The following is a 57344-nucleotide window of genomic DNA, read 5'->3' as shown; positions in this document are numbered from 1 at the left end:
CTCGACGTTCACGCCCGCCGCGCCCGGGACCTACGCGTGCGCGGACGGGTTCGGCTCGATCTGGGGCGTCGACTACCTGCTCGGCCAGGCGGGGAACCCGGCCGCGTACCCGAACGCTTGCCTCGTGATCGATCCGCTGGCGCCCCCGCAGCACTTCGAGGATCAGGCGCCGGGCACGGTCGTCTTCGGCGTGGCCGTCACCCAGAAGCCGACGTGCATCGAGACGGAGACCTACTCCGATCCGTACTTCGGCGCGCAGACCGTCGTCAGCCAGTCGAGCCCGCCCGAGTACCAGCTCGTGTTCCACACCGGCGCCGCGGGCCAGGAGGACGCCCAGGGGGCCGAGACGCGCACGAGCACGAGGTCGCTGCAGGCGCCGCGCAGGATCGTTAAGATCGACTCGTGGGCGACGATCATCGAATGAAGCGCGCCGGCCTGCCGCGCGGCGCCGCGGCGCTCGCCGCGTGCGTCGCGTGCGCCTGCGCCGCGCTCGCCTGCCGCAGCGACGCGGGCGCGCCGGCGCCGGCGCCGCCGTCGAGCGAGGCCCCGGCGCCGAGGCCGCCGGTCGACCAGGCGCTGCCGGGCGAGCTCGCCGAGGGCGTCGAGCAGGCGTTCGGGTTGCCCATCCCGCGGCGCATGAAGGTGCGCGCGCGCTTCCCCGACGCGGTCTTCGCGGTCGGGGAAATCCCGGCCGAGCGGGTGGCGAACTACGTGCGCACGCGCGTGCTCGCGGGCAACGTCGAGACGGGACCGGCGAAGACGATCTTCTCGCGCGCGACCGTGAAGAGCGCGCCTCAGCGGACGATCCGGATCGAGGTGGTCTCTCGCGCGCACGTCTCGGAGCTCGTCGTCCGCGACGAGACGCGGCCGCCCCCGGAGCGGGGCCTGTCCGTCGAGGAGCGCTGGCGCCGCAACGGGCTCACGCCGGACGGCAAGGTGCTCGATCCCACCCGCCTCGAGTGAGCGCGACGGCGACGCGCCGCGCGGGCGGCGGGCTCGGCGTCCGGCGCCGCGAGACGAGCCCGCGCCAGTCGACATCCTCGACCTTTCGAAGTAGATCGCGCCCGTGTCGACCAAGCCGCTCCCCACCGCTCCGCTCCGAAGGACCCCGCTCTACGACGAGCACATCAAGCTCGGCGGCCGCATGGTCCCGTTCGCCGGCTGGGAAATGCCGGTCCAGTACAAAGGCGTGACCGAGGAGCACCGGGCCGTGCGCACCGCCGCCGGGCTCTTCGACGTCTCGCACATGGGCGAGATGATCCTGAGCGGCGAGCACGCCGGGCAGGTGGTCGATTACCTCGTCACGAACGACGTCAAGAAGCTGGAGGACGGTCACGCGCTCTACACGTGCGCGTGCAACGAGGCCGGCACGATCCTCGATGATCTCATCGTTTACCGGATCGACGCGCGGCAGTGGCTCATCGTCTGCAACGCGTCGAACCGCGACAAGATCGCCGCCCACCTCCGGAGCGCGGCGCAGAACCACTGCAGCTTCGAGGACGCCTCGGACCGCACCGCGATGATGGCGCTCCAGGGGCCGCGGGCGCTCGACATCGCCGCGCTCGCGGGCGGCGACGGCGCGGCGCTGCGCGAGCTCCCGTCGTTCCACTTCCGCGACGCGACGATCGCGGGCGTCCGCTGCACCGTCGCCCGCACCGGCTACACCGGCGAGGACGGCATCGAGATCTTTTGCTCCCCCTCCGACGCGCAGCGGCTCTGGCGCGCGCTGGTCGAGCTCGGCGGCCCGCTCGGCCTCGAGGCGACGGGCCTCGGCGCGCGCGACACGCTCCGCCTGGAGGCGCGCCTGTCGCTCTACGGCAACGACATCGACGAGACGACGAACCCGATCGAGGCGGGGCTCGGCTGGGTGGTGAAGCTCGACAAGGGCGACTTCGTGGGGCGCGCCGCGCTCCAGCGCGTCAAGGAGGAGGGGCCCTCGCGCAAGCTGATCGGCTTCGAGATGGTGGGGCGCGGCATCGCGCGCCACGGCTACCCGCTCCTCGACGCCGGCGGCGCGAAGGTCGGCGTCTGCACGAGCGGCAGCCCCGGTCCGACGGTCGGCAAGAGCATCGGGCTCGGCTACCTGCCGGCGCCGATGGCCACCGTCGGGACCACGTTCCAGGTCGACTGCCGCGGGCGGTCGGTCGAGGCGGTCGTGGTCAAGACCCCATTCTACAAGCGGGCCTGACCCGCGCGCGCGGCGGCGATCGCGCCGTCGCGCGAGGGTCGGCCGAGCGGCGGCGCGAGACGACCAGAGACCCAGGTTGGCAAAGGGAGAAGAAGTCACATGGCGAGCGATGATGTCCGAACGGACCGGCGGTACACGAAGGACCACGAGTGGGCCAGGCAGGAGAACGACCAGGTCGTCATCGGGATCACCGCCTTCGCGGTCGATCAGCTCGGCGACATCACGCTGGTCAACCTCGACGTGAAGCCCGGCGACACGATCACCGCGGGCAAGGCCTTCGGGACGATCGAGAGCGTCAAGACGCTGAGCGACCTGTTCGCGCCGGTGAGCGGCAAGGTCGCGCGCGTGAACTCCGACCTCGAGAACCGCCCGGAGCTCGTGAACGAGGACTGCTACGGCAAGGCATGGATGATCGAGGTCACGCTCTCGGACCAGGGCGAGCTCGGCGCGCTCCTGGAGCCCGCCGCGTACGCTGAGCTCCTGAAGACCGCGGCGCACTGAGCGCCGCGCGCCTTCGTCACACTTCCCGCATCACCCTTCCCGCTGCACAAGACCATGCGCTACCTGCCCCACACGCCCGAGGAAATCAGCGAGATGCTGCAGGCCGTCGGCCTGTCGTCGCTCGAGGAGCTCTACAGCGCGATCCCGAAGGAGGCGCGCCTCACGCGCCCGCTCTCGATGGATCCGCCCCTGGATGAGGCCTCGCTCATGAGGCACCTCGAGGAGCTCGCGCAGAAGAACCGCGCCGGGCGGATGCTCTCGTTCCTGGGAGCCGGCGCCTACGAGCACCATTTCCCGCCGGCGGCCGATCAGCTCCTGCTCCGCAGCGAGTTCTACACCGCCTACACGCCGTACCAGCCGGAGGTCTCCCAGGGCACGCTCCAGGTGATCTTCGAGTTCCAGACGATCGTGAGCGAGATCCTGGGGCTGCCGGTCGCGAACGCGTCGATGTACGACGGCGCGAGCGCGCTGGCGGAGGCGGTGCTGATGGCGCGCCGCCTGACGGGGCGCGAGCGCACGGTGCTGTCCGGGGGCGTGCACCCGGACTATTTCGGCACGGTCGAGACGTACGTGCACGGCATCGGGACCGGCAAGGCGTCCCTGGTCCGCGTGGACGTCGGCGACGACGGCACGGCGGACGTGGACGCGCTGACGCGGGCGATCGACGAGACCACGGCCTGCGTGGTGGTCGGCTACCCGAATTTCTTCGGGGTGGTCGGCGACATCCGGCGGGTGGCCGAGGCGTGCCACCAGAAGGGCGCGCTGCTGATCACGGTCACGCTCGATCCGTACGCGCTCGCGCTGCTCGAGTCGCCGGGCGCGCTCGGCGCGGACATCGCGGTGGCGGAGGGCCAGCCGCTCGGGCTGCCGCCGCAGTACGGCGGGCCCAACGTCGGGCTGTTCGCGTGCCGGAACGACCGCAAGTACCTGCAGCAGGTGCCGGGCAGGCTGGTGGGCGAGACGGTCGACAAGCACGGGACGCGCGGGTACGTGCTGACGCTCGCGACGCGCGAGCAGCACATCCGGCGCGAGCGCGCGACGAGCAACATCTGCACGAACAGCGGGCTGTGCGCGACGGCGGTCACGATGCGGATGTGCATGCTGGGCAAGCGCGGGTTCGTGGAGGCGGCGAGGCAGTGCCTCGCGAAGACCGAGCACCTCAAGCGGGAGATCGCGCGGCTCGACGGGTACGCGCTGCCGATGGCGGCGCCGACGTTCCACGAGTTCGTCGTCAAGGTCCGCGGGGGGGACGCGGGGAAGCTCACGCGGGCGCTGGCCGAGCAGGGGATCATCGCGGGGCTCGATCTCGGGCGGATCGATCCGCGGCGGAGGGACGAGATCCTCGTCGCGGTGACGGAGCGGCATAGCCGCGCGGACCTCGACCGGCTCGTGGGAGCGCTGGCGGGGTTCACGCCCTGAACTGACGCGGGGGGCGGCGGTTGTGCCGAGCCGCCCGGCCCCCTACCGCCTCCTTCGTGGGCGTACTCGCGCGGCCGAGGCCGGCTCAGCGCGAGGCGACGTCGCGGCCTTGCGCGGGGAACGGGTTCGGCCAGAGCGGCAGGAGCGACTGGCGGTAGACGGTGAGGCGCAGCACGTCGATGCCCGCGATGGCGCCGAACGACATGGCGTTGTCGGTGCCGTAGCTGCCCTGGAGCGACAGGCTGATGCCGAGCGGGCCACCCAGCGTGAGCGCGCCGGCCAGGCCGGTGGAGCCGGGGCCCCAGAACCGATGGTAACCGCCCACGTCGAGGGCGAGACCCAGCGGGCCGGACTGGAAGCCGCGGGTCGCGACGCGGGCGAGCAACGCGAGATCGATCCCGCTGTCGAGGAGCGGCGTCGCGCGCATCAGGCCGCCGACGATGACGGGCGCGTCGGGGGTGGTGCCGACGCCGACGTCGAGCGACAGCGCGCCGTCGTAGACGAGATCGCTGTCCCCCTGCTTCCAGCCGACAGCGCCGGCGCCGAAGAAGGACCACGCGGAGGTGTCCGCGCGCGAGGGCGATGACCAGGCAAGCGGGGCGAGCAAACCCGCGAGGGCGACGAGAATGGCGATCGGCGAGCGCACGCGGAGCGAGCTACCACGAAGCGCCGAGCGGGGATAGGTCGGCGCGCGGTCGGCGCGCGGTCAACGTGCGGTCAGCGTACGATGCCCCGCCGCTCGACGATCCGACGCGCCACGAGGGCCGCCACCTCGGGGTCGAAGAGGAGCGTGTTGTGCCCGCGCGCCTCCATCACGCGGACCTCGCCGCCAGGCAGCGCATGCGCGATGGGCGAGCGGACCAGCGTGTCAGCGCCCGCGATGATCGACAGGTGCGGGACGCTCGACCGCGCCGTCCCGAGGAGGACGCGCCGGAGGACCGGGCTCGACGCGTCGAGATCGCGCGCGCCGCCGAAGCCGAGCAGCGCAGCGCGGGGGATGCCGCCGAAGGGGCTCGCCATCGAGATGGTCTGCACGACCCGCGGGTCGCCGACCTCCTGGGCGAAGAAGCGGCACACGATGCCGCCCATGCTGTGGCCGACGAGGTGCAAGCGCACGCCGTCCGGGAGCGTCGAGACCAGGGTCGCGAGGCGCGCGGACAGCGCCTCGACGCCGGGCCCGGGCGCGTACGACATCGTCGCGGTGTGGACCGACCACGCCGGAGGCTCGGCCCGCGGCGAGCCCGGCCGGCCAGGAGACCGGGACGCGCGCGACACGGAAGCGTGACGCTCGATCGCCGTCCGCAACGGCCGGAGGACGCCGGCCGACGCGAACAGCCCGTGCAGGATGATGACGACATCGTCGCCGTCGCGCGCGCCGGCAGGGACCACCGGCGCGAGGGTGTCGTAGGGCAAGAGGACCGCCTGCCTCGCGAACGAGGCCACCTCCCTGCCGGTCGACGCGAAGGCCGCCGCACGCAACCACTTCACCACGCGGTGGCTCTTACCACGGTTCCGTCGCGCGACGTCCTCGCGCCCTCCCGACGCGCTGTGTCGCGGGCGGTGCGGCGGTCAAGGCGCGGAGACCGCGACGGGGACGGAGGCCCGGCGGCCCCGGGCGCAGCATCGCGCGGCGCGGCGCGGCGCAGCTCGGGCGATCACGGCCTCAGCAGCCAGACATGGAAGCTGCGGAACGTGCCCTGAAGCGAGCGGATCCGGACGATCTCTCCCGGCGCGACCCCGCGCAAGGGCACCCGGATCTCGGACCAGCGGTCCGCCGGGCGCTCGGGCACCTCGACGCGCACCTCGCCCTCGGCCGCGCGCCCCACCGCGACGCCGAGCGCGATCGGGCCGCCCCCGTCGGTGCGCAGCGCGAGCACGGCAGGGCCGCGGGCGACCGGCCCGATCGCGAACGACTGCTCGCGCCCCTCCGGGATCAGCCTGCCCGCGTCGAACCGCGCCGCGCCGCCCGCATCGGCCTCGCCGTCCCGCAGCACCGCGCCGATCACCCACCCGCCGCGCGGCGTCGAGAAGGCGTAGCGGTGCGCCCGCTCGTCGACCAGGTCCGCGATGTCCACCTCGTCGATCGCCCCGCCGCGGCGCTCCCCCGGCGGGGCGAGCGCCGACCAGTCCGCCTCGTAGATCACCTTCTCGTCCGCGGCGCACATCACGTTGTCGTCGATCTTCACCGCGTCGACGCGCCTGCCGAAGACGTCCGCGAGCCCGCCCCACCAGGAAGGGTACAGCGCGAAGACGTCAGGCCGATCGGCGGCGTCGAGCCGCTCGATGAGCTCGACCACGGCAGGCACCCCGTGCACCGAGGCCCGCGCGAACGGCATCCCCCTGTAGCCGCCGAGCCCGAGCCCGTCGATGGCCGGGATCCCCGAGAGGTACGGGATCGCGCCCGCGTCGCCGAGGAGCACCCGCCGCGGCCGCGGCGCGCGCGCGGCGAGCCGCCGCGCGACCTCGACGTGCTGCCCGGCGATGTTCGCCGAGGCGCGGGCGAAATGGTCGATCTGCCGCGCGAACGACGCGGACGGCGCGGCGAGGGCCGCGAGCGCGAGCGCCGCGGCGACCCCCGCCGCGAGCCGGCCCCGCCGCGCGAGCGCCTCGGTCCCGAGGGCCGCGGCGACGAGCAGCATCGCGAGCGCCGGGGCCGCGTAGCGGAGGTTCTGGTAACGCGCGGTCGCGTTGAGCGCGACGAGCAGCAGCGAGCCGTAGGCGCCGATGAGGAGCGGCACGGCGAGGCGCCGCGAGCGCCGGTCGAGCGCCGCGACGAGGCCGAGCAGCGGCAGGAGGAGCGCGAAGGACGGGCCGCCGAGCGCGCCCTCCAGCGCCTGCACCCGCAGCGCGGCGAGGTTCTTGATCACCTCCGCCGCCTTCTCGAGCGGCGCGGTGTACGGGTCCGAGAGGATGAGCTTGCGCACGGCCCCCGCGGCGCCCCACTCCCCCGTGAACGCGCGGTTCGCGGCGGCGTGCGCGCCGAGCAGCAGCGCGGTGGGCAGGGACGCGCGCGCGAGCGCCGCGGCCGCGCTGAGCGAGCCCGCCCCGTGGGCCACCGCGACGGCGAGCGGCGCCGCGAGCGCCACGGCCTCGGGGCGCGTCGCGACGAGCAGCGCGGCGAGGAGCCCCGCGCGGCGCTGCTCGGCCGGGCGGCGCGCCGGCGGGGCGAGCTCCGCGCGCCGCGCCGCGACGAGCGCGCGGCCCAGCACGGCGCCGAGCAGCGCGACCTCCATGCCGGAGAACCAGCTCCAGTCGAGCAGCGGCACCGCCACGACGAAGAGCGGCGCGACCCAGCCGACCCAGCGCGACGAGGCGGCGCCAGGGCCGCGCGGCTCGAGGAGCCGCCGGAGCGAGCGGCAGAGGTCGAGGAGCGCAGCGCACGCGATCAGGGCGGCGAAGAGGCCGAGCCAGGGGCCCCGGAAGCCGAGCAGGTACCCGGGCGCGAGGACGAGCGGGTACGTCAGGCTGGTGCCGCCGGACGAGTAGCCGTTGCCCGGTATCCACGAGAGCGGGTGGCCCAGGGCCGCGGCGCGGGCGAACCCGAAGTGGATGTAGACGTCGTCGAGCGGCGCCGGCCAGACGCCGCCCGTCCTGGCCAGCGCGGGGCCGTAGAACGCCGCGGCGGCGCCGAGGACGGGGAGCGCGGCGCTCGCGTGCCACAAGAGCAGCCTGGTCCGCGGCGGGCGCCTCACGGCCCGGCGGTACCACGAAGGGGGCCGGGACGGCGCGCGGATTCTGGTTAGACTGCGGGCCATGGTGCTCAGAGCTGTGGTGGACGAATCGGTGGACGCCGCCCACTGGGAGGCCGTCGAGGAGGCGGCCGAGCTCCTGCAAGAGGAGCAGTTCCAGGCGGCGCTCGTCGCGCTGCGCGACGTGATCAAGACCTCGCCGTCGAACCCGTACGCGTACAACCTGCTGGGTCACGCGCTCTACGAGCTCGACCAGCTCGAGCCGGCGCGCGACGCCTACCGCGCCTCGGTGCGGATCGCGCCGAGCTTCCTCGGGGCGCGGGTGGCGCTGTCGCACACGCTCCGGCGGCTCGGCGACGCCGACGGGGCGATCGCGCAGGCGAAGGAGGCGCTCCGCCGCTTCCCGAAGGACGGCGAGGCGATGCACGCGATGGGGCTCGCCTACGCGGCCCGCGGCAACCGCGCGCTCGCCCGCAAGCACCTCCAGGGCTTCCTCGACGCGGGCCCGGAGGTCGAGGCGGCGATGGAGGTACGCCAGATCCTCGAGATGCTCGGCGTCGGCGACGACGACGAGCCGCTCCAGTTCGAGTAGCCTCCTGCCGGCGCGGGCGACGCGCGCGGCGTTCGCTGGACGTTGGCCGGAGGAGAGACACGCGATGGCGACCACCCCTCACTTCGATCTCATCATCATCGGAACGGGGCCGGGCGGCGAAGGCGCCGCCATGACGGCCGCGAAGAACGGCAAATCGGTCGCGGCCATCGAGCGCTACGCGCGGGTCGGCGGGGGCTGCACCCACTGGGGCACGATCCCGAGCAAGGCGCTCCGCCGCGCGATTTACCACATGAACATGATCAACCAGAGCCCCATCTACAAGCGGATGGATGTGGTCCCGGAGTACCCGTTCGCCGAGCTCCTCGCGACCGCGAACCACGTCATCGACGAGCAGGTCGATCTGCGCGAGGGCTTCTACGATCACAACGATGTCCGGCTCATCCCGGGGCAGGCCAGGTTCGTCGACGCGCACACGATCGAGGTGGAGACCGACGGGACCCAGCGCCGGCGCTTCACGGCCGACAGCTTCGTCGTCGCGACCGGCTCCCGCCCGTACCGGCCGGACGACGTGGACTTCAGCCACCCGCGCATCTTCGACAGCGACACGCTGCTGCGCATGGATCACACCCCCCGGAGCATCACGATCTACGGGGCGGGCGTCATCGGCTGCGAGTACGCCTCGATGCTGCGCAACATGCAGGTCTCGGTGAACCTCGTGAACACGCGCGCCAAGCTGCTGGAGTTCCTCGACGACGAGATCACGGACGCGCTCGGCTACCACTTCTGCGACACCGGCATCCGCGTGCTGAACGGCGAGGAGCACGAGCGGGTCGAGGCCACGAAGGAGGGGGTCGTGGTGTCCCTGAAGAGCGGGAAGAAGCTCAAGAGCGACGTCTTCCTCTGGGCGAACGGCAGGACGGGCAACACCGCCGACCTCGGCCTCGAGAACGTCGGCATCACGGCGAACAAGCGCGGCCAGCTCGAGGTGAACGAGAGCTTCCAGACGAGCCAGCCCCACATCTACGCGGTCGGCGACGTCGTCGGCTTCCCGGCGCTCGCCAGCGCGAGCTACGACCAGGGCCGGTTCGCGGCGAGCCACATCTGCGGCCAGGCCGACTACAAGCTGGTCCGGGACATCCCGACGGGCATCTACACGACGCCGGAGATCTCGTCGCTGGGCAAGAGCGAGCGGGAGCTCACGGAGGAGAAGGTGCCTTATGAAGTGGGCAAGTCGACGTTCAAGACGCTCGCCCGCGCGCAGATCACGGGCCAGCAGGTCGGGATGCTGAAGCTGATCTTCCACCGCGAGACGCTCGCGCTGCTCGGCATCCACTGCTTCGGCGAGAACGCGGCGGAGATCATCCACATCGGGCAGGCGATCATGTCGCAGCCGGCGCCGAACAACACGATTCGCTATTTCGTCAACACGACCTTCAATTACCCCACCATGGCCGAGGCGTACCGCGTCGCGGCGCTCGACGGGCTGGGGCGGGTGTTCTGAGCGGGAGGGCGCGCGGCGTGGAGGTCGAGGACCGGCCGCGCTTCGATCCGGCGCGGCTCGGTGCGCCCTCCTCGGCGGCCTCCGCCGCGCATGGTGCCCGCGCGCGACGCTGCGCAGGGTGCGGGTCAGCGCTTCGGCCAGGAGAGCGGCGTCGGAGGCATCGACCCAAACTTCGCGCCTCGAGCACACCGGAAGCCGACGTCGATGGCCCGCAGCGAGGGCAGGTGCTTGGTGCGAGCAGCAGCCCGCATCCGGGATGCGATGCGCCCCCTGAAGGAGCCGCCTCGGAGCACTCGCTCCGATCCCGCGGGTCCCGAGGGGTCGAGCTCCGGCCCTTTGGCCAGCACGTAGCGATCGTAGTAATCCCAACACCACTCCCAGACGCTGCCTGCCATATCGAGGAGCCCGAACGCCGAAGCTCCTTTGGGGTAGCGGCCTACCGGGCAAGGCCGGGCGCGCTTTTGGATGCCGCTGCTCGCGCCGGACGCGCCGCTCCAGCAGAGCTGCTGCTCGGACGGCTGTGCGGCCGGCGGCTCATCGCCCCAGGGGTAGAGTCTCCCATCGGTCCCCCGTGCGGCGTACTCCCACTCCGCCTCCGTGGGCAGACGGAACCCCTCCGCGGCGCGGAGCCAGCTCACCTCGCCACCCTCGATCCGGTAAGCGGGCGAAATGCCCAGGAGCTGTGACAGCCGATTGCAGAACGCGACAGCGTCGAACCAGCTCATGCCAGTCATTGGCAGTTCGCCGAACGGCTGGCTGTCCTGTCCCATCACCTCCCGGTAGAGGCGCTGCGTCACGGGGCCCTTGGCCATGCTGAAAGAAGAGAGCCACACATGTCGGCGAGGACGCTCGTCGTTCTGTGCGAGCGCGTCGTCGTCGGCGCTCCCCATCCAGAATCGCCCGCTGGGGATGTCGACCATGGTCAGATCGAGCGTCACGGCGTCCATTTGCCGTACACGGCGCGTGAGCCGAGGCAGCGACGTCGGCGCCGTGGCCAACGCCGCCAGCACGTTGTCCGCCGGCGCTGCCTGCCTCTGCTCCGCCGGCGCTGCCTGCCTCTGCTCCGCCGGCGCTGCCTGCCTCTGCTCCGCCGGCGCCGAGGAACGCGACCGGGTCGTGAAAAGGAGCGCCGTGCAGAGCTCCTCCACGCTCGTGAACCGCTGGTCGCACTTCCATGCGACAGCCTTCTCGAGGACGGCCTTGATGCTGTCCGGACACGAGAGCTGCCGCAGGAATGTCTGCCGATCGTGCACGACCTCGGCGGGCAGGGCCGCGCCGTGCAGGCAGAACAGCGCGGTCATGCCGAGACCGTACACGTCGGCGCGAACGTCGGCGTCATGAGGACGATCCAGCACCTCTGGAGCGCTGTACACGAAGGTGCCGAGCGCCCCTGTCCTCGTGCCGCCGGTGGTGTCGGCGGCGGCGACCAGGTCGAAGTCGGTCAGCCGAGGCGCGCCCGCTGCGTCCACCAGGATGTTCGCCGGCTTGACGTCCCGGTGCACGAGGCCCGCCGCGTGCGCCGCCCGGAGCGCGTCGCCGACGCTCAGGATGAGCGGCACCACCTGCTCCGTGGAGACCCGCATCTCCAGCACGGCGCGCTGCAGGTCGCCGCCGGGGATGAGCTCCATCACGAAGTAGTGGAACCCCCCGTCCTCGCCGCACGGCTCGAGCACGCGCACGACCCCGGGGTGACTCAGCGCGGCCATCCGCCGCGCACCTCGGAAGAAGCGCTCCCGCCGGGTGCTGTCCTCCGCGAGGCTCGCGTGGAGCACCTTGATGGCCACGCTCCCGCCTCGACCGTCGTCGTGCGCGCGCCAGACGTTCGCGAACCCGCCGCGCCCCACGCGCTCCAGCAGGAGGTAGCGCCCCTGGCCCAGCCGGTCGCCCGCCCGGAGCTGGCCCCCCTCGCGCATTCGCCGGCGCAGCGCGAGCACCTCTTCCTGGACCTCGGCGTCGTCCATGCCGGCGTCCCTCAGCGCCTTCTGCCGCGCGCGCGCCCGCTCCAGCTCCTCCGCGAGCCGGCGCGTCTCCGCGTCGGGGTAGCTCGGCGTCGGCGAGGCGGTCGGGACGCTCGCGATCCGCTCGATGAGACCGCGGAGCCGGACGGTGACGTCGGCCCAGGCCTCGTCGCGGTCGGGCCAGCTCTGGATGGGCCGCTCGCCGTCCGGCAGCGCGGCGAGCGCCGCGAACGGCGCCGCCTTCCAGTCGCACGCGCGGAGGACGATCGGGACGACCTGCGCCGCCCCGGCCGTGTGCCGCGCCATGGCGCGCGCCATCTCGCGATCCCAGCATGAGGGCGAGGCGAGGAAGTCGGCGCTGACGAGCAGCAGGACGATCCGCGCGGCGTCGAGGCGATCGAGGGTCTCCGCTTCCCAGTCGGCGCCCGCCTCGATCTCGCGATCGTGCCAGGTGCGGACAAGCCCCTGGTGCTTCATCAGCGCGAGGTGCGTGACGAGTTCGCCCAGGAGGGCCGCGTCCTTGCGCGCGTAGGAAATGAACACGTCGATCGGCGTCGGCACGCTGGCTCTCCGTCCATGGCAGGCGGCTGTCGAGCATACACGAGCTCCCGATCGCTCCCGGGACCAGCGCTACCGCCGCTCGCCACGTCGCCGGCGCTCGCCAGGGACGTCCAGCACGGGGCAGATCCGCGCGAGCGCTCGGCTCCGCGATCGCTCGGGCCGGCGGTTGCCAGCGCGGCGTGCGACGGTGATACTCCCTCCGAGGAGCACGCTGTCATGGCCGCCGCTTCACCGCTCATCGCCGCCCCAGCCGAACACGACGGCACGGTGGCCCTAGAGGGCTCGGAAGACCAGCTCTTCGTCGTGCATGACGTCTCGTGGGAGGAGTACGAGGCCCTCCTGGCGGTCCTCGGCGATCGTCCCGGCGTGCGGGTGACCTACTGCGAGGGAGTGCTGGAGCTGATGAGCCCGGGCGGACCGCACGAAGGGCGGAAGAAGATCCTGGCCCGCCTCGTCGAGGCCTACGCCGAGGAGGCGGAGCTGCCGCTCAGCGGGTACGGCAGCATGACCGTCCGGAGCCGACTCGCGAAGCGGGGCGTGGAGCCGGACGAGTGCTTCGTGCTCGGGACCGTGGAGGACGGGGGAATGCCGGAGCTCGCGATCGAGGTCATCGAGAAGAGCGGGACGATCGACAAGCTGTCCGTCTATGCCGGGCTCGGCGTACCCGAGGTCTGGTTTCTGAAGAAGGGGAAACTCTCCGTCCACGTCCTCGGCCCGGATGGCTACGCCGAGGCGGAGCGAAGCCGGTTCTTGCCGGAGCTCGACGTCGCGGCTCTGACGGAGTTCATGGTGCGCAAGGGGGACCAGACGACGGTCGTGCGCGCGTGGCGAGCGAGGCTCCGGGAGCGGGGCGCCAGGTAGCTCGGTCCGACCGCAGATGCGACTCGCCGCGCTGAGCTGGCCAGCGCGATGCGCCTCCACTAGGCTTTGCTGCATATGTCTGCCGTGGTCGCCAAGGTACAGCACGGTCGCATCCAGCTCGATGAATCGACCGATCTCCCCGACGGCACGATGGTCCACCTCTACATCGTCGATCAGGGCGACGAGCTCGACGAGGAGGAGCGGCAGGCGCTGGATGACGCGCTCGAAGACGCCGCCCGAAGCGTCGCGCGCGGTGAAACGATCGCGGCGGAAGACGTGCTGCGCATGCTCGACGACGACGGATGAGTGTGGCGATTCACTTTTCGCCGCAGTCGATCGCGCAGCTCCAGGCTGCCCACACATGGTGGAAGAACAATCGGCCCAGCGCACCGCGACTGCTTCGTGAGGAGCTCGCCGAAGCGCTCGCGCTGCTCCGGACGGCACCGATGGCCGGCGCGCCGTATCCGCATCGGAAGCTGCGGGACGTGCGGCGCATCGTTCTCCAGAAGACCCGTTACTACCTGTATTACGTCATCGGCGCCGACGGCGTGACGGTACTCGCCGTCTGGAGCGCCCTGCGCGGCCGTGCCCCCAAGCTCCGGTGAGTGTCGAAACCTCGGCGCGCCGACGCAGCACCTACACGTCGAGGGCGGGAGCGACGGTGCCGGGAGCCGCCGAAGGGATCTCGAGACCGGAAGCCCAGACGATCCCTATCCCCCGCCCCTCGCCCGCGCCGCGCACGCCGCGGCGATCGCCTCCGCCCCCGCCTGCCGCGCCGCGATCTCGCACGCGCGCCACGCCGCGAGGCGCTCCGGCCCGGCCGCCCCCCGCGGCGCGGCCGCGACCCGCGCCTCGACCGACCGCGCGAAGGCGTCGAGCGCCGCCTCGTCCCCGCGCTCCGACAGCAGCGCGCCCAGCGTGAGCGCCGCGTGCGCCGTCTGCCGCTCCGCGCCCGGGTACATCGCCTCCGCGAGCGCCCCGGCGAGCCCCGGCAGATCGCGGCGCGCCGCCGCCTCGCGCGCCAGCACCTCGGGCGACGCGGGCTCGGCCCCCGCGACGCCGAGGCGCCGCTCCAGGTAGCCGACCACCGTGCGCGCGACGCGCTGGAACGAGGCGAGCCCGTCGGTCGGCACCTCCAGCACGCCGCCCCCGGCGCGCGCGCCCGCGACGTCGAGATCGAGCACGATCACGAGGTCCTCCCGCTCGCCGACGACCACGAGGTCGTGCGGCCAGTCGAGCGAGCGCTCCTCCACGAGCCACGCCGTCGCCCGCGCGACGTCGCCGCGCGGCAGGATCAGCGTGCCGTCCGGGAGCGCGAGGCCGTCCGCCGCCGCGTAGAGCGCCGCGACGTCCGGCGGCTCGGCGAGCTCCGGCGGCCACGCGCCCGCGCCCGTCGACGCGGGCCGCGCCTCCACGCCGTCGCGCGTGAGCAGCGCCGCCACGCGCGACGCGAGATCGCCCCCCGCGCTCATGGCGCCGGCACCCGCCCGCAGGGCGCGGCCGCGAGGCTCTCGAGGAAGCCGTGGGCCTGGGCGGCCGCCGCGGGCACGTCGAAGACCACGAAGTGACCATCGCTCCCCTCGGCGACCGGCCACTGCGCGAGCACGCCGGAGGCGCGGCCGCCGGCGAGGTTGCCAGCGAGCCCCCCGGGCGGCACCTCGACCGGCCGAGGGCCGCCGAAGCCGTACTCCCGGATCGGGCGCTGCGCGGGTGATTGCAGCGGCAAGCCCATCGCCAGCGCGTGCATCTCGATGCCGCGCGGCGGCGCGTAGGAGTCGCCGCTGCCGTCCGGGTTGATGCCCTCGGTCATGTAGATGCTCTTCGGCGCAAAGCCGTCGCGGGGCGCGACGAACAGGCGCGCAGCGTAGTGGATCGGATCGACCACGTCGACGATCGACTGCGCGAGCGAGATCGCCGGGTGGAACTCGTTCACCTCGTGCTCCTCCCCGTCCATCAGCCCGAGGAAGACCGACTTGACGAGCGCCGCGATGCTCGGCGGCGGGTTCGTCTTCTCGAGCAGCGTGACCGACATGACGGCCGACGCCCCGGAGAGCACGCCGCCCCTCGCCGAGTCGTCCGCCGCGAGGTAGAGCGGGCCGTTCAGCCCGCCCTGGGAGTGCCCGAAGAACAGGATCTTCGACGGATCGAACCGGATCTCCGCCCCGGTGCTGGACACGCCGGCGGGCACCGTCATGCGCGACTCGGTGAAGAGGCGCGCCCGCTGCACCTCGTCGAGCGCCGACTGGCGCGCGTTCGTCCGCGCCGCGGCCACGTTCTGCACGTTGTAGAACAGCACCCCGGTCTGCGCCGCGTCCTGCGGCGCCTCCGGGCGCGCGCCGTGGAAGATCTGGTCGACGCCCATGACCGCGAGGCACCGCTGCGCGAGCTGCAGGCCGGTGTGGCTGCGGACGTAGGACCGGTAATCGCCGCCCGTGCCGTGGGCGTAGAGCACGACGGGGTAGCCGGCCTCCGGCATGGGGCACCGGCTCGCGGACGGGACCGTGATCGAGAAGCGCAGGTCGAAGTAGCCGGAGATCACCGGCTCGCCGTTCTTGGTCCCGAAGCCGCCGCCGTCCGCGTGGCTCGCGTACGGCGCCCGGCCCGCCTGGTAGCTCGGCGAGGGCCCGTAGACGCCGGCGTACTCGTCCCACGTCCGCTGGTGGTTCACGAGCCGCCAGAGCGCCGGCCGCGCCTCGGGGGGCGGGACGTTCGCGCGCAGGTGATCGCGCAGCGCGAAGAGCTCCGCGGTCGGGTCGGACGTGGTGAACACCGCGAGGTGGACGATGCGCCCCCGGTCCACGCCCGCGGCCTCGATCTCGTCCACCGCCGCAGCGAGCGCCTCCCGGGCCGCCTCCACCTCGGCGCCGGCCGGGTCGATCCCGAGCGCCTGGCGCAGCGCCGGGCCCGCCTCGACGGGGCCGCCGCCCTCGGCGCGCAGCGCGTCCGTGACCACGAGCGCGTACCGGGTCCGCGGCCGCAGCGGGAAGCCCATCACGGGCATGAAGGCGAGGGTGTTCGCGGGCCAGTACACGCCCGGCTCGCGCCGGAAGTGGACCGAGATCGGGCGCCGCTCTCCGCGCGTCGGCGAGCCCGGATCGACGTCGATGAGCTGCACCGCCCCGAGCGGGCCCATGGCGAGCGCCGGCGTCGACGGGAGCGAGGCGACGTCGATCGGCCCGGCGAAGCGCAGGAACCCCGCCGCCGAGGGGGAGAAGCCGTCGAGGACAGCGTCCATCTCGCGGACGTACTCGTCGAGGATCCTGAGCCGCCGCGGGTTGTGGTAGCCGTCGAGCCGCACCGCGCCTCCCTCGCGGCGCAGATCGCTCGGCCACGGCGCGTCGAAGAACCGCTCTCCGCGGAGCTCGCCCTGCGCAGGCGAGGCCCAGATCGACGCGACGCTCGGCCCCGCGTCGCCGCAGCCGAGCCCCGCGACGAGCGACGATGCCGCGGCCATCCCCGCGGCGAAGGAGGAGCGCATCGCGAGATAGTGGCGCACGCGCGCGCCGAGATCGACACGGAGCGCGCGCGCCGGAGCGGCCGGACAGGCGCGACGCGTCGCTCCGCGCAGGACGGCCGAGCGCGCCCGCCGCGGCGTCCGCTGCGGTGTCCGCTCGCTCGACGGACGCCGCGGCGGGCGCCGTCGAGGGTGACTTCGGCGTGTGCTTCATATATATATGATTTAGGTAATCCACATGTCGCTGGAAGGCAGGACCGCGCTCGTCACGGGCGGAGGCCGCGGCGTCGGCCGTGCGATCGCCGAGCGGCTCGCGCGTGACGGCGCGCGCGTCGCCGTCGCCGGCCGCACGCAGGCCGAGATCGACGAGGCCGCGGCGGCCGTCGGCGGCGTCGCCGTCCGGCTCGACGTGGGCGACCGCGAGGGCGCGCTGGCGGCGCTCGCCGCGCTCGAGGGCCAGATCGGGCACATCGACGTGCTCGTCAACAACGCGGGCGCGGCCGAGAGCGCGCCGTTCGACAGGACCACGGACGCGATGTGGGACCGCATGCTCGCGGTCAACGCGACCGGCCCCTTCGTGCTGTGCCGCGCCCTCGTCCCGAAGATGATCGCGCGCGGGTTCGGGCGCGTCGTCAACGTCGCCTCCACCGCGGGGCTCATCGGGTTCGCCTACTCGGTCGCGTACTGCGCGTCGAAGCACGCCATGATCGGGATGACCCGGACGATCGCGCTGGAGATCGCCCGCACGCCGGTGACGATCAACTGCGTCTGCCCCGGGTGGGTGAACACGCGCATGGCCGACGAGGCGATCGCGCGCATCGCCGAGAAGACGGGGCGGGGCGAGGACGCGGCGCGGCGCTCGCTCGAGGCGATGTCGCCCCAGGGCCGCATGGTCGAGCCCGAGGAGGTCGCGCTCGTCGTGTCGATGCTCTGCAGCGACGAGGCGCGCAGCATCCACGGCCAGGCCATCTCGGTCGACGGCGGGGCGGTGATGCGGTGAGCGGCGGCCTCGAGATCGTCCAGCCTGCCGGGTGGCCGGCGCCGCGCGGCTACGCGAACGGCGTCGTGACGCGCGGCAGGACGCTGCACGTCGCGGGGCAGATCGGGTGGGACACCGCGTCGGGGCAGATCCGGAGCGACGAGCTGGCCGAGCAGTTCGCGCAGGCGCTCGACAACGTGCTCGCGGTCGTCGCCGCCGCGGGCGGCGGGCCGGGCGACGTCGCGCGGATGACGGTCTACGTGACCGATCTCGAGGCGTACCGGGGCGCGCGCCGCGCGATCGGCGCCGCGTGGCGCGCGCGGTTCGGCAAGCACTTCCCGGCGATGGCCCTCGTCGGCGTCGCGGGGCTCCTCGAGCCGCGCGCGCTCGTCGAGATCGAGGCCGTCGCGGCGCTCGACGCGGCCGGCGAGGGCGCGGCGGCGCCCGGGGGCGCGGCGGCGCCCGGCGTGGACGAGGGCGCCCCGTGAGGCGCGGGGCGCCGGCGCGGCGGCCGCTCGCCGTGGCCCCCTCCCCCGAGAGCGCGCGCGGCGATCAGGCGGCCGTCCGCGCCTGGGTGCGCATCCTCGCGGTCCACAAGCGCGCGCTCGCCGCGATCCGCGAGGACCTGGAGCACGAGATGACCCTCCCGCGCTTCGACCTCCTCGCGAACCTCGTGCGCAGCGACGGGCAGACGCTCGCGTCGCTCTCCCGCAGCATGCTCGTCACGGCGGGCAACCTCACCGGGCTCGTCGACCGCGCCGCGCGCGACGGCATGGTCGAGCGGCGGGCCGACCCGAGCGACCGCCGCGCGTGGCGGGTCCACCTGACCGCGAAGGGCCAGCGCGCGTTCCGCGACGCCGAGCGGCGCCACGCCGCGCGCGTCGCCAAGGTGTTCTCCGGGCTGAGCCCGGCCGAGATCTCCACCCTGACGCGGCTGCTCGACAAGCTGCGCACCACGCTGCGCGAGCCGGACATGCCGGCCCCGTCCCGCCCCGGCAGCGCCCGCGCCCACGCGGAGCGCGGCGCGCGCAGCCCGCCGCGGCGCACGCGGACCAAGCCCTGACCGCGCGCGCCACGCCCCCGGGGCGCGTCGATCGAACCAGCACCGCACCGATCCGAGAGGCCCCATGACCCTCACACCCCGCTCGTTCCAGCTCGAGATAAGCCGTGGCGTCGCGGAGATCACGCTGAGCCGCCCCGACCGGCTGAACTCCCTCACCTTCGAGGTCTACGGCGAGCTCACCGCCACCTTCCGCTCGCTCGAGCGCTCCGCCGCGCGCGCGGTCGTGCTCACCGGCCAGGGGCGCGGCTTCTGCTCGGGGGGCGACGTCGAGGGGATCATCGCCGAGCTGTTCGCGCGCGACGCGCGGGGGCTGCTCGAGTTCACCCGCGTCACCGGCGCGCTGATCCAGAGCATCTGCGAGCTGCGGCGCCCGGTCGTCGCCGCCGTCAACGGCGTCGCCGTCGGCGCCGGCGCGGTGATCGCCGCCGCCTGCGACCTGCGCGTCGCCGCGGCGAGCGCCCGCTTCGGGTTCATCTTCCCGAAGGTCGGCCTGTCCGGCGCGGACATGGGGGCCTCCTACCTCCTGCCGCGCATCGTCGGCCACGGGCGCGCCGCCGAGCTGCTCTTCTTCGGCGATCTCGTCGGCGCCGACGAGGCGCTCCGCATCGGCCTCGTGAACCGCGTCGTGCCCGACGGCGAGGCGCTGGAGACCGCGCGCGGGTGGGCCGAGCGCCTCGCGCGCGGGCCGGCGTTCGCGCACTCCATCACCAAGCAGATGCTCGAGAGCGAGCGCACGATGCCGCTCGCCGCCGCGATCGAGGCCGAAGCGCAGGCGCAGGCGCTCTGCATGGCGCACCCCGACTTCCGCGAGGCCTACGAGGCGACCAAGGCGAAGCGCCCGCCGCGCTTCGAGGGCGCCGACCTGGGCGACGCCGCGGCGCCGCCCGCCGCCGTGGCCGACGCGCCCCCCACCCCGCGGTCCACCGGGCCGTCGACGCCCCGCTCATGACGACGCTCGCGCTCTCCTCGGCCGAGCTCCCGGTCTTCTTCGAGGAGCGCCACGCGGCCCTCGCCGCGCGGCTGACGCCCGAGGCGCTCGCGCCGCTCGCCGAAGCGCGGGACGCCGCCGCCGTCGCGCGCTGCCTGGGAGAGCCGCTCGGGCTCTACGCCCACCTCGTCCCCGAGGCGCTCGGCGGCGCGCCCGCAGGCACCGACCGCGCCGCGGACCCGACCGCGATCGACGTGCGCGCGCTGGTGCTCGTCCGCGAGGCGCTCGGCCAGGTCTCCCCGCTCGCCGACGCGATCTTCGCGGTGCAGGGGCTCGGCTCGTACCCGGTCGTGCTGGCCGGCAGCGACGCGCAGCGCCGCGCGATCCTGCCCGAGGTGCTGTCGGGGCGGCGCGTCGGGGCCTTCGCGCTGACCGAGCCCGAGGCGGGCAGCGACGTCGCCTCGCTGAGGACGGAGGCCCGCCGCGACGGCGACGGGTGGGTCCTCGACGGCGAGAAGGTGCTGATCTCGAACGTGCCGCTCGCGCACCACCTCGTGGTCTTCGCGCGCGCGGCCGCCGCCCCCGGCGGCGGCGGCGGAGCAGGCGGGGCGCCGGGCGCGGGGCGCGCCGCGATCACCGCGTTCCTCGTCGACAGCGGCGCGCCCGGCGTCTCCTCGGAGCCGCTGCCGATGTCGGTCCCGCACCCGATCGGCCGGGTCCGCTTCCAGGGCTGCCGCGTGCCGGACAGCGCGCGGCTCGGCGAGGTGGGCGGCGGCTTCAAGCTCGCGATGCAGACGCTCGACGCCTTCCGGATCTCGGTCGGCGCGGCGGCGAACGGCATGGCCGCGCGCGCGCTCCGCGAGGCGATCGCGCACGTCACGCGGCGCAGGCAGTTCGGCGCGCCCCTGTCCGAGCAGCAGATGGTGCGCGCGTACCTCGCCGAGATGGCGACCGAGCTCGACGCGGCGCGCCTCCTCGTCGCCCGCGCGGCCCACAAGCGCGACACGGCGGCCGGCGCGGCGGCGCGCGTGTCGACCGAGGCGGCCATGGCGAAGATGTTCGCCACCGAGGCGGCGCAGCGGATCATCGACCGCGCCGTCCAGCTCCACGGGGGCATGGGCGTCATCGAGGGGACCGAGGTGGAGCGGCTCTACCGCGAGATCCGGCCGCTGCGCATCTACGAGGGGACGACGGAGATCCAGAAGCTCATCATCGCGAAGGGGATCCTCGAGCGCGCGGCCGCGGAGCCCCCGGCGGACGAGCGCGCGCGGGGTGAGGCCCGGTAGCGATGTGGAAGCCCCCGGAGCGGATCCGCCACGCGCCGCCCCGCGACGCGCCCCCGACCGCGGCCGAGGCGGCGCGCGCGCGCCTCTTCTCGCCGCTCCGCCTCGCCTCCGGCCTCGAGCTCGCCGAGCGCTCGTGGGTGCCGGCGATGGTCCCGTGGCGCGCGACGGAGGACGGGCTCGTCACGCAGGACGTGCTCGACTGGTACGGCCGCTTCGCCGACGGCCAGCCCGGCGCCCTCGTGGTCGAGGCGACCGGCATCCGCGACGTGCCGAGCGGGCCGCTGCTCCGCGCCGGCCACGACCGGTTCATCCCGGGGCTCAGCGACCTCGTCCGGGCGGTCCGCGCCCGGAGCGGCGGCCGGACGCGCGTCTTCCTCCAGCTCATCGACTTCCTGCGCATCCGCAGGCGCCCGCCGAGGGACCGGTTCCTCCGGGAGTTCCTGGCGCTCACGGGCGCGCACCGGCGCGCGCTCTCCGAGGCGCTCGGGGAGCCGGGGCTCGTCGGCGCGCCCGAGGTCGAGGTGCGCGAGCGGCTCGTCGCGCTCGACGACGAGCGGCTGTCGGCCGTGCTCGCGCCGCGCGAGCTCGAGGCGCTGCGCTTCGGCGAGCGCGAGCGCGTCACCGACGTCGAGCTCCCCCACGTCCGGGACCTGCCGCGCGCGCTGCCCGGCCTGTTCGCCGCCGCCGCAGCGCGGGCTCGGGAGGCGGGCTTCGACGGCGTCGAGCTCCACTACGCGCACGCCTACACCATGGCGTCGTTCCTCTCCGCGCTGAACACCCGCGCGGACGGCTACGGCGGCGACCGCGAGCGCCGCGCGCGCCTGCCGCTCGATGTCTACGCGGCCGTGCGCGCCGCGGTGTCGCCCCGCTTCACGGTCGGCTGCCGCTTCCTCTGCGACGACGTGATCGCGGGGGGCAGCCGGGTCGACGACGCGGCGTTCTTCGCGCTCGCCTTCGCGCGCGCCGGCATGGATTTCCTCTCGCTCTCGACGGGCGGCAAGTTCGAGGACGCGAAGCAGCCCAAGGTCGGCGAGGCGGCGTACCCCTACACAGGCCCGAGCGGGTACGAGTGCATGCCGACCGCGCTCTCGGACGCGGCGGGGCCGTTCGGGCGGCAGGTCCCGAAGCAGGCGCAGATCCGGCGCGCGGTGCGCGAAGCCGGCCTCGAGACGCCGGTCGTGGTGGCGGGCGGGATCTGCACGTTCGCGCAGGCCGAGGCGATCCTCGCGCGCGGCGACGCCGACCTGATCGGCGCCGCGCGGCAGACGCTGGCCGATCCCGACTGGTTCCTGAAGCTGCGCCTCGGCCGCGGCGGCGAGGTCCGCCGGTGCATCTACTCGAACTACTGCGAGGCGCTCGATCAGCGCCACCGGCCCGTGACGTGCCAGCTCTGGGACCGCCAGGGCCTCGACGAGCCGGGCGTCGCGACGACCGATGGAGGGAGGCGGCGGCTCACGGCGCCGCCGTGGAGGCGAGAGGAAGCGTGACCATGAACCCACCCACATTCCCCGAGGACTTCAACCTCGCCGACTACTACCTGTTCGACCGGCTGCGCGAGGGCCTCGGCGACAAGGTCGCCCTGCTCTTCGGCGATCAGCGGCACACCTACGCCGACGTCGCGGACAAGGTCCGCACGCTGCGCGCGCACCTCGCGCTCGAGGACGTCGCGGCCGAGCAGCGGGTGCTCATCGTCCTGCACGACTCGCCCGCGTTCGTGTGGGCGTTCTTCGCGGCGCTGAGCCACGGCGCCGTCGTGGCGATGGGCAACCCCGAGGCGCCCGCGGCCGACCTCGCGTACCTCGTCGAGTACACGCGCGCCGCGGCGGTCGTCACCATCCCGCGCGTGGCCGAGTCGATCACCGACGCGCTCGCCGCCGCGGATCTCCGGACCCTCGTGCTCGTCCCGGAGGTCCCGACCGGCGGCGACCTCGAGGCCGAGCTCCCCGTCCCGCCGGCCCTCGACCCGGTGCGGGGCATCTCGCTCCGCGACGCGCTCGCGCAGGGCCGCATCGCGCTCGCGCCGAAGAGCGCGCTGCAGGGCCCCCGCCCCACCCGGCGCGACGACGTCGCCATCTGGCTGTTCACGTCCGGCTCGACCGGCAGGAGCAAGGCGGCGATCCATACGCACCGCGACTTCGCCTTCAACACCGAGCGTTACGCCAAGGCGACCGTGGGCTACCGCAGCGACGACGTCACCGTCTCGGTGCCGCGCCTCTTCTTCGGCTACGCCACCGGCACCAACCTGATGTTCCCCTTCGCCGTCGGCGCCACGGCCGGCCTCTTCGTCGAGCGGCCGACGCCGGAGACGCTCGCGCAGTACATCGAGCGCTACCGCCCCACGGTGGTCACGAACGTCCCGACCATGATGGGCAAGCTGCTCGACCACGACGACGCCCTCGCGGCGCGGGGCGAGCCGCGCCTGGACCTCTCCAGCGTCCGCTTCCACCTCTCCGCCGGCGAGGCGCTCCCGTCGCCGCTCCTCGAGCGCTTCCGCGCGCGGTTCCACGCCGACGTCTACGACGGCATCGGCTCCGCCGAGATGTTCCACATCTACTGCACGAACCGCCCCGGCGACGTGCGCCCCGGGTCGCTCGGCCGCGCCGTGGAGGGGTACACGCTCAAGATCCTCCCCTCCGACGCGGCCGGCGCGGGCGCGCCCGAGCTCGCTCCCGGCGAGACCGGCGTGCTGTGGGTGAAGGGCGACTCGGTCGCGATCGGCTACTTCCAGGATCGCGAGAAGAGCTGGGGCACCTTCCACGGCCACTGGTGCCGCACCGGGGACCTCTTCCGCATGGACGCCGAGGGCTACCTCTGGTTCAGCGGGCGCGCCGACGAGCTGCTCAAGGTGGGCGGCGTCTGGGTCGCGCCGGTCGAGGTCGAGGAGTGCCTGGCCGGGCACCCGGCGGTCGGCCTCGCCGCGGTGATCGGCGCCGAGGAGACGGGCCTCGTGAAGCCAAAGGCGTTCGTCGTCGTGCGCGACGACGCGCGCGGCCGCGTCGCCACCGAGGAGGGGCGGGCCGCGCTCGCCGCGGAGCTGAAGGCGTTCGTGAAGGACCGGCTGAGCAAGCACAAGTACCCGCGGTGGATCGTCTTCGTCGACGACGTCCCCAGGAACGACCGCGGGAAGGTCGACCGCAAGGTCCTCCGGCAGCGCGAGGCCGCCGGCGACAACCCGGCGGGGCTGTAGAGGACGCGGACGTGCCGGCCGCGCCCCGCCTCGCCGAGCTCACGACGGCAGAGCTCGCCGCGCTCCTGTCTGCCGGCGCGCCGTGCGTCGCGCTCGTGCCGGTCGGGTCGGTGGAGCCGCACGGCCCGCACCTGCCGCTCGGCACGGACACGCTCATCGGCGAGGCCGCGGCCGAGCTGGCAGGCCGGCGGCTGTGGGAGCGGGGCGTCGCCGCGCTCCTCGCGCCGTCCGTCGGCTATGGCGTGACCGACTTCGCCGCGGGCTTCGCGGGCGCGATCTCGATCCCGGCGCCCGCGCTCACCGCCTTCCTGCGCGCCGTCGCCGAGGCGTACCTGTCGGCGGGCCTGTCGCACGTCTGCTTCATCAACAACCACCTCGAGCCGGAGCACGACCGCGCGGTGCGCGCCGCCATCGGCGACCTGCCCCCGGGCCGCGCCTCCGTGGCCTGCCCGCTCGCGCGCCGCTGGGCGCGGACCCTCTCCGCCGAGTTCCGGAGCGGCGCCTGCCACGCGGGACGTTACGAGACCTCCCTCGTCCTCGCCGCGGCCTCCGCGCTCGTCCGGAAGGACATCGCCCTCGGCCTGCCAGACCTCGGCGTGAGCCTGTCGGAGGGCATCCGGGCGGGGGCGAAGAGCTTCCGCGCACTCGGCATGACCGATGCCTACACCGGCGCTCCGCGCGAGGCCTCCGAGGACGAGGGCCGCGCGCTGCTCGATCTCCTCGCGACGATGATCGTCACGGAGGTCGAAGAGGGCCTCTCCCGAACCGTCGTTCCGGACTCCCCTTCTGGACAGGGCACCGGCAGGTAATCCAGCCGACCGAGCAGGCCAGAAAAGCTGCGCAGACGATGACACCTGCGCAGGCAGAGCGGGCCGAGCCAGGCTGAGAAGCTGAGTGGGCGTGGTGGTCGGGCAAGCAGTCAGGTAGGCGGAATCAAGCGATTCTGCTCCGTCACCCCCGCTCACGCGCAGCCAGTCGGCAAATATCCGCCAGCGCGCCGCGCCGCGAGAGCGCGACATCGCAAACAGCGCAGGACGAGCGCGCAGGGGCTAGACAACCGCCGGCGAAGCGCGCAATACTGATCAGTTTGCGCTGACTCACAACTCAGCACCACGAGACTTTTCACAACAATTTTCGGTTCGCGATTGACGTATTCCGTTTGAAGACGTAAAACGGTATCGTTTTCCTCGCGTGCCGATCGAAGCCAAGACGATCCGACCGCTGACCTGTTGAGAGGTGAGGCGGCGCGCAGGTGGATGATGGGTTTGGCAGGAGCGCGCTTTGGCGCTCCTGCACAGGGGCATCACATGTGGCCTCGCGGGCGGTGCTCGCCTGGCGACGCGGATCGGAGAGTATCATGAGGAATCGCACTGTCGTTGGCGGGTCTCGGCATCTTCTCCTGGCCTCCCTCGTCGCCGCTTCCGGCGCGGCGCTCGCCGGGTGCGTCGGCGCGTACGAGGCGGGGGACGAGCAGATCGGTGATGCGCAGCAGGCGGTGACGACCTGTGTTCATATCCAGCGCGGCGTGGGGACGAGCGTCGTCAAAGACGTCTTGATCTACGAATACACCGACACTTCGCACAACGGCACCGACGCGTATGCGGGCGTGAAGGATGTCAGCGGGACCCTGTACAAGCAGCGTTCCTTGCTGCAGTTCGACCTCTCCTCGATCCCCGCCAACGCCACCATCGTGTCGGCGGACGTCACCGTGTTCATCGGCTCCGGCGGTCCCGGGGCGGTCAACGTACACCGGGTACAACCGCCCGCCGGGGCCAGCCCCACGTGGACGTGGAAGGAGGCCGATGCCTCGGGTCAGTGGAGTGCTCTCTCGACGGCGTTCAGCCCTACGGTCGAGGCCTTCTTCACGCCTGGCGCCACCAGCGTTTATAACGTCTCTCGCACGTTCAGCGTCACGGGGCTCGTGCAGAACTGGGTGAACGGTGTCTATCCGAACCTCGGGATGATGTTCGTGCAGTCCTCGGGCCGCACCCACATCAGGACGAGCGAGATGCCGGAAGAGGCGAAGGAGAAGCGACCGGACCTCTACGTCTGCTACGACAGCGCGACGGGCTCCGGCTCGGCCACCTCGACGAGCGGCAGCACGTCGGCGTCGAGCACCAGCTCCACGTCGGCGTCGAGCACCTCCAGCTCCACGTCGGCGTCGAGCACCTCCAGCGCCACCACGACAGCCTCGAGCTCAAGCGCCACCACGACAGCCTCGAGTTCGAGCGCCACCACGACAGCCTCGAGTTCGAGCGCCACCACGACGAGCACCTCGACGTCGGGCTCCGGCGGCGCGGGCGGCGCGGGCGGCGCGGGCGGCTCAGGCGGCGCGGGCGGCGCGGGCGGAGGCGGTGGCGGCGGCGTGCCTGGCCTGCCGATCAGCTGCAGCACCAACACGCCGGGCGCAGGCGCCAACTGCGGCGTGAACGGGAGCGATGACTGCTGCTCGACCCTTCCGGTGCCCGGCGGCACGTTCAACCGGCTCAACCTCCCGAGCCTGCCGGCGACGGTCAGCGACTTCTCTCTCGACAAGTACATGGTCACGGTGGGGCGCTTCCGGCAGTACATCGAGCGGACCGGCGGCCCGACGCAGGCCAACCCGCCGCCCGCCGGCGCGGGCGCCCACCCGAAGATCCCGAACAGCGGCTGGGACCCGTCGTGGAACTCGAAGCTCACGGCCGACTCGAGCGCGCTCAAGACAGCGCTCATCTGCGAGCAGTGGGACTGGCCGTCGTGGAGCAACACCCCGGGATCCGAGGAGAAGAAGCCGATCGTCTGCGCGACGTGGTACGAGCTGTTCGCGTTCTGCGCGTGGGATGGCGGCCGGCTGCCGACCCAGGCGGAGATCAACTACGTGTCTGCCGGCGGCAACCAGCAGCGCATCTACCCCTGGGGCGGCGCGAGCGTCGAGGACATCGAGCTCGACGACGCCTCGTGGTGCTGCCAGGGCGACGGCACCGTCGCGGGCGCCTGCAAGACGGGGTATCCCTCGCTCTACCCGTGCAGCCCGTCGGACCTGACCGAAGTCGGCAAATTCCCGAACGGCGCCGGGCGCTGGGGCCACATGGACCTGGCCGGCAACGCGTACAAGGCCACCCGCGACGGCTCGGACATCTATCAGCTGCTGGTGCCCTGCAACGACTGCTCGCGGCTCGACAACAGCTCCAACGCGCGCTTCATGCACGGCGGCAGCTTCCTGGCCGCCGGGTACAAGCAGACGACGGACTTCCAAGCCTCCTACAAGGGCGACGATCGCCGCTACTACGTCACCGCGATGTGCGCGCGCGATCTGTGAGCTGAAGCGGGGAAAGCGCGCTGGACCGAGCTCTTCAGCTCGCGTCCGGCGCCGCCGGCCCCGGCCATCGCCGGGCCGAATCGTGGTCAAGCCGAGGTCCCGTGCTTCCTGAGCACCGCGCCGAGGACGCCGCCCGTTGCGAGGCGCTGCTCCAGGCGCACGATCGGGGGTCGACTGTGCAGCGTTCCTGCGCAGCGACGGGGTGGTACTGGATCTCCGGCGACGCGAAGCCAGGCGCGCAGACAATCATGTAGGCCAAAGCAGGCATCTCTGCTCGGGCGCCATCCATCCATCCCTCCCTCCAGGATTTGATTGAGTGACAAAATGCACCACCGCTCCGCGCGCTCCGCGTGAACGGCGGACGCGGACGCGGAAACGTGGAGCGACATCGCCAGACATCCCGCCACGGCGCTCGATTTGCACTGACACCGCAAACAGAACCAACAGGTCCCTGACAGCAAACATCAATCCTCGATTGACGCGCTCCGTTCGAAGCCGTAGAACGATATCGTTTGGCTCGCGCGCTGCTGCGCGGCTCTGACGACAGAACGATCCGACGGCTGACCTGATGAGGATGATGCTTCACGCTGTGCAGGCAGGTGTGGCTCTTTGCAGGCGCGCATCCTGGCGCTCCTGCGCGACGGCATCACGGGCGCCCTCGCGGGCTGAGCTCGCCGGCGAGGCGGATCGGAGAGCGTCATGAGCAGTCGGACGTTCGTGAGAGGGTCTCGGCATCTGCTCCTCGCCTCGCTCGCCGCCTCCGGCGCGGCGCTCGCCGGGTGCGTCGACGCGCAGGACGCGGGTGGCGAGCTCATCACCGAGGCGGAGCAGGCGGCGACGGTCTGCGTGACGCTACAGCGCACCGGGGATACGGGCGTGGTCAGGGATGCGCTCATCCATACCAGCCACGCCGACGCCACGCTCAGCGGAGGCGACATGTACGCCGGCGAGAGCAACGGGGCGCGCATGCACGCGCTGATCGCGTTCGATCTCTCGTCGATCCCCGGAGACGCCATCGTCGTCTCCGCGGACCTCTCCCTTCACATGGGCGCCGCGGTCCCCGAGGTGATGCGCGCACACCGGGTCACGACGGCGTGGGATGAGAGCAGGGTGACGTGGAACTCGCACTCAGCGGCCTGGGATCCCGAGGTCGTGGGGACCCTCAAGGCGAGCGAGGGGTACATCTACGGTGAGCACACGCTCAGCCTCACGGCGCTCGTGCAGAGCTGGGTGAGCGGCGCCGTGCCGAACAACGGGGTGCTTTTCGAGCAGACCGCGAATCGCACGCACATCCGGACGAGCGAGAACTCGCAGGAGAAGCGTCCGTCTCTCCGCGTTTGCTATGACAGCGCCGCGGGGGCCGGCTCGACGAGCACGACGAGCAACTCCAGCACCAGCTCCACCACCGCCTCCAGCACCAGCTCCACCACCGCCTCCAGCACCAGCTCCACCACCGTCTCCAGCACCAGCTCCACCACCGTCTCCAGCACCAGCTCCACGACCACGACGACGAGCGCTGGCGGAGAGGGGGGCGCCGGGGGCGAGGGCGGCGGAAGTGGAGGCGGGGTGTCTGGCCTGCCGATAAGCTGCAACAGCAACGCGCCGGGCGCCGGCGCCAGCTGCGGCGTCGATGGGAACGACGACTGCTGCGCGACGCTCCGGGTGCCCGGCGGCACGTTCAACCGGCTCAACAACCCGGGGCTTCCGGCGACGATCAGCGATTTCCACCTCGACAAGTACACGATCACGGTCGGGCGCTTCCGTCAGTACATCGAGCAGACCGGCGGCCCGACGCAGGCGAACCCGCCGGCGGCCGGTTCGGGCGCTCACCCGAAGATCCCCAACAGCGGCTGGGACCCGTCGTGGAACTCGCAGCTCGCCGCCGACACGGGCGCGCTCCGGACTGCGCTCATCTGCGATCCGTACGGCTGGCCGACCTGGAGCGACACCCCGGGAGCCAAGGAGAAGAAGCCCATCGTCTGCGCGACGTGGTTCGAGCTGTTCGGGTTCTGCGCGTGGGACGGCGGCCGGCTGCCCACCCAGGCGGAGATGAACTACGCCTCTGCCGGCGGCGACGAGCAGCGCATCTATCCGTGGGGCGGCTCCAGCGTCTCCGACATCACGCTCCAGGACGGGTCCTGGTGCTGCCAGGGCGACGGAACCCCGGCGGGCGACGGAACCCCGGGGAATAGCTGTATCACGAACTACCCCACGGACTCGCGGCAGTATCCCTGCGCGCACACGGACATCACGGACGTCGGCAGCTTCCCCCACGGCGCCGGGCGCTGGGGTCACCTGGATCTCGCCGGCAACGCGTACAAGTCCACCCGCGACGGCGCCGACATCTATCAGCTTCTGACGCCCTGCAACGACTGCTCGCGGCTCGACAACCGCTCCAGCACGCGCTTCATGCACGGCGGCAGCTTCCTGGCCGCCGCGTTCAAGCAGACGACGGACTATCAGGTTGCCTACGCGAACACCACGCGGCGCTACTACGTCACCGCCATGTGCGCGCGCGACCTCTGAGCTGCAGCAGGGCCCGCGGTCGCTTTCACCGGTCGCGCGCTGCCCGACGCCGCACGGCGGCGCGCTGGCGCGAGCTGGCGGCGGTCGCCGGCTGAAGGCGGAGGACACCGGCGCTGAGAGCAGGACGACGAACAGGAGGCCTCCTCGAACTTGGCCCTCGTCTGCGCCTCCTGTTACGCGCGTCCGTATGCGCGTGCGAGGCTTTCTCCTGCTGCCGACGATTGCGCTCTCCGCGCTCAACGTGAGCTGCCCGCGCCCTGCGTCCGAGCCGACCGCGACGTCCCCGGCCCCTGCTCCTGCCTCGGCCGTCACCGCGCCGGCAAGCGCGGCGGTGCCCCCCCTCGCGGCCCCTGCTCCCTCGCTGGCAGTCCCGGCGGCCGCCGCGGATCCTGCAGGGCCCGCGGCGCCCCCCGGCGCGGGTGCCGCGATGGATCCGACGGCGAGCGCCACGACGGATCCAGCCGCGGATCTCGCGGCGCCAGGCGTCGACCCGCTCGCTTTGCCGGTGCTGCCGCCGCAGCTCGTCGACGACGGCTCCGACGAGCTCCCCCGGCTCGATCCGCCCCCGACCGCCCCGCTGACGCCGAAAGAGGAGGTGCACGAGCTCGCGAGCATCGCCAGGGAGACCTGGGTGTTCGCCGAGCCGCGCTGGACCAGCCGGCGCATCGGCTACCTGCGCGCCGGCGCCGTGGTCGCGCGCCGGCCGGAGCCGTCCGGCAGGGAGTCGTGCGCCGGGGGCTGGTACCGCATCGAGCCGAGCGGCTACGTCTGCATCGGCGCCAGCGCCACGCTCAACATCCACGACCTCGCGGTGGAAGCCTCGTCGCGCCGCCCCATCCGCCGTTTCTTCGCCCAGCCCGCCTCGCCCGCGCCGTCGGCCCCCCGCGGCGAGGCCGCGGCCCCGCGCGCCGCGCTCGCCTCGCTGGATCTCCGCGGCGAGGCCGCGCCCGCAGCCCCGCACGCGCGCCTCGGAGCGGTCCCCGCTGCGACAGACGCGGCGCCCGCGGCCCTCCACGCCGCGACAGACGCAGCGCCCGCGCCCCTCCCCGCCGGGGCAGACGCAGCGCCCCCGGCCCTCCACGCCGCGGCAGACGCAGCGCCCCCGGCCCTCCACGCCGCGCCGGGCGCCGAGCTCGCCGCCTGGCTCAACGGCCTGCCCTACACGTACGTGATGTCGCGCTCCCCCACCCCGCCGCTCTACGCGCGCCTGCCGAGCGATGACGAGCAGCGCGCCGCCGAGCCCGACCTCGGCCCGCACCTGCTGCGCGCCGCCACCGCCGCGCGCGCGCCCGACTTCGTCGCGCCGCCGCCCCCCGACGCGACCCCCTCGGTCCTGCTCTATGGCCGGCCGGCGCCCGGGCTCGCCGGCGATCGCCGCGCGCCCGACGCGCTCGTCCTCGGCCGCGCCCGCACGCGCTCCGGCTTCGCGCTGCTCTCGACCTTCGATCACGACGGGCGCCGCTTCGGCCTGACCACCGACCTCACCGTCCTGCCGCTCGACCGCACCCGCGTCATCCGGCCGAGCGCGTTCTCGGGGCTCCGGCTCGCCGAGGACGTCGCGCTCCCCGTGGCCTTCGCGAAGCGCCGCCACGCCTCGCGCCTCGTCCCGGGCGAGCGCGGCGGCCTCACCCGCGCCCCGCTCCGCTTCCGCGAGGCGATCCCGCTGTCCGGCGCCTCCCGGCGCGTCGGCGGCGTCGATCACCTCGAGGCGCGCGACGGCTCGCTCGTCCGCGCCGACGACGTCGTGCGCGTCGATCCGCTCCCCAGGGCGCCCGCGTGGGCGGTGCGCGGGCGGAAGTGGATCGACGTCTCGATCAACCAGCAGAGCCTCGTCGCCTACGAGGGCTCGCGCCCTGTCTACGTGACCCTGGTCTCGACGGGCGCGGACGGCCTCGGCGACCCCGCGACCACGCGCTCGACCATCCAGGGGCTGTTCCGCATCCACACGAAGCACGTCACGGTCACGATGGACGGCGACGAGGAGGACGAGGATCCGTTCGACTTCCGCGACGTGCCGTTCGTCCAGTACTTCACCGAGGGGTTCGCGTTCCACGCCGCGTACTGGCACGACGACTTCGGCACCCCGCGCAGCCACGGCTGCGTGAACCTCGCGCCGCTCGACGCCGCCTGGCTGTTCGAGTGGACGACGCCCGAGGTGCCGGCCGCCTGGCACGGCGCGCTCTCGCTAAGGAAGGGCACGCTCGTCTCGATCCGACCGTGAGCTGGCCGCCCGTGAGCCGGCCGCGCCCGCCGGCGCTGCCCCTTCCGCGCCGCGCGAAGGCACGCTAGAGGCTCTGCCCATGGCCGCTGCGCAGGAGCCCGTCTCGCTCGATCAGCTCATGGCGATCGACCCGCTGCTCTCCGACGAGGAGCGCATGGTCCGCGACTCCGTCCGTCGCTTCGTGCGCGAGCGCTACCTGCCGCGCGCCGCGGACCTGTTCGCCCGCGAGGAGTTCGCGACCGACCTGATCCCCGAGATCGCCGCGCTCGGCCTGCTCGGGGGCTCGCTGACCGGCTACGGCTGCGCCGGCATGAACTCGGTCGCTTACGGCCTCGCGCTGCAGGAGCTCGAGTACGGCGACAGCGGCCTGCGCAGCTTCGTCAGCGTGCAGGGCTCGCTGGCGATGTTCCCGATCTGGAAGTACGGCTCCGAGGCGCAGAAGCAGCGCTGGCTGCCGCGGATGGCCGCGGCCGAGCTGATCGGCTGCTTCGGGCTGACGGAGCCCGACAGCGGCTCGGATCCGAGCTCGATGAAGACGCGCGCCCGCAAGGACGGGAGCTCGTATGTGCTCACGGGCACGAAGATGTGGATCACGAGCGCGCCGATCGCGGACCTCTGCGTGGTGTGGGCCAAGGTGGATGACGGAGGGCCCGAGTCGATCCGCGGCTTCGTGGTGGAGCGGGGGATGAAGGGGCTGGAGACGCCGCTCATCCACGGCAAGATGAGCCTGCGCGCGAGCCCGACCGGCGAGATCGTCCTGAACGAGGTGCGCGTCCCCGAGGAGAACATGCTGCCCGGGGTGGTCGGCCTGAAGGGCCCGCTCGGCTGCCTGACCCAGGCGCGCTTCGGCATCGCGTGGGGCGCGCTCGGCGCCGCTCGCGCCTGCTACGAGACCGCGGTCTCCTATGCGCGCGAGCGGACGCAGTTCGGCCAGCCGATCGCGTCGCGGCAGCTCATCCAGGCCGAGCTCGTCGAGATGGCGACGGAGATCGCGAAGGGGCAGATCATGGCGCTGCACTTCGCGCGGCTGAAGGACGCCGGCGGCATCAGCCCGGTGCAGGTCTCGCTGTGCAAGCGGAACAACGTCGGCTGGGCGCTCAAGATCGCGAGGACCGCGCGCGGCGTGCTCGGCGCGAACGGGATCTTGCTCGATTACCCGGTCGTCCGGCACATGCTCAACCTCGAGAGCGTGTACACGTACGAGGGCACCGACGAGGTGCATTGCCTGATCCTCGGGAACGCGCTCACGGGGCACAACGCGTTCTGAGGCGGTATTCGAGGCAGCCCCGCGCGCCTATCCCGTCTTCCCCGCTGCCTTCCGCCGCAGCCCCACCAGGAACAGCTCCACGCTGTTCGCGCGCGTCCCCTCGGGCCGGATGCTCCGGACCTCCTCGCAGAGGTTCCGCAGCGCGTCGCGGGCCTTCACGAAGTCCTCGCTCATGAAGATCTTGCCGACGAACGCGCCGCCCGGCGCGAGCAGCGCCTCGGCCACGGCCACGGCGCGCATGAACAGCTCGTAGCTCCGCGCCTGGTCGGCGATCTTGCTGCCGCTCGTCGCGGGCGCCATGTCCGACAGCACCACGTCGTACGGGGCGAACTGCGCGAGCGCCTCGTTCGTCAGCGAGAGCGCGTCCCCCTGCACCACCGTCGCCTGCGGGCCGAACGCCGCCGTGATCGGCGAGAGATCGACAGCGAGCAGCTTGCCCGACGCGCCGATCCGCTGCGCGGCGTACATCGACCACGAGCCGGGCGCGGCGCCCAGATCGAGCACGCGCTGGCCAGGGCGGAGCAGCCGCACCCGGCGATCGATCTCCTCGAGCTTGAAGACGCTGCGCGCCGGATAGCCCTGCGCCTTCGCCGCCTTCGTGAAGGCGTCCGGGCGCTTGTAGGGGTTCCTGGGCTTCTGCGGCACGGTTTACCGGAGGGCGTGCCGGCAGGGCGCGCGCGCGCGTTCGTCTTCCTACGCGCGCGCTCCGCCGGACGGGCGGCTCAGCCGCCCTTCTTCTTGGTCGGCTGCTGCGCCGGCGTGGGGAGCCCCTTGCCGCCGCGCTTCTTCACGGCGCCGCGGATCGTGACGACCTGGTTCTTCGGGCCGGGGACCGGGCCCTCGATGAGGATCAGGTTGTCCTCGGGGAGGAGCTTCGCGATCTTGAGGTTGAGCGCGCTCACCGTCTCGTCGCCGTAGTGGCCGGGCATCTTCAGGCCGGGCAGCGTGCGACCGGGGGTCATGTTGGTACCGATCGAGCCGCCGTGGCGGAAGTACTCGTGGGTGCCGTGCGAGCTCACCGCGCCGGCGAAGCTCCACCGGCGGATGACGCCGCTGAAGCCGCGGCCGCGCGAGCGGCCCTGCGCGTCGACGCGCTGGCCGACCTCGAAGATCTCGTCGACCTTGAGCGTCTGCCCGAGCTCGTACTTCGCCGCGTGCTCGGGGCTGCAGCGCAGCTCGCGCACGATGCGCTTCGGCGTCTGCCCCGACTTCTTGAACGCGCCCGCGAGCGGCTTGGTCGTGTGCCGCTCGGCGCGCTCGCCGAGGCCGAGGATGAGGGCGCTGTAGCCGTCCTTCTCGAGGGTGCGCTTGCCGATGACGACGCAGCCCGCCTGCACGACCGTGCAACGCAGGACCTCGCCCGTCTCGCTGAAGATCTGCGTCATGCCGATCTTCTTGCCGATGATGCCGGGATGCTGATTCATGATGCGACTGCCTTCTCGCTCCGTCTGGGGGTGGCTCGGACTGGTACCGCGCGGCGCGCCGCGCGGGCGATCCCCTCGGCGCGCCTCGATGAGAGCCGGTTCGGAGCGAAGAACCGGGGCGTTTTCCGCCGGGCGGGTTGGGGGGCGCAGAGCTTACTCACGGAGCCCCCAAAGGGAAGCGAAACTTACCGCTTGCCTCGTGATCCAGCTCACACTGCCGCGACGTTCCTGCGCCTCCCCTGACAGCCTCGAGGCGACGCCGAGACCGCGCCGCGCCGCGGCAGAGGCCGCCCGGACATTGTCCGTCTGGGAGGACATTTCCTGACTCTCCATGGCGTCGCCGGACCCGGGACAAGGTCTCACATTGAGACCTCGGAGGTCATGGATGACAGACATCATCGCTCACGGTGAGCCGCGCGACGTCGAGCGCCTCATGGAACGTTACTGGTTTCTGCTGCGGGGCGGGGCGGCCGACGGCGGCGAGGACAGCGCGAGCGCGGCCGCGACGCAGGTGGTCCGTGACGGCGAGTTCGTCGTGGTGAGCATCGAGGCGACGGCGCTCGGGTGGCCCGAGGGGACGCTGCTCTTCCGGTTCAGGTCCGAGGCGGCGCCCTGCGTCGAGTGCGTCGACCGCGCGGCCGCGATCGCGCGCCACCGCACGAGCGGCATGCTCACCGCGAGCGACGTGCGCGAGATGCTCCGCTTCGCCGTGGCCCGCTGCGCGGCCTCGGGCATCGACGTGCCCCACGCCGGCGCGCCGCCCACGCGGCCGCCCGGCGAGCCGGCCAGCGCGGCGGCGCCCGCCTCGGGGACGCGCCGCGGGGCGCGGGACGCGAAGCGCTACGACGCCGAGCTCTGGCTCATCCTCTGACAGCGTCGCGCCCCGCACGAAGGCGCGACGGCGTCACGAGCCGACCACGTTGATGGTCGCCTTGATCATCGCCATCCAGCACTGAAGCACCATCTTCCCCTCCTTCTCCGGGGTGACGGCCACCTCGACCGGCGTGTTCAGCGGCAGGTCCTTCTCGATCTTCAGATCGGGAATCGCGATCGCCTTCAGACACTCGCTCTTCGTCGTCCGCGTGAAGCGGAGCACGACCGGCTCTCCCTTCTTCAGCTCGATCGTCGACGGGGAGAAGCCGCTGTCGTTGACGGCGATGTCCACCCGCTTGACGTTCGCCGGCGCGGCGAGCTCGACGGGCTCCGCCGCTGCCGCCGGCGTCCCCTCGGCGGGCTTGCTGCAAGAGACGGTGAAAGAGACGGTGAAAAAGACGCTGACGAGCGGCGACAGGGAGACGGCAAGCGCAGCGACGCGGAGCGGGCGACTCATGGTCGGCCCGTTCTTACCCACCGGAAAAGGGGCGTCAAGCTGCCCACCAGCGTCCGCCCCGGGCGAGAGAGGAGCCCGGAGGCGGTCAGGTGCACGAGCGCGCGCGATTCAGAAGTGGCGGCCCGAGAGGATCTGCAGGATCGACGAGAAGAGGTTGATGAAGTTGAGGTAGAGGTCGAGCGCGCCGCCGACCGGGTCCTCCTCGCCCGAGTGGAGGAGGCGCGAGGTGTTGTACAGGACGTACCCCCCGAACACGAGCACGGAGACGCTGGCGATCGCCAGTCCGAGGAGCGTGCTCCCGAGAACGACGTTGAGCAGCATGGCGCCGAGGACGACCATGGCGCCCATCACCAGCCCGCTGGCCAGGAACGACAGGTCCTCCTTCGTGAGCAGGACGCCCAGCGTGAGGCTGCCGAACGTGAGGACCGTCAGGATGAACGTGTCCCGCACCGGCGCCGACGACAGGGTGCCGCCGAGGCCCGCGGCGACCTGGGCCATGTAGAGCGCCGGCGCCGTGGTGACGCCGAGGATCGCCGCCATCCCGAAGAGCGCGAGGACGTTGACGCCGGGGACGCGGCGCACCGCGCGGGCGCCGAACATCACGCCGAACACGATCCCGATCGAGAGGATCGGGTGAGCCGCGAAGAGCTCGACCAGCGGCGGCATCGCGCCCCCCTCCTCCACGTCCGGCGCCCCGATGTAGAGCGCGCACATCGCGCCGATGGAGGAAAGGACCAGGCTCGCCGTGAAGAGCCCATACACCTTCTTGAGATAGTCGATCCGCAGGGCCGCTTTCGGGTTGGCCGGCGCGCTCGCCACGTACGAACTCGGCTGGCGTGAACTCATCTGCTGCGATCCTCCTCCGGGGCGACCCGCTGCGGCCGCGAGCTGGCGTCCGTAGTCGTGCATCATCCACCAGCGGCGCGCAACATCGCCGCGGCGCGGCGCGCGGGCGTCCTCCGCTCTCGAAAAGTCACGCTACCACGGGACCATGCCCGGCAGGGGTCGATGGCGTCGATGACGTCGACGGCGCCGCCGGCGTCGACGGCGCGCGTTCCACCCCGCGCCACCGGGATCGGCGGCCCGGCGCCGCTGGTTGTCGCGCGCGGCACGCTCGTGTACGAAGGACGGCGCCCTGTCACGAGGGCGCCGCGGCGGGCCAGGAGGGCCAGGGGTCATGAACGTTAGGACGATCGTCGTTGCTGATGTCGAGCCCGCGACGGCGCCGTTGCCGGAATTCCAGAGCGAGGCCGCGATACAGAGCCTGCTGGTCGCGCCGATCGAGGCCACCTACCGCCACCGCCTGCCGCTCGTGGGGCGCACCGACCTGCACCCGCTCGTCCAGGCCGCCTATACCGCCTTCACCCAGCGCTATCCCCTCGTCCTCTCGCCCGACGTGATCTGGTTCTGCCTGGCGCGCGGCTTCACGCTCCACCTCGCCGCGAGCGAGGAGCAGCGGCGCCGCTTCCTCCCCGAGGATCACGAGTTCGAGCTCGTCGTCGAGCGGCCCGACTTCACCCTGGGCGACGTGAACCCGTGGCCCGCATTGTTTCCGGATTTTTCCAGGCAGGTTTCGGCGCGTATCGGCAGGCTGCGAGAGCTCGTGACAGCCAATTTCTCCACCACCGGGCCGGTCGAGCGGGTCGCGTCGGAGCTCACCGTCACAACGCCGCTCGCGCCGCACCACGACTGGGAGCCGCCGTTCCCGGGCGACATGGTGTACCCGCGGCGCGGCATCCCGCGCATCTACCTGCTCGGCACGTCCGACGACTGGCGCTGGGTGCGCCAGCGCGCGGCGACCCTCGGCTCCTTCGGGCAGGATCGCTGGACGCGCGCGCTCCTGCCCGTGCTCGACCAGATCGCCGCGTCGGCGGAGGGGCGCGCCGATCCGAAGTTCTGGCGCGCCTTTTTCAGGTACGAGAACCCGGCCGATGAGCTCACCGGGTGGATCCACGTGCTGTTTCCCTACCTGCGCGCCTGGCCCAACGACTACTTCGCCCCGAACCCCTATATCGAGACGTGGCACGAGCGCTACCTGGCCGCGGAGGCCCGGAGCGACGCGCTCGGAGGGCTCGGAAACCCGCAGGGGCCCGGCCTCTCCGAGATCCCGCCCGGGCTGACGAGCGCCCAGCTCCGCTTCATCGACAGGGGCCGCCGCGAGCACCCGCTGGAGTTCATCAGCGGCCTGATCGGCGTCACGCAGGACCCGCACTCCCTCGCGCTCCTGCCGGAATTCGTGTGGGCCGTCGCGCACCGAGCGGCCGAGTCGGCCAGCCAGATCCCCGCCGAGGCCTCGTGAGGCGCGCGCTCCCGCGATCGCTCACGCCCGCGAGGCGAGCGAGACGCGCGGTTTTCTGCTTGGACGGCCACCTCTCGGTGACCTAGGATAGGGCGACAGCGACGGGGCGACGCCTTGCGTCGTTGTCCTCGCTCGATACGGAGGCACTGTGTCCGGAGGCAAGTTCGCGCTCCTCGAAGTACCGGATCTCAATGGTGGGGAACCGTCCTACCTGCGCCTCGGGGCCGCTGCGCCCCTCGGCGAGAACCCGGGTGACGACCTCGCCGAGCGGATTCAGACCTTCACCGACGACGACCGCAAGCGGGACGGCTCGCCGAATTTCGTGCCCGTGGGCGAGCGGAAGGCCGAGACCGCGAAGCTGCACACGAAGGGCGGCTGGCGCGATCACACCGACGGAAACCGCATCTCGACCACCAAGGGCGACAAGGTCGAGGTGATCGGGGGGAACTACCGCCTGCTCATCCTCGGCCGCGGGGAGCACCAGGCGGGCTGGGACGTGTCGGGAGGGCACGTCACCGAGGTCAGCGAGACCTTCGGCGGCGGCACCACCATCGAGTGGGTGCAGAACTACGGCGGGACGTGGAAGGTGGTCGAGACGACCATCAAGGGCGAGGTGCACACCCTCTACCACGGCGACGTCTACGACTATTACTACGGGAAGATCAAGGAGAGCCAGACAGGCACGGACACGTTCCCCACGCTGAATGTCACCGACGACTTCATCGATGACAAGAATCCGCCCTCGCCCCAGGCGATCCCGACGGAGAACCCCACGATCGTCGACAGGACGTGGGCCAAGAGCATCTCGTCCTATACCGGCTCGGAGAAGCTGCCGGTGCCCTCGATCTCGGACGAGACCTGGGCGGAAGTGATGGTGACGAAGACGAACGCCACCTCGATGACCGACGAGACGACGGTCAAGGGGGAGTCGAAGTCCACCATGAAGGCCGGGTCGATCACGTCCTCCACCAAGGTCGACGGGACGATGGAGGACACCACCGAGGCCGACATCATCAAGAGCTATACGAAGGCGACCAAGATCATCTCCGAGACCCGCGCCGACACCAAGGACGAGATGTACGGGGACGCGGACTCGTACACGAAGGGCGACAGCAAGACGGTCGTCGAAGGGATCGAGACGACGATCAACCTCGGCATGGTCAACGAGGTGGTCCTCGGGGCGATGGTCGAGACGACGCTCGGCGGGGAGGTGACCTGCACGGTCGGCGGCACGGTGGACGTGACCATCGGGGCCAAGGTGGATCTCAGCATGACCGCGAGCATCGACGTCTCCGTCGGCCCCACGATCAAGATCAGCCCGGCGGGCGTCGAGCTCCACGGGAGCAAGACGGAGATCGCGCTCGCGAGCAAGATCATCTCGGCGTTCAACCTCTTCGTGTGAGGGCGCGAGCAGCACGCTCCACGCGCCACCGGATACGGAGCTCCCATGGCCGGCGATGGCAAGTACGGTATCCTCCATGTGCCTGATTTCGGCGAAGGCATGTCGTCCTTCCTGCGCGTCGGCGCGGCCGAGGAGGACGACTACACCTGGCGCGACCACACCGACGGCAACCGGGTCACGACCACGCGGGGCGACAAGGTCGAGGTCATCGGGGGCACCTACAAGATGACCGTCCTCGGACGGCGCGAGTTCGAGAGCGGCTGGAAGGCGGAGGACGGGCAGATCAACGAGAAGAGCATCACCTTCCAGGGGTCGGGCGAGTTCGACTTCATCCAGGGCCCCCGCGGCGAGAAGCGCCTGCGCGAGAAGACCGTGAAGGGCGAGGTGCACACCACCTACCACGGCGATGCCTTCGAGTTCCATCACGGCAGCAAGCTGGAGAGCCGCACCGGACACGACAGCCCGCCGCGCGACCTGGACGAGATCACGGACCCCTGGGGGCTCCCTCCGTCGGGCGTCCTCGGCGAGAACCCCACGATCGTCGACAGGACGTGGGCCAAGAGCATCTCGTCCTATACCGGATCGGCGAAGCTGCCGGTGCCCTCGATCTCCAACGAGACCTGGGCGGACACGATGGTGTCGACGACCCACGCCACGTCGATGACCGACGAGACGACGGTCAAGGGGGAGTCGAAGTCCACCATGAAGGCCGGGTCGATCACGACCTCGACCAGGGTCGACGGGAAGATCGAGGACACCACCGAGGCCGACATCATCAAGAACAAGACGAAGGCGACCAAGATCATCTCCGAGACGCACGCCGACACCGAGAGCGATATGTACGGGGACGCGGACTCGTACACGAAGGGCGACAGCAAGACCGTGGTCGAAGGGATCGAGACGACGATCAACCTCGGCATGGTCAACGAGGTCGTCCTGGGGGCGATGGTCGAGGCGACGCTCGGCGGGGAGGTGACCTGCACGGTCGGCGGCACGGTCAGCGCCACGGTCGGCCTGAAGGCGTCCGTCACCGTCGCCGCGACGCTCGAGGCCAGCATCGGCCCCACGCTCTCGATGGCGCCGGAGAAGATGAAGATCACGCTGGACCGGAGCAAGGTCGTGCCCGTCCGCACGGACATCGCGGCATTCCACCTCATGGTGTGACGCGCACGCGCGGCGAACCCCACGGATGGCGAACAAGAACCTCACCCCGTTTCTCTTCGGCAGCAAGGTCACCTCGCGGAGGCCGCCCCAGCCGGAGATGACCCTGATCGTCCGGGCGAAATTCGTCCTCGAGCCCGGAGCGCCGCTCGCCTTGCCCGAGGGCCACCCGGTGCTCGCGCAGGAGACGCTGCGCGGCGACGTGTTCCACGACGACGATCACGACCAGACCGGCGAGTGCCTGTACCCGAGCGATCTCGTGGACTTCAAGCCGCACGCCGACGTGATGCTGCTGGGCACGTGCCACACGCCGGGCAAGGCGCGCATGACCGAGTGCCCGGTGCGGTTCGGCGTCGGGTCCTGGTCGAAGATCCTGCGCGTGGTCGGCGACCGCGTGTGGATGGATGGCCTGCTCGGGCCCGCCATGAGCGACGCGGTGCCGTTCGACCGGATGCCCCTCGGCGACCGGCGCAGCTTCGGCGGGCCCGGGCACCCGCTGAACCCGGTGGGCAGGGGCCACGGGACGCGCGAGCTCCCCAACGTCGAGGGCGCGGACGATCTGCTGCTGTCGCGCTCGGATCGGCCGGCGCCCGCGGGGTTCGGGCCCCTGTCGCCGAACCGGCCCGATCGGCGCGCGAGGGTCGGGAAGAACTACGGCAAGGCGTACCGCGAGAAGCGCGCGCCGTACTACGCCGACGACTTCGACTGGACGTTCTTCAACGCGGCCCGGCCCGACCAGTGGCTCCCGTACCTGCGCGGCGACGAGGATCTCCTGTTCCAGAACCTCCACCCCGACGCGGAGGTCTTCCGGTCGAAGCTGCCGGGCCTCCGGATCCGCGTGTTCGCGAACGACGCGGAGCGCGGGTTCCGGGAGGTGCCGATGCACCTCGACACGCTGCTCGCCGACCTCGACAAGGGGGCCCTGTTCCTCACGTGGCGCGGCCTCACGGAGGTGACCGACGACGACCTCTCGCGCGTCACCACGCTCGTCGCCTCCGAGCCGCTCGACGGGCCGGCGCTGCCCGAGGCGCACTACCGCGAGATCCTCGCGCGGTTCGAGGCCGATCCGCTCGAGATCGAGGAGCAGCTCACGCCGGAGCTCAAGGAGGAATGGCGGGCGCTGCAGGCGTTGCAGAAGAAGGGCGACGACGCGGCGCCGCCGGCCGGCGCGGAGGGGCTCGACCCGCTGTCGGCGCTGCTCAAGGCGCGGCTCGGCGACGTCGCGAAGCCGCAGCAGGACAGGATCCGTCGGGCGATGGCGGCGCTCGCGGGCGTCGCGGTGCCGGGGGGGAAGGTCCTCGGCGGCGTCATCGCCGAGGCGCTGCGCCACCTGCCGAAGGCGTCGCAGGCCCTGGCGCCGATGAGCGCCGAGGCGTCGCCCATGGTGACGGACGCGGCGCTCCGGACGGCCTTCCGCCGCGTCGCGCGGGCCGTGGAGGAGGCGAAGTCGCTCGCTGTCGCGCGCGGGGCGCAGGTCCCGGGGCTCGCGGCGTGGGACAAGCTCGCCGGGGATCCGAAGCTCGCGTCGCTGGGCCTCTCCACGGCCCCGCCGCGGCCGCCCGGGCAGATCGGGCCGGGGAGCGATCTCAGCGACCAGGACCTCAGCGAGCAGGACCTGAGCGGCCGCGACCTGACCGGCGCGAACCTCACCGGCGCCATCCTCACGGGCGCCAACCTCCGGGGCGCCAGGCTCACGCGCGCCATCCTGAAGCAGGCCGTGCTGTTCGACGCCGACGTGCGGGAGGCGGACTTCACGGACGCGGACCTGAGCCTCGCCACACTGCAAAGCGCGTGGGCAGAGCGCGCCGTCTTCCGCGGCGCCACGCTGGAGAGCACCTCGTTCGACGGCGCGCGGCTCATGGAGGCCGATCTCTCGAACACGCAGGGGTCGCAGCTCATCTTCTCGAGGGCGGACATGACGGGGGCCATCGCGCGCGGGGCGACGTGGACGGTGGCCTTCCTGGAGGGCACGGTGCTGGAGCGCGCGGACCTGTCGCAGGCCTCGCTCACGCGGTGCTTCGTGTCGAAGGTCAGGGCGACCTCCGCCACGTTCGCGGGCGCCACCCTCGACGGCACGAGCTTCGCCGGCTCCGACCTGACCCAGGCGGTGTTCGCGCGCGCGCGGGGCGAAGGGAGCGTGTGGCTGGGCGCGACCCTCACCGGCGCGGATCTCAGCCTCGCCGTGCTGACGGGCGCCCACTTCACGGAGGCCACGGCCGAGGGCGCGAGCTTCTTCGGGGCCAACATGCGGGGCGCCCGGTTCGACCGGGCCGACCTCACGCGCGCCGACTTCACGCGGGCGAACCTGTTCGACGCGGACCTGCTCAGGGCGCGGGTCCCGGAGGCGAAGTTCGTCGACGCGAACCTCTACGATGCAAAATTCTACGAGACCTCGGGATCCGGCTGTGATTTCCGGGGGGCGAACCTGAAGAAGTCGACCCTGGAGCGGGATCGATGACCCCGGACGAGCTGAAGGCGCTGGTCGAGGCGGGCGAGCCGCTCGACGGCAGGACGATCGGCGAGATGGACCTGCGGGGCGCCGGCCTCCGCAAGGCCCGGCTGCGCGGCGCGAAGCTCGGCCGGCTGCTGCTGGACGGCGCGGATCTGTCGGGCGCCGATCTCCGCGGCGCGGAGCTCGCCTGGTGCGCGCTCGGCGGCGCGGATCTTTCGGGCGCCGACCTGGAGGGGGCCGTCGTCGTCGAGAGCGATCTCTCGGGCGCGAACCTGTCCGGCGCGAACCTCGCTGGCGCCAGCCTGGTGCGGGGCCGGCTCGCCGGCGCGAACCTGACCGGCGCGCAGATCCAGGGGGCGAACCTCGCCGAGTCGCGGCTGGCCGGCGCGGAGCTCTCCGGGGCGGTCATCGCCGGCGCGCGGCTCGACCTCGCCGACATGTCGGGCGCGGCGCTCGACGGCGCGACCGTGTCGCAGAGCTCGTTCACGCGGGCGAACCTCGAGGGCGCGTCGCTCTCGGGGGCGCGGATCGAGGGCTCGTCGTTCGCCGAGGCGGACCTCCGGCGGGCCGATCTCTCGGGCGCCGAGCTCGACACGGTGGTGCTCCTGAAGGCCGATCTCCGCGACGCCGTGCTCCCGAAGAAGCTGAAGAAGACGGTGTTCGACGGCGCGCGGCTCGGCCGGCTCGACCTCTCCGGGGCGAACCTCGAGGGCGCGGCGCTGGAGGAGATGGACTTCGCGGGGGTGAGCTTCGAGAACGCGAACCTCACGCTGTCGTCGCTCCAGGGCGCGAACCTCCGGGGCGCGAGCTTCCGGGGGGCGACGCTCGACCAGACGACGCTCGCGAACTGCGATCTCACCGGCGCGGACTTCCGGGGCGCGACGCTGAAGTCGTGCATGCTGTACAGGGCGCGGCTGCCGGGCGCGGATCTGTCGGGCAAGGACCTCGAGATGGTGGTCTTCACCGAGGCCGATCTCTCCGGCGCCAACCTGTCCGGGTCGAGGATCGTGCGCTGCGTGCTGGAGGGGGCGAACCTGGCGGGCGCCGACCTGACGCGCGCGCTCGTCTCGCAGGCGACGCTCAGGTCCGCGCGCGTGGAGGGCATCCGCTTCGACAAGGCGATCTTCGATTGCGTGGACTTCTCCGGCGTGGACCTGACCCGCACGTCGCTCGCCGGACTGACCATCTCGCGGTGCTTCTTCGCGCTCGGGGACCTCTCGGGGATGGACCTGTCGGGGTGCAACCTGTCGAACTGCGACTTCACCGAGTGCAACCTGGAGCGGACGCGGCTCGACGGCGCCATCCTGACGAACTCGAACTTCAGGCGCGCGAACCTGCGGCAGGCCTCGCTGTCGGGCGCGATGGCGAAGACCGCCTTCTTCGGCGAGGCCGTGCTCGCCGGCGCCGGGCTGACGAAGGCGATGCTCCGCAACGCGCTCTTCATGAAGGCCGATCTCACCGGAACGAACCTCGCGGGGGCCGACATCCGGGAGACGGTGATGCACGAGATCCGCGCGGCCGGGGCGCTGTTCGTGGGCGTGAAGGCGCATTACGCCGATCTGTCTCACGCGGACATCTCGGGCGCCGACTTCAGCGGCGCGGACCTCACCTGGGCGAACCTGCACCACGTCCGCGACGAGAAGACACGATATCTCGACGCCAACCTCGCCACGGCGAGGCGCACGGACGTCGATCGGCTGGAGGCCGAGGCCTGGATGCCGCCCGAGCGGCGCTCGTAGAGGAGGAGCCATGTCGATGGGAGCCATGAAGGAGAGCGATCGCGGGGCCGCCGTGCGGGTGGACGCGCCGGGCGACGAGGATCTCGAGAGGCGAGCGCGCGGCGCGGACGTGCCCAGGATCGGCCTGGCGAGGGCCGAGGCGCCGGGCGGCGCGGGCCAGGCCGGCGACGTCGCCGCGCTGCCGGGGGAGTACCTGGGCCCGGCCCGCGTCACCGCGCTGGAAGCGGGCGCTGTCGCCGTGGAGCTGCCGGGCGGCCAGCCGGTCGCCGTCGCGATGGCGCTCGCGCTGCCGTACGAGCCTGCGCTCGGGGACACGCTGCTCGTGATCGGCCGCGGGGAGAGCTACTATGGAATCGGCGTGCTGCACGGGCGGGGGCGGACGGTCCTGTCGCTCCAGGGCGACGTGGCGGTGCACGCCAGGGAGGGCGCGCTCTCGCTGTCCGGAGACCGGGGGGTCGAGATCCGGGGGCCGGAGCTCGAGGTGCAGGCGGGCAAGATCCGGATGGTGGCCGACGCCGTGGTCCAGAAGTTCACGTCGGTGTACCAGCGGGTGAGCGCGCTCCTGAGCGTGCAGGCCAGCGAGTCGCACACGGTCGTGGAGAAGACCGCGTTCACGAAGGCGAAGAACGCCACGATCCTGACCGAGGAGACGGTCACGGTGAACGGCAAGCAGATCCTCTTGGGCTAGGAGGCCAGCGCGATGCTCCCTGCGAACAACAAGGGTGCCGGCCTGAGCGCCGGTTTTCCGGACGTGTGCCTGTCTCCTGTGTTCGGGCTGTTCCCCTTCCCGAACATGCACCCGAACGGGATGAATTTCCCTTTCTCGTTCAACGTGTGGTTCTCGATGATGGCCGCGCTGTTCGTGGCGTCGTTCTCGTTCCTGACGACGGGCGATCAGGCGGGCACGCTGCACCCGACGTTCATGGGGCAAGGGCGGTACATCTTCGGCAACGTGCGGGTCTTCATCAACTTCTTCGCCGCGGTATCGCTCCTCTGTCCGAGGGTCGGCAACAACTTCAACTGCTTCATCGGCATCCAGGTGCTGCCGAGCGTGACGAACGTCTTCATCATGTACAACGCGGGGAGCGCGGCCGGCGCCCGGCCCGTCGGCGCCCCGGCGCTGGCCGACGTCGACGCGCTGCTCGCGTCGCTCCACCCCTGCGGGAGCACGTCGCCCGTCGAGAGCGCCTTGCTCGCGCCGGGGGTCGGGTACATGCGCATCCAGAGGTTCTCGCTGGACGTGCCGGCCCGGGTCCACACGGCGCTGCGCGCGCTCGAGGCGGAAGGGCTGGAGACGCTCGTCCTGGATCTGCGCGGCAACCCCGGCGGGGAGCTCACCGCGTGCCTCGAGCTCGCGGGCGACTTCCTGGAGCCGGGGAGCGTGCTCGCGCGGGCGATCGACGCGGACGGCGACGAGACCGTGTACCGGTCGAGCCACCGGGATCCGTGCCGCGCGCCGCTGTGGGTCCTTGTGGATCGCGGCACGGCGTCGGCGGCGGAGCTGTTCGCCGGCTGCCTGCAGTGGCACGGGCGGGCGCTCGTCGCCGGGGAGCGCACCTACGGCAAGGGGATGGCGCTGAAGGTCACGGCGGATCCCGACGACGGACGCGCGGTGCTCGCAGGGGCGGCCATGGTGCTCCTGCCGGGCGGAGAGTCGATCCAGGCGACGGGGGTGCGGCCGGACGTCGCGCTGGGGGGGAGCGAGGAGATCGAGGCCGACGGGGAGCAGCCGTCGCTGGCGGCGTTCTTCGCCAGGAGAAGCGCGGAGCGCCACCGCGCCTCGGCAGGGGCGCCCGGATGAACGGTTGATGGCCGTCGCCGGAGACGGGCTACGCGACAGAGGCCTTCCGTCGACACCCTGGTTCCCCGGCGCGCGCGTCGCCCGCGAGCGCGCGGCATCCTGGCGATCCGAGCTCGCTCGCCGCGGGATCACGCATTCACCGACAGCGTGGGCGATTGTCGCACGCAGCGCGAAAGGCTCAACTGCGCTACGACTGCGGGATGTTCGGTCCCGGGCATCCTCAGTACCGTCCCCCGCCGCCGCATCACACTCCTCAGCAGCCGCCGCCTTACTACTACCCTCCGCCGCCGCCCCCTCCGCCGCGCCCGAAGCCGGGCGTGTCGCCGCTCGTGATCGTGCTCGCCGTCGTGGGCGGGATGTTCGCGCTCGGCGTGGGCGCCCTCGTCGTGCTCGGCGGCGTCGCGTACCTGATGGCGAGCGCGACGCCGGAGCACGCCGTCGTCGAGGCCGAGGAGAGCGAGCCTTCCGGCGTGAAGACGGCGAACGGCGCCTCGCCCGCGCCCCCGCCGCTGCAGACGAATACCCCGCTTCGCCCCGACCTGGAGGCCGACGAGGTGGCGGGCGCTGACCCGTCGAGCGGCGACCGCGCTGCGGGCGATGCCCTGTCGCCCGACAGCGACGACCGGACCGGCGAGGCGCCCGCCGCCGCGCCGGGCGGACGGCGGACCTCCCCGGGCGACGGCGCCGCGGCCGAAGGTTCCAGCAGCGGAAGCGCGACGGGCGGAGCGTCCTGGTGGTGCACGGCGAGCGCTTCCGTGCGCGTCTGCGGCTTCGCGGGCGCCTGCAACTACCAGATGGTGTTCGGCAACGGCGGAGGGAAAGACCGCTTCATGGCATCACAGCAAGCGAAGCGCTCGTGCGAGGCGAGCGCGCGCGCGAAGGGCGCCTCGGCCATCTGCGTCGTGCAGTGCAGCCCTCGCTGACGAGGACGACCCGCTGGCTCGACGGGCAAGAGAGCTCGGATCTCGTGGCCGTGAGAGGATTCAAGGCGGCGAGAGAGGTCCGAAGAACCCTGCGATCGACGTGAGAGCGCCCGCTCCATCGACGAAGCCCACATCCATCCCGTCGAGCGGCGGCATGCCAGCGCCCTCGATGCGCCAGAGAAAGTGCACGAGGCCGTGCGCCTCGAGCGCCCCGCTGGTCGGTACGAGGGTCGCCCCCGGTAGAGCCGACTGGAACGCCGCGATGGTCCCGTCGAGGCCGGGCCGCCCCGTGACGTCGGCGGTCGGATCGACGTAGCGCGCGCCGTCCGCCCAGCACTGCTCGAGCAGCGCCGCGCGCTCCTCCTCCTCCCCTTCCATCCACGCTTGCTGGTACGCACGGATCACCGGTGAGGTCGACGCCGGATCGGAGGGCGGCGGAGCGGCGAGCGCGAGCCAGGAGGCCAGTCCATCGTCCCCGACGGCGCCGAAGAGCACGCTCGTCTCGTCGTTTCGCCGCACCTGCACGCGGAACACGTCGTGGTGTGAGTCGACCCTGGATTCGATGATCCAGGGCCCGCCGTCGAGCAGCGCTCGGGGCGCGTCGGCCGCGTCGCTCCGCCCCTGCGCGTCGACGTAGAACGCCTCCGGCCCGAGGTGCGCCGCCAGCGTCGCTTCGTCGCCGTCGGACAGCGCCCGCGTCAGCGAGTCGACCAGCGGCGCCGCCAAGGGGTTCGGCTCCGAGGCGGGCGCGCCACCCCCCTGCCCCGCCGAGCCGCCCGAGCCGCCCGAGCCGCCGGAGCCGCCCGAGCCGTCTTGGGCTCCTCCGCCACCCGCCGTGCCGACGCTGGTGCCGCTCGCCGCGCCTGCGCCGCTCGCGTCGCCGTCGTCGCCGCACGCGGGCTGCAACCCCAGAAGGGCGAGCGCGCCGAGCGCGGCAGCGCGCGAGCATCCTGTCCAGAACCAGGGACTCCTCTGCTTGTTCTTCACGACGTGCATCTCCATGCCCCTCGCCGCGGGCGCTCCGTGCGCGCCGCCGTGGGGGGCGACGCTCAACCCGTGCCACCGGCGCGCGGCGCGCGCCCTCGCCATCGGCCGGGCGGGGCGATCGCCGCGACGAACGGTAGGTACGGCGGCGTGAGCGGCAGCGCGATCGCAACGGAGCCCGCCGGCGACGCTCGTCAGAGCTCAGCTATGTTCCCGCGAAGTACGTGCCGTGCTCGAGGTCGGCGAGCAGGCCCGCCTGCTCGGGCTTCCAGCCGAACCGCGCCTGCGTGAGCGCGCTCGACGCGGGGGTGTCGAGCGCGAAGAACGCGCCGAGCCAGCCGAAGTGCTCCGTCGGGACCGACTCGACCGGCAGGCCCAGCTTGCGGCCGATCGCGCCGGCGATGTCGCGGGTCGGGATCCCCTCGTCGCCGACCGCGTGGAGCCGCGCGCCGGCCGGCGCCTTCTCGAGCGCGAGGACGAACAGCCGCGCGGCGTCGAGCCGATGCACCGCGGGCCACCGGTTCTCGCCGTCACCGATGTACCCGGAGCGCCCGGTCTTGCGCGCGATGTCGATCAGCATCGGGACGAACCCGTGGTCGCCATCGCCGTGGACCGAGGGCGGCAGCCGCAGCGAGGACACGCGCACGCCGCGGCTCGCGAACGAGAAGGCGAGTTGCTCGGAGGCGGCCCGCGGGCCAGCGGTCGACGCGTCGGCCGTCTCGTCCTCGGTGAGGACGCGGCCCGGCGTGAAGCGAGCGGAGCCGGAGGTGATGACGAGCGGGCGTTCGGATCCTGCGAGCGCGCTGCCGAGCGCCTCGATCGCGCCGCGGTCCTTCTCGCAATTGCCGGCGTAGTCGTTGAAGTCGTCGTGGGAGAACGCGCAATGGATCACCCCATCGCAGGCGGCGGCGCCGCGGCGCAGGCTGTCGAGATCCGTGAGCGAGCCGCGTTGCACGTCGACGCCGGCGGCGGCGAGCCTCTCGGCGGACCTGTCCGAGCGCGCGAGGCCGAGCACGCGGTGGCCGGCGCGGACGAGCTCGGGGACGATGGCAGAGCCGATGAAGCCGCTGGCTCCCGTGAGGAAGATACGCATGGAAAACCTCTCCTTGGTTCGCGATCCACTCCTTGGTTCGCGATCCACTCCTTGGTTCGCGATCCACCATGGCACCGCCGCGGCGGACGCGAAATACACGGCCGTCTCCAGTTCTTGCCCGATCGTCTACACGGGGCTAGGCTGCCACCGTGATCCCCGGGCGCGACAAACTGAAGGACCTCATCGCGCGGTGGTGCCCCAGCGACGGCGTGAACGCCTCGCCGGTGCCCGGAATTTCTTGCATCAAAGTATCGCGCCCGCAGCAACGCGCGAAGCGGCACTGGCGCGCGTCGTTCTGCATCGTCGTACAGGGCACGAAGGAGATCCTTCTCGAGGGGCAGGTCTATCGCGAGCGCGAGCCGCACTACATCGTCAGCCCGATCGACCTGCCGGTCACGAGCCGGGTCGCGGGCGTGTCGCCGGCGCAGCCGCTCTTGTGCCTGAAGATGGACTTCGATGCGGTCGCGCTGCGCGAGGTCGCGGCGCAGCTCGACCGCGCGCGGCCGGATCCCCTCGAGCACCCGGGGCGCGCCATCTTCATCGGCAAGGCGAGCGACCGTATGCTCGACGCGGCGACCCGGCTCGCCGCGCTGCTCGTGACGCCCGACGACGCGACCGTGCTCGCGCCGCTCGTGAGGAAGGAGCTGATCTTTCACCTGCTGAAAGGCCCCGACGGCCCGGCGATCCGCCAGCTCGTGCGCGCGGGCAGCCAGGCGCACCGCATCGCCGAGGCGGTCCATCACCTGCAGGCGTCGCTCGCCGAGGACGTCGATATCGCCGCGCTCGCGCGCGCCGCAGGGATGAGCCGGGCGGCGTTCTTCAAGCGGTTCAAGGAGGCCACCGCGATGAGCCCGCTTCAGTACCAGAAGCGCCTGCGCCTGCTCGAGGCGCGCCGCCTGATGGTCGAAGAGGGCGCGGGCGCCGAGGCCTCGGCGTTCCGCGTCGGCTACACGAGCGCCTCGCAGTTCAGCCGCGAGTATTCGCGCATGTTCGGCGATTCGCCGCTGCGCGACACCCGCGCGCTGAAGCAGACGGCCGCGGTCGTTCAGGACATGTAGCCGGCGTGCGCGCGCGGCGGACCCGGGTGCGGCGGCCGCCGCGCGACGTGCTACACCGCGGGCTCACGCCGGCCCTCCGGGACGATCCCCCCAGAGCATCGATATGACCCAGCACCAGCCCAACAATCCTCTTCACGGCGTCACGCTCCAGATGATCCTCGAGCACCTGGTCGCGCAGCACGGCTGGGAGCAGCTCGGGCGCATGATCGACATTCGCTGCTTCAAGTACGATCCCAGCATCAAATCGAGCCTGCAATTCCTGCGACGGACCCCGTGGGCCCGGCAGCAGGTGGAGGCGCTTTACCTGCGGGACAGAGCCAAGCCCGGCCCGTGACCCCGGCGTCGACCCCCGGAGGACAACGGCCTTGACGCGCCGCAGCGATCGTCGAGCCCCTTCCTCCCGGGAAAGTGACGCTGTATCAACGACCTGTCCAGGCAACGAAGGGACCGCGTTCACGCCACAGCTCGCGGGGCTCGCAGGCATGGTCCTCGACATGTTCCACCTCGCTCCCGCGCAGGGTACACCGCACGATGGGATCGACCACGCCGCGTCGACGGAAAGGGATCTACAAGCTCGGGGGCGCGGCGCTCGTCGCCAGCGGCCTTCTGTCTCTCCTGAGGGGCTGCCTCGACCTCGTCGCGGGTCCGCCTCCCTCGAGCGGCGCGGAGATCCTCGCATGGATCGCCTCGCGGTCGACCCTCCTCGCCATCGCCAACGAGGCGCTGTTCTTCGCGGGGATGCTCATGGTGCCGGCCGCCATCGCCCTGTACACGAGCCTCGCTGACACCGACAAGGCCGCCGCGGGCGCGGCCTGCGGGCTCATGGCGGTGGCGGCGCCGGTCATGGCCGTCCTGTGCATCGTTCACGGTCGCCTGGTCTACCCTGTTTACGGCATACGCATCGGCACGCCGGACGTGGCGGCGCTCGTCATCGCCGTCTACTACGGTGGCCTGCACGCGACCGGTATCCTGCTCGGAGCCGCGACGCTCGTGCTCAGCCTGGTGATGAGGCGCGGGGGCTACGGGCGGTGGGTCGCGTATCTCGGGATCGCGACGAGCGTGGCCGATGTCGTTGGCGCGTATCCATACCTCATCGGGCCCGTCCCCGTGCTCTTCTGCCATGTGCTGTTCACCGCATGGTTCGTGGCCGTGGGCTCGGCGCTCTACAAGATGCGCTGATGCGCCTGACTCGGCGATGGCTGTGTCGAGCCGACCGCCGCGAGGTGCGCCTCGATCCACGCTGGCACAGACGACGCGGATCCAGGAGCGTGTGCCAGGCTCTGATCCCCGTGTCATGACGGGCGCCGACCGCGAGTCCGCGCTCCGGGGGGCGAGAGGGGTGAGCTCCTCACGATCTCACCGGGCCTGCACGGCGGATCGGGCGCCAGGACATCGGCGCGGCGGCAGTTTAGATTTCTGACGTGGACGGTACGATTTTTGCAGTGGGCGTGTCGCGGAAAGGTCACGCGCATGTCCAATCAGCTACCGTCTCCTCGTTCTCTTCGGCTCTGGTCGTCCCGCACGCGAGCGGTCTCCCTGCTCGCCCTCCTCGCCGTCCCGTCTGCCGCCTTCCTGGCGGGCTGCGCCGACGCGCCGGACAACCACTATAATTATTATTACACGATCGGGGACGGCGGTGCCGGGGGGGCCGGCGACACCAGCGGGACTGGCGGGACCGGCGGGACCGGCGGAGACGGCGGCGCCGGCGGAGACGGCGGCGCGCCTGCAGAAGAGTACCCGGGAGCGCCCGTTGCGGACACCGAGGTGGCCGAGCTCGCGCTCGACGTCTTCGGTACCGTCGGTAACCGCTACTGGTTCGCTGTGTCGGACGAGCAGCTCGAGCTCATGAACGAAGGGAACGGCGGCGTCGGGATCCCCATACGAGAGTTCGGCGACATCTACTCACCGACCGGGGAGGACGCGTCCTATGTGGATCATCTGTGGGTGACGACGGCCGGCCCCGAGGGCAAGACGGCCGACTACGGCAAGGTCCAGGTGGGGGTCGTCGGACAGTCGACGCACCGGCCCTGGACGAAGCGCACCATCCCCAACCTCAACATCGACGCGGACGAGTTCGTCGAGAAGCAGCGGCTCGGCGGCTTCGAGCACGTGCGCTTCAACAACGGCCAGGTCGGCAGCATCTTCCGCGAGCGCCTCACGCTCGAGCTCTATGATCGCCTCGGTTATCCGGCCCCCCTGACCAGCTACGCCTGGGTATCGAGCAACGTGTGGGGCGCGGACGTGTCCATTCCCTACATCGTGGTCGAGCGCTACAAGAAGGCGTTCTGCAAGCGCAGCGAGAGCAGGCTCGGCGGCGGCTGCGCCAACATGTGGGAGTTCGTCGGAGATTTCGCCGGCGACATGCCGGGGGGCGGGATCCCGCGCCCGATCGACGTGATCCCGATGGGCGTCAGCGTCTTCGACGACCCAGGGAGCTGCCAGCTCAAGGAGTGCGACAACACCCGCGCCAAGGAGCTCGAGGAGGCGGTCATCGAGACGCCGCACGGCGAGGGCTTCAAGGCGGCGCTCACGGGCTGGATCGACTGGCCCGCCTTCCACCGGTTTCAGTGCCTGTCGTGGGTGCTCGGCACCGGAGACGACGCGCTTCACAACAGCAACAATGTCGTGCTGGTCGAGCGGGCCGACGGCCTGTTCCAGTACCTGCCGTACTCGGTCGACATCAGCCTCGGGCAGAGCTGGTATCCGCAGGTCCCGCTGCCCGGCTCGAACTCGCTGGCGCGCGGATGCCAGAGCGACCCGGCCTGCTGGGCCGACACGATCGCGGCGTGCGAGGACGTGATCGAGGACTTCGCCGCGGTGGACCCGAACGCGGTGCTGAAGGAGATCTACGAGCAGCTGTCGGACGAGGGCATGCTCCGTCCGGGCGACGAGGAGCGATACGAGCTGCTGGACGCCTGGATCACCGAGCACCTCGAGGTCCTGCCGGTGGAGCTGGAGATGAACCGTGAGCAGCCGCAGCTCTGCATGCCCCCCACGGTCGATTGCGGTGGCTGGTGCGGCTATCCCCAGGACTGCGGCTGGGGCGGCGTTGGCGTGGGCGGAGCCGGTGTGGGCGGTGGAGCCCCGGGCGGCGGAGGCGGAGCTGGCGCCGGCGGGGACCCGGGCGGGGCCGGCGCAGGCGGCGGAGACGCGGGCGGCGGCGCCGCCGGTGCGGGCGGTGGAGCCGCGGGCGGCGGAGGCGCGGGCGGCGCCGGTGTCGGCGGTGCCCCGGAGGACTGACAGCTAGAGCGCCGATCAGCTCGAAGCGCTCAGGAATGAAGAGATTCGAACCACAGAGGCACAGAGGACACAGAGGAACAACAAAGAGAAACTCTGTGCCCTCTGTGCCCTCTGTGCCCTCTGTGGTTCGTTTTCTCGGGGTTTCGACCTGTTCTGTGTCCCAGCTGCGGGCGCGCGCGCGGCGACGCCGGGATGCCGGCGAGGTCGATCCGTCGGCGCCGCGCGGCCGCGCCCCCGGGCACGGAGATCTCCCGGTCAGCGCTCGTCGGCGCCGATGTCGATGCGCGCGCCGCGCGTCCGCGGGTCGCCGTCGATGTCGGACGCTCCGCTCTTGTCGCCCAGATCGACGCCTGCCTCGATGGCCGGTGAGCCGCTCGCCAGGTGGAGGTCGGACGGGGGCCCGACCAGCCGCGGGTCGACGAACCTCGCGCGCTGGTCGGTGAAGTCGCCTGCCGAGCGCGAGCTCGCGCCGAAGTAGATGTTGTTGTCGAGGCGCACGTTCCTGTTGTTGCTGCCGCTGCTCACGTAGTCGTTGCCCGCCGTGGCGTACAGGATGTTGTTCTGGATGACGACGCCGTCCGAGTTGTTCTGGAGGATGATCTCGCCGCCGGCGGCCTGGTAAAGCGTGTTGTTGAGCACCGAGATGTTGGCGGCGTTGCCCACGTTGGTGGCGTAGCCGCCGATCATGATGTTGCCCTGGTAGCTCCGCGACACGAAGTTGTTCCGCACGGTGATGTTGCTGGTGGTCCTGCCCCGGTTCTCGCTGGCGACTTCGATCCCGATGTCGCTGCTGTCGACCTTGTTCCGTTCGATGACGATGTCCCTGCCCCCGTCGACGTAGATGCCGTCGGCCGACCGCTCGCCGTCGTACGCGGGGTTCCGCGCCGAGGTGATGTTGTAGACGATGTTGTCCACGCAGACGCCGTTCCGCGCCTGATCCGAGCCCGCCGGGCCGTGGCCCTCGAAGCCGATGAAGTCGATGCCGATGTTGTCGTTGTCGTGGATCGTGTTGCGCGAGACCACGAAGTTCGTGACGTTGCCGTTGAGGACCAGCGACTCGCTCGAGCCGAGCTTGCAGTCCCGGATCTCGTTGCCGTCGATGAGGATGTCCGTCATCGGCGTCGAGGACGTGCCATAGAGGGCGATGCCGTGGGCGTCCTCGGCGCTCTCGATGTGGTGCACGACGTTGTCGCGGATCTCGAGGAAGCTCGAGCTCCCGCTCACGCCGATGCCGATCGGCGTGTCAGCGCCCTTGAAGTTCTGCACCGTCATGCCGGCGACCCGGATGTAGTTCTTGCTGGCGATGTCGATCCCGACGCCGTCCTTGCCGGCCCCGTCGAGGATCGCGCCTTCCTCGCCCTGCAGGGAGAGGCAACCGGCCGCGGCCGTGCCGCCCCTCCTGAAGGAGACCTTCTCGTTGTAGGTGCCCGCCTTCACGAGCACGGTGTCGCCCGCGGCCGCCGCGTCGAGGCCGGCCTGGATCGTCCGGTGATCGCCGCCCGAGGGAGCGACGGTGATGATCTTGCCGCTCGAGCGCTCACCGCACGGCCCGACCACCGCGGCGAGTTCGGACCGCAGCGCGTCCGCGCCGGACTCGTCGGGAACGGGTTGCGCGGCGCACGCGGGAGAGAGCCCGACGGCGAGCAGCAGGATGCCGCTGGGAGCGAGGCGATGCGTCGTGTGCGGCGTCTTGTGTCCATGCGATCGGTTCATGAGTCGTTGTCCTCGATGTGGCCTGTCACGTTGAAGTCGCGTCCCCGGCGGGCGCCGGGTGCTTCCACGCGAGGACATTGCAAGCTGGCGGCCATGCAGGCCGTCGCGAGAGGACGCCGAGGCGATGGCCGCAAAGGCACCTCGCCGGCTCGGGCCGATCACCGGATCTTGCGCAAGGATCGTACAGCTGCGCAGCGTACGGACGGCAGCTCGCCGTCCGGCGCGAGGCGGCGTCCCCCGCGAGCCTGCCCCCGCGGGCGCTTCAGGGGGCCCGGCGCGGGCGCGCCTTCGCGGCCCCGGCGGTGCGCGCGGCGCCCGCGCCGGGGCGCGGCGCGGCGCTCGCCGGGGCGGCTCCGGGCCCGGGCGGGGCCTGCATGCGGGCGATCTCCTCGGCCATCAGCGCTGTCGCCTGCTCGAAGAAGTCGCAGATGAGCCGCAGCTCGGCGAGCGAGTAGCGCGCGCAGAGCACCGCCCAGCGCTCGCGGAACGGCGCGAAGAGCGCGCCGATCTCGGCGTAGCGCTCGGTGACCGGCTCGATCACGAGCTGCCGCCGATCGCTCGGGTGCTTCACGCGGCGCACGAACCCCGCCGCCTCCAGCCGGTCGAGCACCCCCGTCACCCCCCCCGAGGTCAGCCCCGTGAGCTGCACCAGGTCGCCCGGCGTGACCGGCCCCGCCTCCGCCGCGCGCCGGAGGACGTCGAGGTACTTGTGGTCGGTGCCCTTCAGCCCCAGCCGCTCGGCGATCGCCTGGTGAAAGAGCACCGACTGGGTGCTCAGCTCGCGGCCCAGCCGGTCGCCCAGGCTGTCGACCAGCTCGCTCACCTCCTTCGCGCTCGCTCGTTTCCCGGCCATCGCCTCTCGCCTCGACCCGCCCGCACTCTAGCCGAGCCGCCGCCGGCTTGACAAGCCGCAGTAATTATCTTACTCACTAACAGAGTTACTTACCAGGAGGGTTACCATGGATCGTTCGACCGACGAGGCGGCCATTCGGCGCATGTTCGAGGCCCTGTGCGAGGCGTGGGCGCGCGAGGGCGCGAGCGCCGTCGACGCGTTTTACACGCCCGACTCCGATTACGTGACGTTCGACGGCTCGTGGCTGCGCGGCCGCGAGGAGAACCGCAGGGTGCACGAGGAGCTCTTCGCCGGCGTGCTCGCCGGCACCCGCCTGGTCGGCGAGGTCGAGCGCGTGCGCTTCCTCGGCCCCGACACGGCCGTGGTCGTCAGCACCGGCGCGGTGCTGTGGCCCTGGCAGAAGCTGGCGCCCGCGAGCCGTCGGTCGCGGCA

Annotated in this window: 50 protein-coding genes (2 of these 50 only partly in view); 36 read left to right on the top strand and 14 right to left on the bottom strand. The window is 72.1% G+C overall.

Annotated features, from left to right (window positions below; genetic code table 11):
- The 5 genes from WME76_RS06160 to gcvPA all read left to right on the top strand — a co-directional run.
- Positions 1-424: the 3' end of a hypothetical protein gene (locus tag WME76_RS06160; protein ID WP_437959263.1), read on the top strand. Its footprint begins 3230 nt before the window's first position; only the last 424 of its 3654 coding nucleotides appear in the window; its start codon lies beyond the left edge, outside the window; its stop codon occupies positions 422-424.
- Complete coding sequence (locus WME76_RS06155) at positions 421-963, top strand: hypothetical protein (RefSeq protein WP_437959262.1); 543 nt, start codon at positions 421-423, stop codon at positions 961-963. The genes WME76_RS06160 and WME76_RS06155 overlap by 4 nt, the downstream gene beginning before the upstream one ends.
- A gap of 103 nt (positions 964-1066) precedes the next feature.
- On the top strand, positions 1067-2188 hold the full coding sequence (gene gcvT, locus WME76_RS06150; RefSeq protein ID WP_437959261.1) for a glycine cleavage system aminomethyltransferase GcvT: 1122 nt from the start codon (positions 1067-1069) through the stop codon (positions 2186-2188).
- A 99-nt stretch (positions 2189-2287) separates the two neighbouring features.
- Positions 2288-2689 carry a glycine cleavage system protein GcvH gene (gene gcvH / locus WME76_RS06145; protein WP_437959260.1) on the top strand — a complete coding sequence of 134 codons (402 nt, stop codon included), beginning with the start codon at positions 2288-2290 and terminating at the stop codon, positions 2687-2689.
- A gap of 54 nt (positions 2690-2743) precedes the next feature.
- Positions 2744-4108, top strand: coding sequence for an aminomethyl-transferring glycine dehydrogenase subunit GcvPA (gene gcvPA / locus WME76_RS06140; protein WP_437959259.1), 1365 nt, complete (start codon positions 2744-2746; stop codon positions 4106-4108).
- 85 nt (positions 4109-4193) lie between these two features.
- Here the strand turns inward: gcvPA and WME76_RS06135 are convergent, their stop codons facing one another.
- The 3 genes from WME76_RS06135 to WME76_RS06125 all read right to left on the bottom strand — a co-directional run bounded on the left by WME76_RS06135 (position 4194) and on the right by WME76_RS06125 (position 7770).
- Positions 4194-4754, bottom strand: coding sequence for a hypothetical protein (locus WME76_RS06135; protein ID WP_437959258.1), 561 nt, complete (start codon positions 4752-4754; stop codon positions 4194-4196).
- Positions 4755-4825: 71 nt separating this feature from the next.
- Entirely contained in the window at positions 4826-5596 is a 771-nt protein-coding gene (locus tag WME76_RS06130; RefSeq protein ID WP_437959257.1) for an esterase/lipase family protein, read from the bottom strand.
- A gap of 167 nt (positions 5597-5763) precedes the next feature.
- Positions 5764-7770 (bottom strand): hypothetical protein, encoded by a 2007-nt coding sequence (locus tag WME76_RS06125; RefSeq protein ID WP_437959256.1) that lies wholly within the window; start codon positions 7768-7770, stop codon positions 5764-5766.
- 91 nt (positions 7771-7861) lie between these two features.
- On the opposite strand from WME76_RS06125, the gene WME76_RS06120 reads away from it, so the two are divergent.
- Positions 7862-8389 (top strand): tetratricopeptide repeat protein, encoded by a 528-nt coding sequence (locus WME76_RS06120; RefSeq protein ID WP_437959255.1) that lies wholly within the window; start codon positions 7862-7864, stop codon positions 8387-8389.
- A 64-nt stretch (positions 8390-8453) separates the two neighbouring features.
- Entirely contained in the window at positions 8454-9851 is a 1398-nt protein-coding gene (gene sthA / locus WME76_RS06115; RefSeq protein ID WP_437959254.1) for a Si-specific NAD(P)(+) transhydrogenase, read from the top strand.
- A gap of 125 nt (positions 9852-9976) precedes the next feature.
- Here sthA and WME76_RS06110 read toward each other — a convergent pair whose 3' ends face one another.
- On the bottom strand, positions 9977-12370 hold the full coding sequence (locus WME76_RS06110; protein ID WP_437959253.1) for an SUMF1/EgtB/PvdO family nonheme iron enzyme: 2394 nt from the start codon (positions 12368-12370) through the stop codon (positions 9977-9979).
- A 216-nt stretch (positions 12371-12586) separates the two neighbouring features.
- On the opposite strand from WME76_RS06110, the gene WME76_RS06105 reads away from it, so the two are divergent.
- From WME76_RS06105 to WME76_RS06095, 3 genes are all read left to right on the top strand, one after another.
- The gene (locus WME76_RS06105; RefSeq protein ID WP_437959252.1) at positions 12587-13231 is read left to right on the top strand and encodes a Uma2 family endonuclease; all 645 of its coding nucleotides are present in this window, start codon (positions 12587-12589) and stop codon (positions 13229-13231) included.
- A gap of 75 nt (positions 13232-13306) precedes the next feature.
- Positions 13307-13537, top strand: a complete 231-nt coding sequence (locus tag WME76_RS06100) for a hypothetical protein (RefSeq protein WP_437638273.1) — start codon at positions 13307-13309, stop codon at positions 13535-13537.
- Positions 13534-13836: a type II toxin-antitoxin system RelE/ParE family toxin gene (locus WME76_RS06095; RefSeq protein ID WP_437959251.1), complete on the top strand. Its 303-nt coding sequence runs from the start codon at positions 13534-13536 to the stop codon at positions 13834-13836. Before WME76_RS06100 ends, WME76_RS06095 begins: the two co-directional genes overlap by 4 nt.
- Positions 13837-13941: 105 nt before the next feature.
- On the opposite strand, the gene WME76_RS06090 is transcribed toward WME76_RS06095, so the two are convergent.
- The gene (locus WME76_RS06090; RefSeq protein ID WP_437959250.1) at positions 13942-14703 is read right to left on the bottom strand and encodes a hypothetical protein; all 762 of its coding nucleotides are present in this window, start codon (positions 14701-14703) and stop codon (positions 13942-13944) included.
- Positions 14700-16709 carry a hypothetical protein gene (locus WME76_RS06085; RefSeq protein ID WP_437959249.1) on the bottom strand — a complete coding sequence of 670 codons (2010 nt, stop codon included), beginning with the start codon at positions 16707-16709 and terminating at the stop codon, positions 14700-14702. The genes WME76_RS06090 and WME76_RS06085 overlap by 4 nt, the downstream gene beginning before the upstream one ends.
- 214 nt (positions 16710-16923) lie before the next feature.
- Between WME76_RS06085 and WME76_RS06080 the strand changes: the two genes are divergently transcribed.
- The 12 genes from WME76_RS06080 (at position 16924) to WME76_RS06025 (ending at position 33440) form a co-directional block, all read left to right on the top strand.
- Entirely contained in the window at positions 16924-17685 is a 762-nt protein-coding gene (locus tag WME76_RS06080) for an SDR family NAD(P)-dependent oxidoreductase (protein WP_437959248.1), read from the top strand.
- Positions 17682-18152, top strand: coding sequence for a RidA family protein (locus WME76_RS06075; protein WP_437959247.1), 471 nt, complete (start codon positions 17682-17684; stop codon positions 18150-18152). The genes WME76_RS06080 and WME76_RS06075 overlap by 4 nt, the downstream gene beginning before the upstream one ends.
- The gene (locus WME76_RS06070) at positions 18149-18727 is read left to right on the top strand and encodes a MarR family winged helix-turn-helix transcriptional regulator (RefSeq protein ID WP_433935065.1); all 579 of its coding nucleotides are present in this window, start codon (positions 18149-18151) and stop codon (positions 18725-18727) included. Before WME76_RS06075 ends, WME76_RS06070 begins: the two co-directional genes overlap by 4 nt.
- Before the next feature lie 64 nt (positions 18728-18791).
- On the top strand, positions 18792-19676 hold the full coding sequence (locus WME76_RS06065) for an enoyl-CoA hydratase family protein (RefSeq protein WP_437959246.1): 885 nt from the start codon (positions 18792-18794) through the stop codon (positions 19674-19676).
- Complete coding sequence (locus tag WME76_RS06060) at positions 19673-20941, top strand: acyl-CoA dehydrogenase family protein (protein ID WP_437959245.1); 1269 nt, start codon at positions 19673-19675, stop codon at positions 20939-20941. Before WME76_RS06065 ends, WME76_RS06060 begins: the two co-directional genes overlap by 4 nt.
- A 2-nt stretch (positions 20942-20943) precedes the next feature.
- Entirely contained in the window at positions 20944-22428 is a 1485-nt protein-coding gene (locus tag WME76_RS06055) for an NADH:flavin oxidoreductase (RefSeq protein WP_437959244.1), read from the top strand.
- Between the two features lie 2 nt (positions 22429-22430).
- Positions 22431-24128 carry an AMP-binding protein gene (locus WME76_RS06050; RefSeq protein WP_437959243.1) on the top strand — a complete coding sequence of 566 codons (1698 nt, stop codon included), beginning with the start codon at positions 22431-22433 and terminating at the stop codon, positions 24126-24128.
- 11 nt (positions 24129-24139) lie between these two features.
- Positions 24140-24937, top strand: a complete 798-nt coding sequence (locus WME76_RS06045) for a creatininase family protein (protein WP_437959242.1) — start codon at positions 24140-24142, stop codon at positions 24935-24937.
- 548 nt (positions 24938-25485) lie between these two features.
- Positions 25486-27426: an SUMF1/EgtB/PvdO family nonheme iron enzyme gene (locus WME76_RS06040; protein WP_437959241.1), complete on the top strand. Its 1941-nt coding sequence runs from the start codon at positions 25486-25488 to the stop codon at positions 27424-27426.
- Positions 27427-28143: 717 nt separating this feature from the next.
- Complete coding sequence (locus WME76_RS06035) at positions 28144-29952, top strand: SUMF1/EgtB/PvdO family nonheme iron enzyme (protein ID WP_437959240.1); 1809 nt, start codon at positions 28144-28146, stop codon at positions 29950-29952.
- A gap of 427 nt (positions 29953-30379) precedes the next feature.
- The gene (locus WME76_RS06030; RefSeq protein ID WP_437959239.1) at positions 30380-32173 is read left to right on the top strand and encodes a L,D-transpeptidase; all 1794 of its coding nucleotides are present in this window, start codon (positions 30380-30382) and stop codon (positions 32171-32173) included.
- A gap of 79 nt (positions 32174-32252) precedes the next feature.
- Positions 32253-33440 (top strand): acyl-CoA dehydrogenase family protein, encoded by a 1188-nt coding sequence (locus WME76_RS06025; protein ID WP_437959238.1) that lies wholly within the window; start codon positions 32253-32255, stop codon positions 33438-33440.
- A gap of 27 nt (positions 33441-33467) precedes the next feature.
- Here the strand turns inward: WME76_RS06025 and WME76_RS06020 are convergent, their stop codons facing one another.
- Together WME76_RS06020 and rplC are read right to left on the bottom strand one after the other, a co-directional pair.
- Positions 33468-34085 (bottom strand): SAM-dependent methyltransferase, encoded by a 618-nt coding sequence (locus tag WME76_RS06020; protein ID WP_437959237.1) that lies wholly within the window; start codon positions 34083-34085, stop codon positions 33468-33470.
- 77 nt (positions 34086-34162) lie between these two features.
- The gene (rplC, locus tag WME76_RS06015) at positions 34163-34864 is read right to left on the bottom strand and encodes a 50S ribosomal protein L3 (RefSeq protein ID WP_437959236.1); all 702 of its coding nucleotides are present in this window, start codon (positions 34862-34864) and stop codon (positions 34163-34165) included.
- Between the two features lie 385 nt (positions 34865-35249).
- Between rplC and WME76_RS06010 the strand changes: the two genes are divergently transcribed.
- On the top strand, positions 35250-35735 hold the full coding sequence (locus WME76_RS06010) for a hypothetical protein (protein WP_437959235.1): 486 nt from the start codon (positions 35250-35252) through the stop codon (positions 35733-35735).
- A 33-nt stretch (positions 35736-35768) separates the two neighbouring features.
- On the opposite strand, the gene WME76_RS06005 is transcribed toward WME76_RS06010, so the two are convergent.
- Positions 35769-36194: a cupredoxin domain-containing protein gene (locus tag WME76_RS06005; RefSeq protein ID WP_437959234.1), complete on the bottom strand. Its 426-nt coding sequence runs from the start codon at positions 36192-36194 to the stop codon at positions 35769-35771.
- A gap of 108 nt (positions 36195-36302) precedes the next feature.
- The gene (locus WME76_RS06000) at positions 36303-37040 is read right to left on the bottom strand and encodes a Bax inhibitor-1/YccA family protein (RefSeq protein ID WP_437959233.1); all 738 of its coding nucleotides are present in this window, start codon (positions 37038-37040) and stop codon (positions 36303-36305) included.
- A gap of 331 nt (positions 37041-37371) precedes the next feature.
- On the opposite strand from WME76_RS06000, the gene WME76_RS05995 reads away from it, so the two are divergent.
- The 8 genes from WME76_RS05995 (at position 37372) to WME76_RS05960 (ending at position 47971) form a co-directional block, all read left to right on the top strand.
- Positions 37372-38493, top strand: a complete 1122-nt coding sequence (locus WME76_RS05995) for a DUF4419 domain-containing protein (RefSeq protein WP_437959232.1) — start codon at positions 37372-37374, stop codon at positions 38491-38493.
- Positions 38494-38641: 148 nt separating this feature from the next.
- Complete coding sequence (locus WME76_RS05990) at positions 38642-39895, top strand: hypothetical protein (RefSeq protein ID WP_437959231.1); 1254 nt, start codon at positions 38642-38644, stop codon at positions 39893-39895.
- A 45-nt stretch (positions 39896-39940) separates the two neighbouring features.
- On the top strand, positions 39941-41059 hold the full coding sequence (locus WME76_RS05985) for a hypothetical protein (RefSeq protein ID WP_437959230.1): 1119 nt from the start codon (positions 39941-39943) through the stop codon (positions 41057-41059).
- Positions 41060-41084: 25 nt separating this feature from the next.
- Positions 41085-43514: a DUF2169 domain-containing protein gene (locus tag WME76_RS05980; protein ID WP_437959229.1), complete on the top strand. Its 2430-nt coding sequence runs from the start codon at positions 41085-41087 to the stop codon at positions 43512-43514.
- A complete protein-coding gene (locus WME76_RS05975) occupies positions 43511-45247 on the top strand; it encodes a pentapeptide repeat-containing protein (RefSeq protein WP_437959228.1) in 1737 nt (578 codons plus the stop codon). The genes WME76_RS05980 and WME76_RS05975 overlap by 4 nt, the downstream gene beginning before the upstream one ends.
- Before the next feature lie 10 nt (positions 45248-45257).
- Positions 45258-45935 (top strand): DUF3540 domain-containing protein, encoded by a 678-nt coding sequence (locus WME76_RS05970; RefSeq protein WP_437959227.1) that lies wholly within the window; start codon positions 45258-45260, stop codon positions 45933-45935.
- A gap of 12 nt (positions 45936-45947) precedes the next feature.
- Positions 45948-47048 (top strand): S41 family peptidase, encoded by a 1101-nt coding sequence (locus WME76_RS05965; protein ID WP_437959226.1) that lies wholly within the window; start codon positions 45948-45950, stop codon positions 47046-47048.
- Between the two features lie 200 nt (positions 47049-47248).
- Entirely contained in the window at positions 47249-47971 is a 723-nt protein-coding gene (locus WME76_RS05960; RefSeq protein ID WP_437959225.1) for a hypothetical protein, read from the top strand.
- A 60-nt stretch (positions 47972-48031) separates the two neighbouring features.
- On the opposite strand, the gene WME76_RS05955 is transcribed toward WME76_RS05960, so the two are convergent.
- Positions 48032-48958 carry a hypothetical protein gene (locus WME76_RS05955; protein ID WP_437959224.1) on the bottom strand — a complete coding sequence of 309 codons (927 nt, stop codon included), beginning with the start codon at positions 48956-48958 and terminating at the stop codon, positions 48032-48034.
- Between the two features lie 202 nt (positions 48959-49160).
- Positions 49161-50048, bottom strand: coding sequence for an SDR family oxidoreductase (locus WME76_RS05950; RefSeq protein ID WP_437959223.1), 888 nt, complete (start codon positions 50046-50048; stop codon positions 49161-49163).
- 149 nt (positions 50049-50197) lie between these two features.
- On the opposite strand from WME76_RS05950, the gene WME76_RS05945 reads away from it, so the two are divergent.
- The 4 genes from WME76_RS05945 (at position 50198) to WME76_RS05930 (ending at position 54346) form a co-directional block, all read left to right on the top strand.
- On the top strand, positions 50198-51106 hold the full coding sequence (locus tag WME76_RS05945) for an AraC family transcriptional regulator N-terminal domain-containing protein (RefSeq protein WP_437959222.1): 909 nt from the start codon (positions 50198-50200) through the stop codon (positions 51104-51106).
- 103 nt (positions 51107-51209) lie between these two features.
- Entirely contained in the window at positions 51210-51440 is a 231-nt protein-coding gene (locus WME76_RS05940) for a VF530 family DNA-binding protein (RefSeq protein WP_437959221.1), read from the top strand.
- A 197-nt stretch (positions 51441-51637) separates the two neighbouring features.
- Complete coding sequence (locus tag WME76_RS05935) at positions 51638-52285, top strand: hypothetical protein (protein ID WP_437959220.1); 648 nt, start codon at positions 51638-51640, stop codon at positions 52283-52285.
- Positions 52286-52576: 291 nt separating this feature from the next.
- Positions 52577-54346, top strand: a complete 1770-nt coding sequence (locus tag WME76_RS05930) for a CotH kinase family protein (protein ID WP_437959219.1) — start codon at positions 52577-52579, stop codon at positions 54344-54346.
- 255 nt (positions 54347-54601) lie between these two features.
- On the opposite strand, the gene WME76_RS05925 is transcribed toward WME76_RS05930, so the two are convergent.
- Both WME76_RS05925 and WME76_RS05920 read right to left on the bottom strand, forming a co-directional pair.
- A complete protein-coding gene (locus WME76_RS05925) occupies positions 54602-56059 on the bottom strand; it encodes a right-handed parallel beta-helix repeat-containing protein (RefSeq protein WP_437959218.1) in 1458 nt (485 codons plus the stop codon).
- Positions 56060-56321: 262 nt separating this feature from the next.
- Entirely contained in the window at positions 56322-56912 is a 591-nt protein-coding gene (locus WME76_RS05920) for a MarR family winged helix-turn-helix transcriptional regulator (protein ID WP_437959217.1), read from the bottom strand.
- A gap of 106 nt (positions 56913-57018) precedes the next feature.
- Between WME76_RS05920 and WME76_RS05915 the strand changes: the two genes are divergently transcribed.
- Positions 57019-57344 carry the 5' portion of an SgcJ/EcaC family oxidoreductase gene (locus tag WME76_RS05915; RefSeq protein ID WP_437959216.1) on the top strand. It continues 175 nt past the right edge of the window, so the window shows 326 of its 501 coding nt (coding positions 1-326); the start codon lies at positions 57019-57021; its stop codon lies beyond the right edge, outside the window.

It is taken from the genome of Sorangium sp. So ce119 (assembly GCF_051524405.1).
Taxonomy (GTDB): domain Bacteria; phylum Myxococcota_A; class Polyangia; order Polyangiales; family Polyangiaceae; genus Sorangium; species Sorangium cellulosum_G.
The sequence above is the reverse complement of the archived record's forward strand: the minus strand, read 5'-3'. Positions and strand labels throughout refer to the sequence as shown.

What these genes read in the sequence shown, in the direction of transcription:
- WME76_RS06155 (WP_437959262.1), top strand. Translation starts at nt 421, where the DNA reads ATGAAGCGCGCCGGCCTGCCGCGCGGCGCCGCGGCGCTCGCCGCGTGC.
- gcvH (WP_437959260.1), top strand. Translation starts at nt 2,288, where the DNA reads ATGGCGAGCGATGATGTCCGAACGGACCGGCGGTACACGAAGGACCAC.
- gcvPA (WP_437959259.1), top strand. Translation starts at nt 2,744, where the DNA reads ATGCGCTACCTGCCCCACACGCCCGAGGAAATCAGCGAGATGCTGCAG.
- WME76_RS06120 (WP_437959255.1), top strand. Translation starts at nt 7,862, where the DNA reads ATGGTGCTCAGAGCTGTGGTGGACGAATCGGTGGACGCCGCCCACTGG.
- sthA (WP_437959254.1), top strand. Translation starts at nt 8,454, where the DNA reads ATGGCGACCACCCCTCACTTCGATCTCATCATCATCGGAACGGGGCCG.
- WME76_RS06105 (WP_437959252.1), top strand. Translation starts at nt 12,587, where the DNA reads ATGGCCGCCGCTTCACCGCTCATCGCCGCCCCAGCCGAACACGACGGC.
- WME76_RS06100 (WP_437638273.1), top strand. Translation starts at nt 13,307, where the DNA reads ATGTCTGCCGTGGTCGCCAAGGTACAGCACGGTCGCATCCAGCTCGAT.
- WME76_RS06095 (WP_437959251.1), top strand. Translation starts at nt 13,534, where the DNA reads ATGAGTGTGGCGATTCACTTTTCGCCGCAGTCGATCGCGCAGCTCCAG.
- WME76_RS06090 (WP_437959250.1), bottom strand. Translation starts at nt 14,703, where the DNA reads ATGAGCGCGGGGGGCGATCTCGCGTCGCGCGTGGCGGCGCTGCTCACG.
- WME76_RS06085 (WP_437959249.1), bottom strand. Translation starts at nt 16,709, where the DNA reads ATGCGCTCCTCCTTCGCCGCGGGGATGGCCGCGGCATCGTCGCTCGTC.
- WME76_RS06080 (WP_437959248.1), top strand. Translation starts at nt 16,924, where the DNA reads ATGTCGCTGGAAGGCAGGACCGCGCTCGTCACGGGCGGAGGCCGCGGC.
- WME76_RS06065 (WP_437959246.1), top strand. Translation starts at nt 18,792, where the DNA reads ATGACCCTCACACCCCGCTCGTTCCAGCTCGAGATAAGCCGTGGCGTC.
- WME76_RS06060 (WP_437959245.1), top strand. Translation starts at nt 19,673, where the DNA reads ATGACGACGCTCGCGCTCTCCTCGGCCGAGCTCCCGGTCTTCTTCGAG.
- WME76_RS06055 (WP_437959244.1), top strand. Translation starts at nt 20,944, where the DNA reads ATGTGGAAGCCCCCGGAGCGGATCCGCCACGCGCCGCCCCGCGACGCG.
- WME76_RS06050 (WP_437959243.1), top strand. Translation starts at nt 22,431, where the DNA reads ATGAACCCACCCACATTCCCCGAGGACTTCAACCTCGCCGACTACTAC.
- WME76_RS06040 (WP_437959241.1), top strand. Translation starts at nt 25,486, where the DNA reads ATGAGGAATCGCACTGTCGTTGGCGGGTCTCGGCATCTTCTCCTGGCC.
- WME76_RS06030 (WP_437959239.1), top strand. Translation starts at nt 30,380, where the DNA reads ATGGATCCGACGGCGAGCGCCACGACGGATCCAGCCGCGGATCTCGCG.
- WME76_RS06025 (WP_437959238.1), top strand. Translation starts at nt 32,253, where the DNA reads ATGGCCGCTGCGCAGGAGCCCGTCTCGCTCGATCAGCTCATGGCGATC.
- rplC (WP_437959236.1), bottom strand. Translation starts at nt 34,864, where the DNA reads ATGAATCAGCATCCCGGCATCATCGGCAAGAAGATCGGCATGACGCAG.
- WME76_RS06010 (WP_437959235.1), top strand. Translation starts at nt 35,250, where the DNA reads ATGACAGACATCATCGCTCACGGTGAGCCGCGCGACGTCGAGCGCCTC.
- WME76_RS06005 (WP_437959234.1), bottom strand. Translation starts at nt 36,194, where the DNA reads ATGAGTCGCCCGCTCCGCGTCGCTGCGCTTGCCGTCTCCCTGTCGCCG.
- WME76_RS06000 (WP_437959233.1), bottom strand. Translation starts at nt 37,040, where the DNA reads ATGAGTTCACGCCAGCCGAGTTCGTACGTGGCGAGCGCGCCGGCCAAC.
- WME76_RS05995 (WP_437959232.1), top strand. Translation starts at nt 37,372, where the DNA reads ATGAACGTTAGGACGATCGTCGTTGCTGATGTCGAGCCCGCGACGGCG.
- WME76_RS05985 (WP_437959230.1), top strand. Translation starts at nt 39,941, where the DNA reads ATGGCCGGCGATGGCAAGTACGGTATCCTCCATGTGCCTGATTTCGGC.
- WME76_RS05980 (WP_437959229.1), top strand. Translation starts at nt 41,085, where the DNA reads ATGGCGAACAAGAACCTCACCCCGTTTCTCTTCGGCAGCAAGGTCACC.
- WME76_RS05975 (WP_437959228.1), top strand. Translation starts at nt 43,511, where the DNA reads ATGACCCCGGACGAGCTGAAGGCGCTGGTCGAGGCGGGCGAGCCGCTC.
- WME76_RS05970 (WP_437959227.1), top strand. Translation starts at nt 45,258, where the DNA reads ATGTCGATGGGAGCCATGAAGGAGAGCGATCGCGGGGCCGCCGTGCGG.
- WME76_RS05965 (WP_437959226.1), top strand. Translation starts at nt 45,948, where the DNA reads ATGCTCCCTGCGAACAACAAGGGTGCCGGCCTGAGCGCCGGTTTTCCG.
- WME76_RS05960 (WP_437959225.1), top strand. Translation starts at nt 47,249, where the DNA reads ATGTTCGGTCCCGGGCATCCTCAGTACCGTCCCCCGCCGCCGCATCAC.
- WME76_RS05950 (WP_437959223.1), bottom strand. Translation starts at nt 50,048, where the DNA reads ATGCGTATCTTCCTCACGGGAGCCAGCGGCTTCATCGGCTCTGCCATC.
- WME76_RS05940 (WP_437959221.1), top strand. Translation starts at nt 51,210, where the DNA reads ATGACCCAGCACCAGCCCAACAATCCTCTTCACGGCGTCACGCTCCAG.
- WME76_RS05935 (WP_437959220.1), top strand. Translation starts at nt 51,638, where the DNA reads ATGGGATCGACCACGCCGCGTCGACGGAAAGGGATCTACAAGCTCGGG.
- WME76_RS05930 (WP_437959219.1), top strand. Translation starts at nt 52,577, where the DNA reads ATGTCCAATCAGCTACCGTCTCCTCGTTCTCTTCGGCTCTGGTCGTCC.
- WME76_RS05925 (WP_437959218.1), bottom strand. Translation starts at nt 56,059, where the DNA reads ATGAACCGATCGCATGGACACAAGACGCCGCACACGACGCATCGCCTC.
- WME76_RS05920 (WP_437959217.1), bottom strand. Translation starts at nt 56,912, where the DNA reads ATGGCCGGGAAACGAGCGAGCGCGAAGGAGGTGAGCGAGCTGGTCGAC.